Genomic DNA, 57,671 nt, shown 5'->3' with positions numbered 1-57,671 from the left:
GTCGCAATATCGAGTCGTACCTCGCGGCGATCCCCGAGGCGCTGCGCACGGCGCCCGCCTCGGAGGCGGCGCTGCTCGCGCATGATGAGCACGCCTGAGCATCCGCTGACGCTCGTCCTGGTCGGTCCGATGGCCGCGGGCAAGACCAGCGTGGGCCGCAAGGTGGCCCGGCTGCTCGACGTGCCGTTCATCGACACCGACAAACGCGTCGCCGCGGAGCACGGGCCGATTCCGCAGATCTTCGCTGAGCAGGGCGAGGCGCACTTCCGCGCCCTGGAACGCTCGGCCGTCGCCCAGGCGGTCGCCGAGGGCGGGGTGATCTCACTCGGCGGGGGAGCAGTGACCGATTCCGACACCCGGGCACTTCTCGCGCGGCACCCGGTCGTCTTCCTCACCGTCACAGAGGACGCCGTCGCGCAGCGACTGGGCGGATCGAGCCGCCCGCTCCTGTCCGGCGAAGACGACCCGGTCACCCGCTGGCGGACCATCTTCGAACAGCGCCGCGGCTGGTACGACGAGGTCGCCGACCTGACTATCGACACATCGCGGCGTCCGATGCGGATGATCGCAGAAGAGATCGCAGCCTGGAGGACAGAGCAGCCATGACCACGACCACCATCAGCGTCACCGGCCAGAGCCCGTACGACATCACCGTGGGGCGCGGCATTCTCGACGCCGTTCCTGCCGCACTTGCGCCCACCGTGCGCAAGGTGCTGATCGTGCACCCGCCGACGCTCGCGGTGCGCGCCGCCGAACTGCGCGACCGTGTACTCGCCGACACCAGCAGCGGCCCGCGCGAGGTGCTGCTGGCCGAGATCCCCGACGCCGAACAGGGCAAACGCATCGAGGTGGCGGCGTTCTGCTGGCAGGTCATGGGGCAGGCCGACTTCACCCGCACAGACGCTGTGATCGGCTTCGGCGGCGGCGCCGTCACGGACGTGGCGGGCTTCGTCGCTGCGACGTGGTTGCGCGGCGTACAGGTCGTGCACGTCCCCACGACGGTGCTCGGCCTGGTCGACGCCTCGGTCGGCGGGAAGACCGGCGTGAACACCGCCGAGGGCAAGAACCTCGTCGGGGCGTTCTGGGCACCCAGCGCTGTGATCGGCGACCTGGACGAACTGAACAGCCTGAGCGCCAATGAGGCGACCGCCGGCTACGCCGAGGTCGTCAAGGCGGGCTTCATCTGGGCTCCCGAGATCCTCGACATCATCGAGGCTGACCCGGCACGCGCGATCGACACGACGACCGATGAGTTCCGTCGCACGATCGAGCTGGCCATCGACATGAAGGCGAAGGTGGTCTCCGACGACTTCCGCGAGGCGGGCCTGCGCGAGATCCTCAACTACGGCCACACCCTCGGCCACGCCATCGAGCACTCCGAGCGCTACCAGTGGCGGCACGGCGCCGCGATCTCGATCGGCATGATGTACGCCGCCGAGCTCTCGCGACTGGCAGGGCGCCTGTCGGATGCCGGTGCTGATCGGCACCGTGCCGTGCTTGAGTCGTTGGGGCTGCCCACCACGTACCGTGCCGGTGCCTGGCAGCAGCTGCTGGCGACCATGCAACGTGACAAGAAGGCCCGCGGCGGGATGCTGCGGTTCATCCTGCTCGACGACATCGCCAAGCCGACCGTCGTGCAGGCGCCCGATGAGTCACTGATGTTCGCGGCGTATCAAGAGGTCGCCGGATGAGCACCGCGCGTCGGCTGCTGCTGGTGAACGGACCGAACCTCAACCTGCTCGGCACGCGCGAGCCCGACGTGTACGGCACGGCGACGCTCGCCGATGTCGAACACCTGACGGCCCGCGCCGCCGAGAGACTCGGGTACGAGGTGCGCGCCGTGCAGAGCAACCACGAGGGCGTGCTGATCGATGCGATCCACGCCGCACGCGAGGATTGCGTGGGCGTCGTGATCAACCCGGGAGGGCTCACGCACACGTCTGTCGCCCTGCGCGATGCTCTCACCGGCATCGGCCTGCCCTTCGCCGAAGTGCACATCTCGGACGTGTACGCCCGGGAGTCCTTCCGCCACTTCTCGTACCTCGATGACGTCGCCACCGTGCGGGTCGTCGGCCGAGGGGTGGACGGGTACGCCGAAGCGGTGCGTGAGCTCGTCGCCGCACTGCCGTAGTGCGCCGTCGCCTCTGAAACGTCGGTCGCGGGCATCCGTTAGAATCGATGCTCGGCCACTTTCTGCGCGCAACCGCGCCGGCCACCTGACTTCTACACGAACGGACCCGCACGCATGGCATCCACTGCAGACATCAAGAACGGCGTCGTCATCAAGATCGACGGACAGCTCTGGAGCGTCGTGGAGTTCCAGCACGTCAAGCCCGGCAAGGGCGGCGCCTTCGTCCGCACCAAGCTGAAGAACGTCGTGACGGGCAAGTCGGTCGACAAGACCTACAACGCCGGCACGAAGATCGACATCGAGAACGTCGACCGTCGTGACTTCACCTACCTGTACACCGACGGCGACGGCTTCGTGTTCATGGACGTCGAGGACTACGACCAGCTCACCGTCTCGGCCGCGATCGTCGGCGACGCCAAGAACTACATGCTCGAGAACCAGCAGGTGCAGATCGCCCTGCACGATGGCAACCCGCTTTACATCGAGCTGCCCGCCTCGGTCGTGCTCGAGGTCACCTACACCGAGCCCGGTCTGCAGGGCGACCGCTCGTCGGCCGGCACCAAGCCCGCGACTCTCGAGACCGGCTACGAGATCCAGGTCCCGCTGTTCCTCGAGACCGGCACCAAGGTCAAGGTCGACACCCGCTCGGGCGACTACCTCGGCCGCGTCAACGACTGAGTTGAGCGCCCGTACCAAGGCGCGCAAGCGCGCCCTCGATATCCTGTTCTCCTCCGACGTTCGTGGCGAGGAGGTCTCGGTCGTGCTCGCCGCCGCCGCCAAGCGCGCGGCGAACGAGCCCGCACGCGAGGCCTCGTGGTTGTACGCCCGCGATATCGTCGACGGCATCATCGACAACCGCGAAGAGATCGACGAGCACATCACGACGCACAGTCGCGATTGGAAGCTCGAGCGGATGCCCGCCGTCGACCGCGCCCTGCTGCGCATCGGCACCTGGGAGATCGTCTACAACGACGAGGTCCCCACCGCCGTCGCGATCGATGAGGCCGTCGAACTCGCCAAGGAGCTCTCGACCGAGGACTCCGGCGCGTTCGTGCACGGCGTCCTCGCCCGAATCGCGCGCTCGATCTGACCCCGCGGCCCGGCGATGTCGGTGGGCCGCGCCAGGATGCTGTCATGACGTCACCCCGGCTTGAGGAACGCGCGTTGCGCGCCCTTGCCGGTGATGGCGGCTATCGGCGTGGGCTCGACTACGCCCGGCGCGGGCAGGTCTCCAAGACCAGCTGGGATGCCGCCACGCAGACGCTCACCGCCCACGTGCGCGGCAGCGAACGGTCACCGTACCGCTGCCAGGTGCGCTTCGACGCCCGGCGCGTCATGACCACGGGATGTTCCTGCCCGATGCGGGTCGCCTGCAAGCACGTGGTGGCGGCGATCCTCGTCGGTGCAGGAACGGAGCAGCAGACGCACGGCACCGGTCCCGCCCCTGCGACGGCGCCTGCGGTGAGCCCGCCGCCCCGAGCCTCCTGGGAGCAGTTCGGTGCGTTCGCGCAGGCGTCACCGCCGGCCTGGCGTGCGCTGCTCAATCCGTCGGCTTCGACGCAGACCGAGCCGCTCGCGTTGGGCATCGAGTTGCGCACGCGAGCCGGGCACGCGCATGACCGCTGGGGCGCGGCTGCCCTGCAGACGGCGACCCCGCGCGGACTCAGTCGCGAACCGGGCGAGGTCATGCTGGTCGTGCGTCCGCTGATGCGCAGCCATTCCACCGGCAACTGGATCCAGGGGGACGCGTCGTGGGAGTCCGTGCGTCGGGCAGCCAGCGGCTTCGTGCCGGAGCAGGCGCGTTGGTTCGCGGACTTTCTCAGCCTCGCCCGCGACTCTCTGCTCTCGGGCACCGCCGGTGATTGGATCGCCCTCGACCGAGTGCAGGCGCCGCTTTTGTGGCAGCACCTCGACGCACTGGACCGTCTCGGCGTCCCGATCGTCGCTACGCAGAAACACACCACCGTCCGGCGTGCGCAGTCCGCGTCTGCGGGGCTGCGGATCGATGCGCGGGAAGACGACGGGCTGTCGGTCGCCGCGGACGTGACCTTCGATGGGGAGCAGGTGCCGGCCGCGTCACTCCGCCCGATCGGTGCGATCGGCCTCTATCGATGGGAAGTGACCGGGGCGGCGGTCGAGGTGACACTCGCCCAGGTGACTCTGCCACCTGCGGTGCTCGCGGCGCTCACGACCGGCGGAGAGATCCCGGTTCCGGGTCGCGACCGTGCGGCGTTCCTCGCAGAGGTTTACCCTTCGCTGGCGCGACAGGCCCCGGTGCGGGCGTCCGATCGTGTGAGCCTGCCGGCACCGGCCGTCCCCGAACCCGTGCTGCGCGTGCGCTTCCGCAGTGGGCACCGGATCGAGTACCGCTTCGAGTGGGAGTACGCCGGGCACGGCACCGTGCCGTTCGCCACGGTACGGGGCGGTTTTCGGGACGCGGATGCTGAAGCCGACCTGACCCGCGAGATCAAGGCCATCTGGACCCGGGGGACGTCGGACGAGTTCGATGCCGCCGGGGAGTTCGAGCAGGTTGTGGCTGCGGAATGGGCGGCACAGGTGCTGCCGCTGTTCGAGGACAGCGCGGTCAAGGTCGTCGTGACCGGCCGCCGAACGGCGTACCGCGAGCTGGCAGGCACCCCCGAGATCGCCATCACGACCGTCGAATCCACCGACCCCGACTGGTTCGACATGGGCATCATCGTGACGATCGACGGTACGGCGATCCCCTTCGCGCCGCTGTTCACCGCACTCAGCATGCGTCGCACCAAGCTGCTGCTCGTCGACGGGTCCTACTTCTCGCTCGCCCACCCGGCGCTGCAGCGACTGCGCGATCTGATCGATGAGGCAGCAGAGCTCACCGAATGGGAGACCGGCCCCCGGATCAGCCGCTATCAGACCGCGCTCTGGGAGGACTTCGAAGACCTCGCGGATGAGGCCGAACCCGCCGTCAGCTGGCGCGAGACCGCCGCGGGGCTGCGCGGCGTGGACAGCGTGCCGACGACCCCACCTCCGCACGGCCTGACCGCTCAGCTGCGGCCGTACCAGCAGCAGGGTCTCGATTGGCTGGCCTTCCTGTGGCGGCACCGACTCGGTGGGATCCTCGCCGACGACATGGGGCTCGGAAAGACGCTGCAGTTGCTCTCGCTCGTGCTCCACGCGACGGAACAGGGCGAGAACCGGCCCTTCCTCGTCGTGGCTCCGACCTCGGTGCTGGGAACATGGCGCAGTGAGGCGGCGCGGTTCGCGCCCGGGCTGCGCGTGCGGGTGGTCGAGGGCACGGCATCGCGGCGCGGCCAGGGCATCGCCGACATCGCCGAGCACGCCGATATCGTCGTCACCTCGTACGCCCTGCTGCGTCTGGACGCCGACGAGTACGCACGAACGCGCTGGGCGGGCGTGATCGTCGACGAGGCGCAGTTCGCCAAGAACCCTGCCACCAAGGTGCACCGGGCACTCGCAACCCTCGACGCCGATGTCACCATCGCCGTCACCGGCACGCCGCTGGAGAACACCCTGCTCGACCTGTGGGCGCTGTTCTCACTCACCGCGCCTGGGCTCTTCCCTTCGAAGCGTCGCTTCCGCGAGGAGTACGTGCAGCCGATCGAGCAGGGCAAGGTGCCCGAGAACGAAGAGGGCTCGCAGCATCGGCAGACACGCCTGGAGCGCCTGCGCCATCGCATCCGTCCCCTCATGCTGCGCCGCACCAAGGACCTGGTCGCCGCAGACCTGCCCGAGAAACAGGTGCAAGAGGTGCTCGTCGAGCTGGCTCCCGCGCACCGAGCCGTCTACGACACCGTGCTGCAGCGTGAGCGTCAGAAGGTGCTCGGCCTGCTGCAGGACCTCGACCGCAACCGGTTCATCGTGTTCCGCTCGCTGACGATGCTGCGCATGCTCGCACTGTCTCCGGCCCTGATCGAGCCGGATACACCTTCCGTGGCATCCGCGAAGCTCGACGTGCTCCTCGAGCACGTCACCGAACTTCGCGCCGAGGGCCACCGCGCCCTTGTGTTCAGCCAGTTCACCTCTTTCCTCGAACTGGCCGCCGAGCGCCTGCGCGCCGCCGGCGTCCCGTACGCCTATCTCGACGGTTCGACCCGTGATCGCGAAGCCGCGGTCGACGGTTTCCGAGATGGTGACGCGCCCGTTTTCCTGATCAGCCTGAAGGCCGGTGGATTCGGGCTCACCCTCACCGAGGCCGACTATGTCTTCCTGCTGGATCCGTGGTGGAACCCCGCCGCCGAAGCACAGGCGATCGACCGCACGCACCGCATCGGGCAGACCCGGCGCGTGTTCGTGTACCGGTTGATCGCGGCCGGGACGATCGAAGAGAAGGTACTGGCCCTGCAGCAGCGCAAGGCGCGGCTGTTCACCGCGGTCATGGACGACGAGGCGCTGTTCTCGCAGGCGCTGACGGCCGACGACATCCGCGGACTACTTGAGCCCTGAGGTGAGCGCCGTAGGCGTTTCCCACGGCTCGCGTCCCCGGAGTCCCAGCCTCGGCTCGGTACACTCGAGGCTGTCCACAACAGAGGAGAGACATGCGGATCACGGGACTCGGCCACGCGGGGATGTTCATCGAGACGGTCGGCGGGAACATCATCTGCGACCCCGTGCTGGGTCCGTCGTTCTTCGGCTCGTGGTTCCCGTTCCCCGACAACCGCGGGCTCGACTGGGAGCGCTACGGGCGCGAGGCGGACTTCCTGTACATCTCGCACCGCCACCGCGATCACTTCGACCCGCGACTGCTCGAGCGGTACATCTCGAAGGACATCGAGGTGCTGCTGCCCGAGTACGTCACCGACGACCTCGAGGTCGACATCCGTGCACTCGGGTACAACAACATCACCTACGCGCTGGCCGGCCAGGTGATCGAGCGCGGCGACCTGAAGATGATGATCACGCCGCTGCGCGCCCCCAGCGACGGCCCGATCGGTGACTCGTCGCTGAGCGTGGATGACGGCACGGCATCGATCCTCAACCAGAACGATTCGCATCCGCTCGATCTGGAGGCGCTGCTGTCGTTCGGCAAGCCCGAGGCGTACTTCACGCAGGTCTCCGGCGCCATCTGGTGGCCGATGGTCTACGACCTGCCGCAGGACGCCAAGCAGAACTTCGCGCGCCTGAAGCGCGAGGCGCAGAACAAGCGCGCGATGTACTACATCGAGAAGGTCGACGCGCCGCACGTGTTCCCGATGGCGGGCCCGCCGATGTTCCTGCGCGAGGAGCTCTTCCGCTACAACGGCACCGGCCAGGACGACGACTCGATCTTCACCGATCAGAAGGAGTTCCTGGCTCACTTGAAGGAGCAGGCGCCGCAGTACGACGGCCAGCTGTTCATCCCCGGCACCGTCGTCGACATGAATCACGGCGAGATGACGGTGACGCAGAGCCTGTACAGCCAGGATGAGATCGACCACATCTTCGACGAGAAGTGGGAGTACCTGGCTGAGCAGAAGGCGACGCGGCAGCAGGAGGTCATCGACGAAGAGGCCACGCGCGCCGAGGTGCTGCCGCCCGAGGAGATGCTCGCGGCGCTCAAGGCGTGGTGGGAGCCGCTGCTGAAGAAGTCCCGCACGATCCGGCTCGGCGTCGGCGGCAACGTGCGGTTCAAGATCGGCGACCTCGACATGGTGGTCGACTTCCCGAAGGCCAAGGTGCGTGAGTACGCGGGGGAGGAGTGCATCTACTGGTACACGATCCCCGCCGATCTGGTCTCGACGAACATCCGCGATCATGAGATCGACTGGTCGAACTCGATCTTCCTGTCGATGCAGTTCTCGGTGGGGCGCAGCGGCAAGTTCAACGAGTTCCTCACGACGTTCCTGAAGTGCCTGTCGGTCGATCGCATCGAGTACGTCGAGAACTGGTACCAGGAGCAGACCGATCAGACGGAGGATGCCGAGATCGGCGACTGGGTCGTGCAGCGCCGTTGCCCGCACCTGCGTGCCGACTTGACCCGCACCGGCAAGATCGACGAGGACGGCGTGCTCACGTGCAGCATGCACGACTGGAAGTGGGATCTGAAGACCGGCAAGTGCCTGTCGACGGCAGGTCACGCGATCCGCGCCGAGAAGATCGACCCCGTCACCGACGAGGCATTGCGTCCCGGCGCCTGAGCAGTTGGCAGCCCGGGGCCGAACCGGGCATCCACTCCGCCGTCTGGTGTCACCGAGAACAGGCGATCTCACGAGAACAGGACGAATTCCGCAGGATCGTCCTGTTCTCAGCATCCGTCCTGTTCTCGTGCGCGCGAAACGGCGCGCGGGGCACCTCGCGCGGCCGCGAGCGCGGGCGGGGTTCGCTAGACTGGTGTCATCACCAACCTTTAACCCCGTCCGGAGAGGCGGAGAAGGGACGTGGCCGTTGTCTGCACGCACCGTGCTGCATGAAGCCGATATATCGCGCGCTCTGACGCGCATCGCCCACGAGATCCTCGAATCCAATCGCGGCGCCGAAGGCCTTGTCCTTCTCGGCATCCCGACCCGCGGCGTGACCCTCGCCGAGCGGCTCGGGCCGGTCATCTCCGGCATCGCCGGCGTCGACATTCCCGTCGGAGCGATCGACATCACGCTCTTCCGAGACGACCTGTCGCAGCATCCGACCCGCGCACCCAAGCGCACGGACATTCCCGAGGGCGGCATCGACGGCAAGACCGTCGTCCTCGTCGACGACGTGCTCTTCTCAGGTCGCAGCATCCGCGCGGCACTCGACGCGCTGCAGTCCATCGGCCGCCCCGCGGCCGTGCGCCTCGCGATCCTTGTCGACCGCGGACACCGCGAACTGCCGATCCGCCCCGACTTCGTGGGCAAGAACATTCCCTCCGCCCGCACCGAGCGCGTGAACGTGCGTCTGCGCGAGCTCGACGGCAGCGACGAGGTGACGATCGAATCATGAGGCATCTGCTCGATACCCGCACACTCGACCGAGAGACCGCCCTGCGCATCCTCGACGTGGCCGAGGACATGTCCGACACGCAGTCGCGCCAGGTCAAGAAGCTGCCGACGTTGCTCGGCAAGACCGTGGTCAATCTCTTCTTCGAAGACTCCACCCGCACGCGCATCTCGTTCGAGGCCGCTGCCAAGCGTCTCTCCGCCGACGTCATCAACTTCGCCGCGAAGGGCTCCAGCGTCTCGAAGGGCGAGAGCCTGAAGGACACCGCCCAGACCCTGGAGGCGATGGGGGCGGATGCTGTCGTCATCCGTCACTCCGCCTCTGGTGCGCCCCGCACGCTCGCGACCAGCGGCTGGATCTCGGCCGGCGTGGTCAACGCCGGTGACGGCACGCACGAGCATCCGACCCAGGCGCTGCTCGACGCATTCACCATCCGCAAACGCCACCACGGTGGCGACAGCCGCGGTCGTGACCTCGCCGGGCTGCGCGTCGTGATCGTGGGCGACGTGCTGCATTCCCGCGTGGCTCGCTCGAACGTCTGGCTGCTGTCGCTGCTCGGAGCCGACGTCACGCTCGTGACGCCTCCCACGCTCGTGCCGCAGAACGTCTCGCAGTGGCCGGTGCGGGTGCTGTACGACCTCGATGCCGCGCTGGCAGAGGGACCCGACGCGGTGATGATGCTGCGCATTCAGGGCGAGCGGATGCACGCCGCGTATTTCCCCACTGAGCGGGAGTATTCCAGGCTCTGGGGTCTGGACGCCGTGCGTGCGGCGGCGCTGCCGGAAGGTAGCATTGTTCTGCACCCCGGACCCATGAACCGGGGCCTGGAGATCTCTTCCGAGGCCGCCGATTCGCCGCGCTCGACCGTGCTCGAGCAGGTCACGAACGGCGTCGCGGTGCGCATGGCTGTGCTCTACCTGCTGCTCGCAGGCGAACGAAACGACGAACGAGGGGAAGTGAAATGAGCCAGACCCTCGTCATCGAAGGAGTCGAGCTGCTCGGACGCGAGAGCGCCGACATCGTGATCGAGAACGGCATCATCGCCGAGATCGGAACGGGGCTGAACCGGTCCGGAGCGCGCGTCATCGACGCCGCCGGGCTGGTGGCACTGCCCGGCCTGGTCGACCTGCACACGCATCTGCGTGAGCCCGGCTTCGAGGCATCCGAGACGGTGCTGACCGGTACCCGTGCGGCCGCCGCCGGCGGGTACACCGCCGTGTTCGCGATGCCGAACACGCAGCCGGTCGCCGACACCGCCGGCGTGGTCGAGCAGGAGCTCGCCCTCGGCGAGGCAGCCGGCTACGCCACCGTGCAGCCGATCGGCGCTGTCACCGTCGGGCAGAAGGGCGAGCGCCTCGCCGAGCTGGGCGCCATGGCGTCGTCGCGGGCACGCGTGCGCGTGTTCAGCGATGATGGCTTCTGCGTGTGGGACCCGCTGATCATGCGCCGCGCCCTGGAGTACGTCAAGTCGTTCGGTGGCGTCATCGCCCAGCACGCACAGGACCCGCGTCTGACCGAGGGCGCCCAGATGAACGAGGGCATCGTCTCGGCAGAGCTGGGCCTCGCCGGTTGGCCGGCGGTCGCCGAGGAGTCGATCATCGCCCGCGACGTGCTGCTCGCCGAGCACGTCGGCTCGCGCCTGCACGTGTGCCACCTGTCCACGGCGGGCAGTGTCGACATCATCCGCTGGGCCAAGAAGCGCGGCATCCAGGTCACCGCCGAGGTGACCCCCCACCACCTGCTGCTCACCGATGAACTCGTGCGCGACTACGACGCCCGGTACAAGGTGAACCCTCCGCTGCGCACGCAGGAGGACGTCATGGCCGTGCGCGAGGGTCTCGCCGACGGCACGATCGACATCGTCGCCACCGACCACGCCCCGCACCCCGCCGAGAACAAGGCCTGCGAGTGGCAGGCCGCCGCGAACGGCATGGTGGGCCTGGAGAGCGCACTGCGCGTCGTGCACCAGTCGATGGTGGCGACCGGCCAGCTCGACTGGGCCGACGTGGCGCGTGTGCTCAGCGCCGCGCCCGCGCGCATCGGGCAGCTCGACGGCTTCGGGGCGCTCGAAGTCGGCAAGCCCGCCCACGTGACGCTGTACGACCCGAATGTGCCCGGTGTCTTCACCGAGTCCGACCTGCACGGTCGGAGCCACAACTCGCCGTACCTCGGACGGGAGCTTCCCGGCCGCGTCCAGTGGACCATCCACGGCGGTGTCGTGACACTCGACGGTGGGGAACTCGTCGAGGATCTGCGGCCTGTCGGGAGCGAGCGGAGCGAGTCGAAGTGCGATGTGCTGAGCGAGCGGAGCGAGTCGAAGTGACGCGCGAACTTGCCGGCCTGATCATGGCCGCCATCGCGGCGGCCATCCTCCTCACGATGTTCTTCGCGTGGCGCGCGCGTCTGCGTCGCGATTCGGGTCTCACCGCACCGCTCGGGGTTCCCGAGCACGCCGAGGTCTCGGCACGGTACGAGGTGCTGCACGTGGCGACGACGAAGCACGGTCAGCCTCTGGAGCGCGCCGCGGTGCGACCGCTCGCATACCGCGCTCGCGGAGAGCTCGCGCTGACCGACCGTGGCGTCGCGTTGAGCCTTGATGGCGCACCCACCGTGTTTCTCGCGGCCGACCGGCTCGCCGGTGCCGACGTCGCCACCGTCACCATCGACCGCGTCGTGGAGCCGTCCGGCCTGATCCGCCTTGACTGGCGGGTCGCCGATGGGATCCTCGTCGACACCTACCTTCGGCTCTCGGCAGCCGAGCCCCAGCAGATCCTCCCGGAGCTCCAGCAGTTGTGCGGCGCTCCGGAGAACGGAGTGAACTCTTGACCGCCCTCACCGCAGATTCCGCCGTACTCGTCCTCGAGGACGGCACCCGCTTCGTCGGACGCGCCTACGGCGCGCGCGGCACCACCCTTGGCGAGGTCGTCTTCGCGACCGGCATGTCCGGCTACCAGGAGACGCTCACCGACCCGTCCTACGCCGGTCAGATCGTGCTGCAGACTGCGCCGCACATCGGCAACACCGGTATGAACGCCGAAGACAACGAGTCGGCGAAGATCTGGGTTGCCGGCTACATCGTGCGCGACCCCGCCCGCCGGGTGTCGAACTGGCGTGCCGAGGAATCCCTCGATGATGCACTGATCCGCGACGGAATCGTCGGTATCAGCGGCATCGACACGCGTGCGCTCACGCGCCGCATCCGCGATGCCGGTGCGATGCGCGGCGGCGTCTTCTCGGGAGCGGATGCTGCCCTTGATCCCGCGGAGCAGTTGAGCCGCGTGACGACTGCCCCCGAGATGGCCGGTCAGAACCTGTCGGCAGAGGTCTCGGTCGCCGAGACGTACGTGCTGCCCGCCACGGCCGAGCGGATCGGCAACCTCGCCGTCATCGACCTCGGTGTCAAGCGGGCAACGCTCGAAAACCTCGCCGCTCTCGGATTCGACGTGCACGTGCTGCCGCAGTCGTCGTCGTTCGACGCGATCCGTTCGATCGATCCGGTCGGCGTGTTCTACTCCAACGGGCCCGGCGACCCCTCGGCATCCGATGCACAGGTCGCGGTGCTGCGCGAGGTGCTGCAGGCCGGTCTGCCCTACTTCGGCATCTGCTTCGGCAACCAGCTGTTCGGCCGCGCCCTGGGGCTCGGCACGTACAAGCTGCAGTTCGGCCACCGCGGCCTGAACCAGCCCGTGCTCGACAAGGCCACCGGCCGTGTTGAGATCACCGCCCACAACCATGGCTTCGCCGTGGACGCGCCCGTCGAGGGTGTCTTCGACAGCCCGAACGGCTTTGGCTCGGTCGAGGTCAGCCACGTCGGGCTCAACGATCAGGTCGTCGAGGGGCTGCGCGCCCTGGACATCCCGGCCTTCTCGGTGCAGTACCACCCCGAGGCGGCGGCCGGCCCGCACGACGCCCACTATCTCTTCACCCGCTTCCGCGATCTCGTCATCGCGACCCTGGAGGCCAGCAAGTAATGCCCAAGCGCGACGACATCAACTCCGTTCTCGTGATCGGCTCCGGCCCGATCGTCATCGGTCAGGCCTGCGAGTTCGACTACTCCGGCACCCAGGCGTGCCGTGTGCTGCGCGAAGAGGGCGTGCGCGTGATCCTGGTCAATTCCAACCCGGCCACGATCATGACCGACCCCGACTTCGCCGACGCCACCTACATCGAGCCGATCACTCCCGAAGTGATCGAGACGATCATCGCCAAGGAGAAGCCGGATGCCATCCTGCCGACCCTCGGTGGACAGACCGCGCTGAACGCCGCCATGGCGCTGCACGAGCGCGGCATCCTGGCAAAGTACGACGTCGAGCTCATCGGTGCCAAGGTCGATGCCATCCGTCGAGGTGAAGACCGTCAGGTGTTCAAGGAGCTCGTGCTCGAGGCGGGCGCCGACGTCGCCAAGTCGGTGATCTGCCACACGATGGACGAGCTGCTGGCAGGTGCTGAAGAGCTCGGCTACCCGCTGGTCGTGCGCCCGAGCTTCACCATGGGCGGTCTCGGCTCCGGTTTCGCCTACGACGAGGCGGACCTGCGCCGCATCGGTGGCGCCGGTCTGCACGACTCGCCGACCAACGAGGTGCTCCTGGAGGAATCGATCCTCGGGTGGAAGGAGTATGAGCTCGAGCTCATGCGCGACACCGCCGACAACACGGTGGTCGTCTGCTCGATCGAGAACGTCGATCCCGTCGGCGTGCACACCGGCGACTCGATCACCGTGGCACCCGCGCTGACGCTCACTGACCGTGAGTTCCAGAAGCTGCGCGACATCTCGATCGACATCATCCGCGCGGTCGGCGTCGACACCGGTGGCTGCAACATCCAGTTCGCGGTCGACCCGACCAACGGCCGCATCATCGTCATCGAGATGAACCCGCGCGTCTCGCGCTCTTCGGCCCTGGCGTCGAAGGCGACCGGATTCCCGATCGCGAAGCTCGCCGCAAAGCTCGCCCTCGGCTACCGCCTGGACGAGATCCCGAACGACATCACCGGTGTCACACCGGCGAGCTTCGAGCCGACGCTCGACTACGTCGTCGTGAAGGTGCCGCGTTTCGCCTTCGAGAAGTTCCCCGCCGCGGATGCCACGCTGACCACGACCATGAAGTCGGTCGGCGAGGCGATGGCCATCGGCCGCAACTACACCACTGCGCTGCAGAAGGCGCTGCGGTCGCTGGAGAAGCGTGGATCGAGCTTCCACTGGGGCCCGGAGGAGCGCTCGGTCGACGAGCTGCTCGAGATCGCGAAGACGCCCACCGACGGTCGCATCGTCGTGCTGCAGCAGGCGCTGCGCAAGGGTGCGACGATCGAGCAGGCGTTCGAGGCGACCTCGATCGACCCGTGGTTCATCGACCAGATGGTGCTGATCAACGAGGTGGCCGAGACCGTGGCATCCGCCGCCGAACTCGACGCCGCGACGATTCGTCACGCCAAGGAGCACGGCTTCTCCGACGCGCAGATCGCTCAGCTGCGCGGCGTGGAGGAGGCCGAGGTACGGGGCATCCGTCGTGCGCTCGACGTGCGTCCGGTGTACAAGACGGTCGACACCTGCGCGGGGGAGTTCCCCGCCCTGACGCCGTACCACTACTCCAGCTACGACTTCGAGACCGAGGTCGCGGCATCCGACCGCACCAAGGTCGTCATCATCGGCTCCGGTCCGAACCGCATCGGCCAGGGCGTCGAGTTCGACTACTCGTGCGTGCACGCGTCGTTCGCGCTGTCGGATGCCGGATACGAGACCGTCATGGTCAACTGCAACCCTGAGACGGTCTCGACCGACTACGACACCTCGGACCGGCTGTACTTCGAGCCGCTGACTCTCGAGGACGTGCTCGAGGTGCTCGACGCCGAGGCGCGTAGCGGCACGATTCTCGGTGTCGTCTGCCAGCTGGGCGGTCAGACGCCACTGGGTCTGGCCAAGGGCATCGAGGCGGCGGGGTACACCGTACTCGGTACGAGCCCCGAGGCGATCGACCTGGCCGAGGAGCGCGAGCTTTTCGCCCGCCTGCTCGACGACGCCGGGCTCGTCGCGCCCCGCAACGGCACGGCGATCGACGTCGAGGGCGCGGTGCGCATCGCCGAGGAGATCGGCTACCCGGTGCTGGTGCGCCCGAGCTTCGTTCTCGGCGGCCGCGGCATGGAGATCGTCTACGACACCCCCTCGCTGCGTGACTACTTCGTGCGCACCGCGGATGAGGTCGTGATCGAGGAGGGCAAGCCGCTGCTGGTGGACCGCTTCCTCGACGATGCGATCGAGCTCGACGTGGACGCCCTGTACGACGGCACCGACCTGTACATCGGCGGTGTCATGGAGCACCTCGAAGAGGCCGGCATCCACTCGGGTGACTCCAGCTGCACGCTGCCGCCGGTCTCGCTCGGCCGTACCGACGTCGACCGCGTGCGCGCGGCGACGCTCGCGATCGCTAAGGGCGTGGGCGTGCGCGGTCTGCTGAACGTGCAGTTCGCGATCAGCGCGGGGGTGCTGTACGTGATTGAGGCGAACCCGCGCGCCAGCCGCACCGTGCCGTTCGTCTCGAAGGCGCTGGGCATTCCGCTGGCCAAGGCCGCGAGCCGCATCATGGCCGGCTCGACCGTCGCCGAGCTCATCGACGAGGGCATGCTGCCGGCACAGGACGGCTCGCGCGTGCCGCTGGGCGCTCCGGTCGCCGTCAAGGAGGCCGTGCTGCCGTTCAAGCGCTTCAGCACCCACGATGGCAAGGTCGTCGACTCGGTTCTGGGGCCGGAGATGCGCTCGACGGGCGAGGTCATGGGCATCGACCGCGACTTCCCGACGGCGTTCGCCAAGAGCCAGGCTGCGGCCTACGGCGGAATGCCCGTCTCGGGCACCGTGTTCATCTCGGTCGCCGACGCCGACAAGCGCGCGGTGATCCTGCCGGCGCACCGTCTGCAGCAGCTGGGCTTCACCCTGGTGGCCACCGAAGGGACCGCCGAGATCCTCAGCCGCAACGGCATCGACGTCACCGTCGTGTCGAAGTTCAGCGAGACGCAGGACAGCGGAGCTGAGAACATCGTCGACCTGATCAACGAGGGCCGCATCGACATCGTCGTGAACACTCCCAGCGGGGGAGCGGCGCGTGCCGACGGCTACGAGATCCGGGCCGCGGCGGTCGCCGCCGACAAGGCGTTGTTCACCACGATGGCAGTGCTCGGCGCGGCGGTCAGCGGTATGGACGCCACCAGTGACGGTTTCGACGTGCGCAGCCTTCAGGAGTACGCGCTCGACCGCAAGGGGTCGGTGTGACCGAGTCGTTCCCCGCACGTCTGCGTGCCGCGCTCGACGAGCACGGCCCGCTGTGCGTGGGGATCGATCCGCACGCCGCGTTGCTTGAGCAGTGGGGTCTGGGTGCGGATGCTGACGGCATCCGCGCCTTCGGGCTCGCCGTCGTCGAAGCGGCGGCGGGCCGGGTGGGCGTCGTGAAGCCCCAGGTGGCGTTCTTCGAACGCTACGGATCCCGCGGCTTCGCAGCGCTCGAAGACGTGATGTCGGCCGCGCGTGCGGCCGGCCTGATCGTGATCGCCGATGCCAAGCGCGGCGACATCGGCTCGACCATGGCCGGCTATGCGTCGGCGTGGTTCGAGTCGGGGTCGCCCTTGGAGGCGGATGCCCTCACTGTGAGCCCCTACCTGGGACCGGAGTCGCTGCGTGAGACGCTGACGGGCGCCGTCCGCGCCGATAAGGGCGTCTTCGTGCTCGCCGCGACCAGCAACCCCGAGGCGGCGGCGCTGCAGACGGCCACTCCGGTCGACGTGGCCGCCGGCGACGGCGAGACGGTCGCGCGACGCGTGGCACGGGATGTCACGTGGGTGAACGACTCGGATGCTTTCGCCGCCGGATTGGGCCCGGTGGGCCTGGTGATCGGCGCGACAGTCGACCGCTCGGAGTTCGGCCTCGACGACGATCTGCTCGTGCGCACCCCCATCCTCGCTCCCGGTTTCGGGGCGCAGGGCGCCACGCCGGAGGATCTGACCGGACGATTCGGCCCGCTGGCACGCAACGTGCTCGCCAGCGAGAGCCGGAGCATCCTCGGCGCGGGTCCCGACGGCATCGCCGAGGCGATCCGCTCGCGCAGTGCGCACTACCTGGAGGTACTTCGTGGCTGAGAACCGCACCGTTCCCGACGTTGATCGCGCCGCAGCATCGCGGCGCGCGCTCGAGCGTCGCCGCGCCCGGGCATCCCTGAAGCGCGACCTGGCGATGCGGGTCACCGCACCGCAGGCCGTTCTGCGTCAGGCATTCGAGGACGCCGATTCGGATGCCGCGACCATGCGGGTCACCGACTTCCTGATGGCGCTGCCGGCGATCGGCGCGGGCAAGCGCGACCGCGTGCTCGAGGATCTCGGCATCTCGCCGGTCAAGCGCCTGGGCGGGCTCGGCGTGCGCCAGCGCGCCGCTCTGACCGCGTGGCTCGACGAACGGTTCCCGCCGCATCGTCCGCGTGAGGGGCGCAGCCGTCTGCTGGTGCTGGCAGGCCCGACCGCCGTCGGCAAGGGCACGGTTGCCGCGCACATCCGCGAGACGAACCCCGATCTGCACCTGTCGGTTTCGGCGACCACCCGCAGCCCCCGGCCGGGTGAGGTCGATGGCGTGCACTACTACTTCTTGGACGAGGCCGAGTTCGATCGCCTCATCGAAGAGGGGCAGTTGCTCGAGTATGCGACGGTGCACAACAAGCATCGCTACGGAACGCCGCGCGGTCCCGTCGACGAGGCGCTGGCGCAGGGCAAGACCGTGCTGCTGGAGATCGATCTGCAGGGCGCCCGCCAGGTGCGGGAGTCCGAGCCCTCGGCATCGCTGGTGTTCTTGCTGCCGCCGACGTGGGACGAACTCGTCAACCGTCTGGTCGGTCGGGGCACCGAGGACTCCGAGGAACGAGCCCGTCGACTGCGTACGGCGCGGACCGAACTGGCAGCGCAGAACGAGTTCGACTACCTCGTCGTGAACGCCGACGTCGCCACGGCGGCCCGCGACGTCGTAGAATTGTCTTCAGGCTCTGCGCGCTGACCGGGTTCTGTCCCGTACGGAGCGCGCGCTCCCACCGATTTTCGCGACACGTCGTCATCTGATGCATCGTCGCCTGACCAGGAGGTCCACCATGGCCGGAACCAACCAGGGCATCATCGACCCGCCCATCGACAACCTGCTCGAGCGCGTTGAGTCGAAGTACGAGCTCGTGATCTACGCATCCAAGCGGGCGCGCCAGATCAACGACTACTACTCCGACCTGCACGAGGGCAACCTGTTCGACAACGTCGGCCCGCTGGTCGACTCGTCGGTCGAGGACAAGCCGCTGACCATCGCGCTGCACGAGATCAACGAAGACAAGCTTCGCATCCGTCACGCCGAGTGACGTGCACACCGTAAGCCGCCGACATCCGCATGCGGATGTCGGCGGCTTCATGCACACTGGCTTCGGGCCGAGAACGGCCCCGCACGAAACCGATCTGGAGCACCGATGAGCGCGTTGCGTCTGTTCACGTCCGAGTCCGTCACCGAGGGGCACCCCGACAAGATCTGCGATCAGATCTCGGACAGCATCCTCGACGGACTGCTGGCCGTCGACCGCGGATCGCGTGTCGCCGTCGAGACGTTGGTCACCACGGGGCTGGTCCACGTGGCCGGTGAGATCCGCACCGAGGGGTATGTCGATATCCCCACGATCGTGCGCGACGTGGTCAACCGCATCGGCTACACCTCCAGCGACACCGGTTTCGACGGGTCATCGTGCGGCGTGAGCATCTCGGTGGGGGAGCAGTCCACCGACATCGCGCAGGGCGTCGACCAGGCCAGCGAACACCGTGACGGCAGCTCGACCGACCCGCGCGATCTGCTCGGCGCGGGCGACCAGGGAATCATGTTCGGCTACGCGACCGACGAGACGCCGCAGCTCATGCCGATGGCGGCGTGGACCGCACACCGGATCGCGGAGCGGCTGACCGAGGTGCGCCGGTCGGGCGAACTGGCCTTCCTGCGTCCCGACGGCAAGACTCAGGTGACTCTGGGCTACGACGGCCTCGTGCCCAAGACGATCGACGCGGTCGTGCTGTCGACGCAGCACCACCCCGATATCTCGCAGGAAGAGCTGCGCGGCCTGGTACGCGAACGGGTCATCGACCCGGTCCTCGAGCAGACCGGGCTCGACCTGGCATCCGACCTGAAGTACTACATCAACCCGGCTGGACCCTTCGTGATCGGCGGCCCGAAGGGCGACGCCGGTCTCACCGGCCGCAAGATCATCATCGACACCTACGGCGGCGCCGCCCGCCACGGCGGTGGCGCGTTCAGCGGCAAGGACCCGTCGAAGGTCGATCGATCGGGCGCCTACGCCATGCGCTGGGTAGCCAAGAACGTCGTCGCGGCCGGGCTCGCAGCGCGGGCCGAGGTGCAGGTCGCCTACGCGATCGGCGTCGCGCGACCCGTCGGTCTGTACGTCGAGACGTTCGGCACCGGCAGCGTCGACGACGAGACGATCACCCGCGCGATCCGTGAGGTCTTCGACCTGCGTCCGCAGGCGATCATCGAAGAACTCGACCTGCTGCGTCCGATCTACGCGCAGACCGCGGCCTATGGTCACTTCGGACGTGAGCTGCCGGACTTCACCTGGGAGCGCACCGACCGGGCGGACGAGCTGCGCCGCGCCGCCGGCGTCTGAGAGCGGCGGGGCCGTGACGGCCGAAGCCGCCTCCGCGGAACCCGACGCGGGCGACGTCGACCCGGTGGCGACAGTGCCCACCGGGCGCCGGCGCATCGCGCGGGTGCTGATCGACTCGCCGCTCCCGCAACTGGACCGGCTGTTCGACTACGCGATGCCCGAGGGTCTCGGTGAGGTCGAGCCGGGGGTGCGGATCAAGGCGCCGCTGCGCACGGCTGGTCGGGTCGTGGACGGCCTGATCGTCGAGATCGACGAGGAGCCCGACCCCTCGCGCACCCTCTCCGAGATCGAGAGCATCGTCTCATCGACGGTCGTGATGCCCGATCCGCTCTACCGGCTCGCCAGACGTGTCGCGGACCGCGCCGCGGGCAGCGCATCCGACGTGCTGCGGTTGGCGATTCCCAAGCGCCAGGTGCGGGTGGAGAAGTCCTGGACACCCGTCGCCGCCCCACCCGCGGTCCCCGCCGAGGCGGTATCAGGTGCGGAGGCCGTCGTGGCCCGCTACGACGGCTTGGCAGAGGTGCTCGCCGAGCGCCGCCGTGCCGCCGTCGAGGCGATCCCCGTGCAGCACGGCACGACGCCCGGGTGGGCCGAGATGATCGCCGCCTCGGCCACGATCGAACTGGCCTCGGGCCGCTCCAGCATCCTGATCGTCCCGGATTACCGTGACCAGGAGGTGCTGCTCGCGGCGCTGGCCACGATGGTGCCCGACGACGCAGTCGCACGGTACGACGCCCGCCAGAGCAATCCCGAGCGCTACCGTTCGTTCCTGCGCACCCTCGACGAGGCGCCGTGCGTCGTCATCGGCAATCGCTCCGCGGTGTACGCGCCCGTGCAGGCGGGACTCGTGGCGATCTGGGACGACGGCGACCCGTTGCTCGGTGAGCCGTTGGCACCGTACGTCCATGCCCGCGATGCCGCGCTGGTGCGGCAAGAGCAGGAGGGCAGCGCACTGCTGCTGGTCGGGCACACGCGCTCCACCGATGCGCAGCGTCTTGTCGCCGGCGGCTGGATGCACGAGGTGACGGCCGTGCGAAGGGTGCTTCCGCAGGTGCGGTTGAGCACCCCGCAGGAGCTGGAGCAGGGCGGCCGGCGTGTGCCGTCGAGCGCCTTCGGCGCGGCGCGCGCCGCGACGGGCGAGGGACCTGTGCTGGTTCAGGTGGCGCGCCCCGGCTTCTCGCCGAGCCTGGTGTGCGGCACCTGCCGCGCGCCGGCGCGTTGCACGCACTGCGGCGGCCCGCTGGGGGCACGAAGGCGTGGCGCTGTGCCGGTGTGCGGGTGGTGCGGCCGTTCTGCGCACTCGTGGCGCTGCGGTCACTGCGACTCCGATCAGGTGCGGCTCGCCTCGTCGGGCACCGAACGCACCGCCGATGAGCTCGGGCGCGCCTTCCCCGGCGTACGTGTGATCGTCTCGGACGGTGCCCACCCCGTGCAGCACGTGGATGCCAAGCCGGCCCTGGTCGTCGCGACGCGAGGCGCCGAGCCGATCGCCGACGGCGGATACCGCGCAGTGATCCTGCTCGACGGGTCGCGGATGCTGCAGGCGCCGGAGCTGCGCATCGGAGAGTCCTGCCTGCGCTGGTGGTGCAACGCGGCCGCGCTTGCCGCCCCCGGCGCTCCGGTGCACCTGGTGGGTGTGGACGGCCCCGTCGCCCGAGCCTTGGCCACCTGGACCCCGGCCGCATACGCACGTGGCGAGCTCGAGGCCCGGGCACCGCTGCATATGCCGCCGACGGCACGCGTGGCGCAGATCGACGGGTTGCCGGCCGCGGTGCGCGCAGCCCTCGACGCCCTCGCCGAACTCGATATCCGTGGTGAAGCGGTGCTCGGTCCGGTGCCCATCGGCGACGAGGGCAAGGTGCGCGCGCTGGCGCGCTTCAGCTACGCGGCGGGGCAGGCCGTCGCGACCCGACTGCGCGCCACCGTGATCGCGCAGGCAGCGCAGAGCCGTCGAGGACGGGGGCGTGTACGGGTCCCGCTGACGGTGCACCTGGATATCCTCGAACCAGACATCTGATCGAAACACCCTCCGGAGAACCTTCATGCGCCTCGTCTTCGCCGGCACACCCGCCGTCGCGGTGCCCACGCTTCGCGCTCTCGCCGCGCAGCACGACATCGTCGGGGTCGTCACCCGCCCCGATGCCCCCCTCGGCCGCAAGCGCGTGCTGACGCCGTCACCAGTCGCCGAGGCCGCCGACGAGCTCGGGTTGCCGGTGATCAAGGCGGCACGACTCGATGCCGAGGTCACTGCGCAGGTCTCCGCGCTCGACGCCGAACTCGGCGTGATCGTCGCCTATGGCGGCATCGTGCGCGAGCCGCTGCTGTCGACGCCGGCCCAGGGATGGATCAACCTGCACTTCTCACTGCTGCCGCGGTGGCGTGGCGCCGCACCGGTACAGCGAGCGCTGATCGCCGGCGACACCGAGATCGGCGTGAGCGTGTTCCGCCTCGTGCCGGCGCTCGACGCCGGCGACGTTTTCGCGATGCGCGCGGTCGACATTTCCGCCGACGCGACCGCCGACGTCGCACTGGACGTGCTCGCCATCGACGGCGCCGACCTCACCCGCACGGTCGTCGCTGACATCGCGGCCGGCACCGCCGTGGCGACACCGCAGGCCGGAGACGAGACCCTCGCCCCGAAGCTCGGTCTTGAGGACGGCCTGCTCGACTGGCACCAGCCGGTCGACATCATCTACGCCCGCTACCGGGGCGTGACGCCCGAACCGGGGGCGCACACGACCTTTGACGGGGGTCGGCTCAAGATCCTGGCCGCCGCGCCGGCAGCATCCGACGCCCCGCGCCTGGCGCCGGGGGAGCTGGGCGGAACCAAGACCGCGGTGCTGATCGGTACCGCGAGCACACCGCTCGAGGTGACCCGAGTGCAGCCCGCCGGGCGCGGGGCGATGAACGCCGCGGACTGGTGGCGCGGCCTTCGTGATCACGATGGACTGCGGGTGGGATCATGAGCCGCACGCGCATCCAGCCGGCCCGCTGGGTCGCCTACGACGTGATCCGCGCTGTCACCGAAGACGACGCGTACGCCAACCTGCTGCTGCCGAAGCTCATCGCCGAAGCACGCCTGAACACCCAGGACGCCGCGCTGGCGACCGAGCTCGCGTACGGCACGCTTCGCCGTCGCGGCACCTACGACGCGATCATCGCGGATGCCGCCGGCCGCCCGGTCAGCGAGATCGATCCCGCGGTGCTCGACGCGCTGCGCCTCGGCGCGCACCAGGTGCTGGCGACCAGAGTAGCCCCGCACGCCGCCGTCAACGAGTCTGTGAATCTCGTCGCAGCGGAAGTCGGGCGTGGGGCGTCCGGTTTCGCCAACGCCGTGCTGCGCCGGATCGGACGAGACGACGCCGACACCTGGCAGGAACGCATCGAGGCGGGAGCACGATCCGACGACGAGCGGCTCGCGCTGCGCACCGCGCACCCGGTGTGGGTGATCCGGGCTCTGCGACGCGCGCTGGCGGCCGAGGGCCGCGACGGCGAGCTCGACGCGCTGCTCGAATCCGACAACCTCTCGCCCGAGGTGACCCTCGTCGCGCTCCCGGGGCTCGCTGAACCCGGTGAGCCGCGCCGTCCCTACGCGGCGACCGCGTATGGCTCGCCCGGAGGCGACCCGCGAGAGGCGATCGCGCACGCCGACGGGCTGATCCGTGTGCAGGACGAGGGCTCGCAGCTTGTCGCGCTGGCGCTGGCCGAGGCCGCCCCCGTGCGCGAAGGAGAGCGCTGGCTCGATCTGTGCGCCGGGCCGGGCGGAAAGACCGCGCTGCTGGGCGCGCTCGCACACCAGCACGGTGCAGCACTCGAAGCCAATGAGGTCGTGCCGACACGCGCAGGATTGGTGCGCAACGCCGTACGCCCGTTGCCGATCCCGATCCGCGTGCACACTCAGGACGGACGGGCGTTCGCCGCGCAGCACCCCGCTGCATTCGACCGGATCCTCGTTGACGCACCCTGTACCGGGCTCGGCGCGCTGCGCCGCCGCCCCGAGGCCCGTTGGCGCAAGTCGCCGTCCGACGTCCCCGAGCTCGTCGCGCTGCAGACGCAGCTGTTGGATGCCGCTGCCGACGCCCTGGCGCCGGGCGGAATCGTGGCGTACGCGACCTGCTCACCGCACCTCGCCGAGACCACCGGAGTCGTCTCGGAGGTGCTGCATCGGCGCGACGACCTCGTCGAGCTCGACGCCCGTGCGGTGATCGCCGGCATGTCGCAGTCGCCGATCGACCTCGCCGCTCGTGGCACGGACGAGCCGGGGGCGCTCAGCGCCCAGCTCTGGCCGCATCGCCACGGGACTGACGCCATGTTCGTCGCGCTGCTGCAGCGCGTCCCGATCACGAGCGGCGCCGACTCGGGCGCAGAAGGAGACGAGTGACATGAGCCTGCCCCGTGCCCCGCGTATCAACCCGAGCATCCTCGCCGCCGACTTCGTGAACATGCAGACCGAGCTGGCGCGGATCGCCACCGCCGACTACGCGCACGTCGATGTCATGGACAACCACTTCGTGCCGAACCTCACGTTCGGGCCGCAGATGGTCGAGCGCATCCAGCAGACCAGCCCGATTCCTCTGGACGTGCACCTCATGATCACCGACCCCGACCGGTGGGCGCCCGGATACGCCGAACTGGGTGCGGCCAGTGTGACCTTCCACCTCGAGGCCGCATCCGACCCGATCGCGCTGGCACGGAGACTGCGATCGATCGGCGCCCGTGCAGGCGTGGCGATCAAACCGGGTACGGCCGGCGACGCCCTGTACGACATGCTCGACGAGTTCGATCAGATTCTGGTGATGACCGTCGAGCCCGGCTTCGGCGGCCAGGGGTTCATGCCCGAGACCATGCCGAAGCTGCGTGCGTTGCGGGCCGAGGCGCAGCGGCGCGGATCCGACGTCTGGCTCCAGGTCGACGGTGGGATCTCGGATGCAACCATCGCGCAGGCCGCCGAGGCGGGTGCCGACACGTTCGTCGCAGGCTCGGCCGTGTACGGTGCCGACGACGTCGCGGCGGCCGTCACAGGTCTCCGAGAGCGTGCGCGAGAGGCTAGCCTGGGACTGTGAAGACTTTCGACGAACTGTTCGCCGAGCTCAGCGCCACCGCGCTCACCCGGCCCGAGGGATCGGGCACCGTCGCACAGTTGGATCGCGGCGTGCATGCCATCGGCAAGAAGATCGTCGAAGAGGCGGCTGAGGTGTGGATGGCCGCTGAGTACGAATCGAACGAGAATGCGGCCGAGGAGATCTCGCAGCTGCTGTACCACCTGCAGGTGATGATGCTGGCCAAGGGACTGACCCTTAAGGACGTCTACCGACATCTGTGAGCCGCCCCGCTCAGAGACCGATCGATCCGAAAGACACCCATGCTGCGCATTGCCGTTCCGAACAAGGGCTCGCTCTCCGAGACCGCTGCTGACATGCTCGCCGAGGCGGGCTACGTCGGACGCCGCGACCCCAAGACCCTGCACGTGATCGACGCCGACAGCGACGTCGAGTTCTTCTACCTGCGTCCCCGCGATATCGCCACGTATGTGGCATCCGGTGCTCTCGACGTGGGCATCACCGGCCGCGACCTGCTGCTCGACGTGCGTCAGGACGACGCGCGCGAGATCGAGCAACTCGGCTTCGCCCGCTCGACGTTCCGTTTCGCGGCGCCTCCCGGCCGATTCCGCACGATCGAGGATCTCGAAGGCGTCCGTGTCGCCTCGGCCTACCCGGGCCTGGTCGACGATTTCCTGCGTCGGCATGGCGTCCAGGCCGAACTCGTGCCGCTCGACGGCGCGGTGGAATCGGCGGTCCGACTCGGCGTGGCGGATGTCATCGCCGATGTCGTCGAGACCGGAACCACCCTGCGTCAGGCGGGCCTGGAGATCTTCGGCCCCGTGATCATCGAGTCCGAGGCCGTGCTGATCAGCCGCCCCGGCGATGCACCCGGCACCGACCGGCTGCTGCGACGCCTGCGCGGCGTGATGGTGGCGCGCCAGTTCGTGCTGCTCGATTACGACCTGCCCGCCCACCTCGTCGACCAGGCGGTCGCGATCGCCGGCGGACGCGAATCGCCGACCATCTCCCCGTTGCGTGATCCCGAGTGGGTGGCCGTGCGCGTCATGATTCCCCGCAAGGGCATGAATCAGGTGATGGACGACCTCTACGCCCTCGGTGCACGCGCGATCCTGGTCACCGCCATCCACGCGGCGAGGCTCTGATGGCACTCGCGGCACGCGTCATCCCGTGCCTGGACGTGGCAGCCGGTCGCGTCGTCAAGGGTGTCAACTTCCAGAACCTGCGCGACATGGGAGACCCGGTCGAGCTCGCGGCGCACTATGCGCTGCAGGGCGCGGACGAGATCACCTTCCTTGACGTGACGGCCACCGTGGATGCCCGCGCGACGACATACGACATCGTGCAGCGCACCGCCGAGCACGTGTTCGTGCCGCTGACCGTCGGCGGGGGAGTGCGCGAGGTCGAGGACGTCGCGCGCCTGCTCGGCGTCGGTGCCGACAAAGTCGGTGTGAACTCGGCCGCCATCGCCCGTCCCGCGCTCATCGGCGAGATCGCCGATCGCTTCGGTGCCCAGGTACTGGTGCTCTCGCTCGATGTGAAGCGCTCCGCTGCGACGCCGTCCGGTTTTGCTGTCACGACGCATGGTGGCCGCACCGAGACATCATTGGATGCCCTCGCCTGGGCGCGCGAGGCCATCGAGCGTGGCGCCGGTGAGCTTCTGGTCAACTCGATCGACGCCGACGGCACGAAGGACGGGTTCGACCTGGAACTCGTGCGTCTGATGCGCGAGGTCTCGTCGGTTCCCGTGATCGCCTCCGGCGGAGCCGGCGACGTCTCGCACTTCGCACCCGCGATCGACGCCGGGGCGGATGCTGTCCTCGCGGCCAGCGTGTTCCACACCGGCCAGCTGACGGTCGGTGATGTCAAGGCAGCGCTGAAAGCATCCGGAGTGACGATCCGTGAGGTTGCCCCGGGCGATCGGGGTGGCGTGCGATGACCGACGCGAATGAAGCGCGCATCGCCGAAATCACGTGGAACGATGCGGGGTTGGCCCCGGTGATTGTGCAGCAGTACGACACGCGGGAGGTGCTGATGCTCGCGTGGATGAACGCTGAGGCCTTGCGCCGCACCCTCGCGGAAGGACGGGCCGTGTATTGGTCGCGCTCCCGTCAGGAGTACTGGCGGAAGGGCGACACGTCGGGCAACACTCAGCGCGTGCATGCCGTCGCCACGGACTGCGACGGCGACACGCTTCTGCTCACCGTCGATCAGCATGGCCCCGCCTGCCACACCGGCAGCCGTACGTGCTTCGATGGTCGAGCGTTCGATCTGGCAGGGGAGGAGCGATGAAGCGTCGCGCAAGAATGCTCTCCGTCCTGACCATCCTGCTCGCCGGTGCGATCGGAATCGTCTCTTCGACGCAGACCTGGTTGGTCGTCGAACGCTCGGATGCTGTCGAGCCGCTGCTGATCGCCGGCGCCGATGCGTTGACGCTGCTCGCGCCGCTCTCGCTGGCGGTGCTGGCGCTCGGAGCCGTGCTCGCCATCGCCGGCCCCGTACTGCGGTACGTGCTCGGAGTGCTCACCATCGCAGCCTCGGGCGTGTTGCTCGCGGGCACGGCGACGCTGCTCGTCGGTCCACCGCTGAGCGTGGCAGCGGATGCTGTCGCCGAGGCGACCGGATTGAGCGGGGACTCCGCGCTCTACACGATCGTCGCGAAGATCGAACCCACCGGCTGGCCCGCGATCGCGCTGGCGGCGTGGGTGCTTCTGTTGCTGGCATCCGTCTTCGTGCTGTTCACGGCGCGCGGCTGGGCGTCGGGCGGTCGCCGGTACCGCGCCGCTTCCGAAGCGAAGCACCACGATGATGGACCGCTGGACGCGATCGATTCCTGGGACGAGCTGTCCCAGGGAACCGACCCGACCGACGCAGCCCGATAGACTGAATCGAATTCCCCTAGCCTCCCGGAGGAGAACATGACCAACCCGATCGCCGACCCCGGACACGGACACTCGCCTGCTGCGTGGACGGCCGTCGTGATCATGCTGCTCGGCTTCACCGCCGGAGCCGTCTTCTTCTGCCTCGACATGCCCGTCGCCGTCATGGTGAGTGGTGGCATCATCGTCGCTGGACTGATCGTCGGCTGGGTGATGGCCAAGGCAGGCTGGGGCGTGAAGGGCCCGAAGTACACACCGAAGGCACACTGATGGTGCTCGCCGACCTCACGGCCGGCGCGGTGCAGGACGCCGAGCGGCGCGCGCTGTCGCGACCGCTCTCTGTCGTGGAGCGCGATGCCGCACAGCGGTCGGCCGCACGGGATGCCCGCGCCGCCCTGGCGCCCGCAGACCACGTCAAGATCATCGCCGAGGTCAAGCGTGCGAGCCCCTCGCGCGGTGCGCTGGCCGAGATCGCCGATCCCGCGCTGCAGGCTTCGCTCTACGAGCAGGGCGGCGCCTCGGCGATCAGCGTTCTGACCGAGGAACGTCGCTTCGGCGGCAGCCTCGCCGACCTCGAAGCCGTTACCGCCCGCGTGTCCCTGCCGGTGCTGCGCAAGGACTTCATCGCGACGCCGTATCAGGTGTTCGAGGCACGCGCCGCCGGCGCAGATCTCGCACTGTTGATCGTCGCCGGTCTGGAACGCAAGACCCTCTTCGAACTGCACGAGCTGATCCTTCAGCTCGGCATGACGCCGCTGGTCGAAACCCACTCGGCTGAGGAGCTCGAGGTCGCCATCGATCTGGGCGCCGATCTGATCGGCGTCAACGCGCGCAACCTGCACACACTCGAGCTGGACCGCGACCTGTTCGGACGCCTCGCCGACCGCATCCCAGACTCCGCGGTCAAGATCGCGGAATCTGCGGTGCTCGCTCCCGAGGATGTCACCCGGTACCGCGAGGCCGGCGCCGACGTGGTGCTGATCGGTGAAGCGCTTGTGACCGGCGATGCCGTCGCGACGCTGCAGAGTTTCCTGGCCGCGGGAGCGGCCCCCACCGCACGAGGAGGCGCACGGTGAGCCTGCGCGACCAGCACGGACCGTTCTTCGGTGAGTTCGGTGGGCGGTTCATGCCCGAATCGCTCATCGCGGCCATCGACGAACTCACCGCGGCGTACGAGGATGCCCTCGCCGACCCGCAGTTCCGCGCGGAGCTGGCAGCCCTGCTGCATTCGTACGCGGGGCGTCCGTCGCCGATCACCGAGGTGCCCCGGTTTGCCGAGCACGCCGGGGGCGCGCGCGTCTTCCTCAAGCGCGAAGACCTCAACCACACCGGGTCGCACAAGATCAACAACGTGCTGGGCCAGGCTCTGCTGACCAAGCGGCTGGGCAAGACCCGGGTGATCGCCGAGACCGGCGCGGGCCAGCACGGCGTCGCCACGGCCACCGCCGCGGCGCTGTTCGGCCTGGACTGCACGATCTACATGGGTGAGGTCGACACCGAACGCCAGGCTCTGAACGTGGCCCGGATGCGCCTTCTCGGTGCCGAGGTCATTCCGGTCACGACCGGGTCGCGCACCCTGAAGGACGCCATCAACGACGCGTACCGCGACTGGGTCGCCAGCGTCGAGACGACCAACTACATCTTCGGCACCGCGGCGGGTCCGCACCCGTTCCCGGCGATGGTGCGCGACTTCCAGAAGGTCATCGGCGAAGAAGCACGCGAGCAGCTGCTCGACGAGGCCGGCCGACTTCCGGACGCCGTCGTCGCGTGCGTCGGCGGAGGCTCCAATGCGATCGGCATGTTCGATGCGTTCCTCGACGACGCCGACGTCCGTCTGTACGGCGTCGAGGCGGCGGGCGACGGCGTCGACACCGATCGTCACGCGGCCTCGATCGAACGGGGACGTCCCGGCGTGCTGCACGGCGCCAAGACCTACGTACTGCAGGACGCGGACGGCCAGACCATCGAGTCGCACTCGATCTCGGCCGGACTCGACTACCCGGGTGTCGGGCCCGAGCACGCATGGCTCAGCGACATCGGGCGCGCCGAGTACATCCCGGCGACCGACGACGAGGCGATGCAGGCGTTGCGTCTGCTCAGCCGCACCGAGGGCATCATCCCCGCGATCGAGTCGGCGCATGCGCTGGCCGCAGCCCTGCGACTGGGCCGCGAGCTCGGCACGGACGGCGTGATCGCCGTGTGCCTGTCGGGTCGCGGCGACAAGGACATGGACACCGCCGCCCGCTACTTCGATCTCTACGACCGAGAGGACGACGCATCGTGAGCCGCGTCGCAGCAGCCATCGACAAGGCGCATGCCGCCGGGCGCGGCGCGTTCATCGGCTATCTGCCGATCGGATATCCCGACCTGGAGACGAGCATCCAGGCGGCTGTGACGCTGGCGCGCAACGGCGTCGACATCATCGAGATCGGTCCGCCCTACTCGGACCCGGTGATGGACGGCGAGGTCATTCAGCAAGCGACACAGCATGCTCTGGCGAACGGCTTCCGCATGCGCGACCTGTTCACCGCCGTGCAGCGGATCAGCGCCGAGACCGACGTGCCCGTGGTCGTGATGACGTACTGGAACCCCGTCATGCAGTACGGCGTCGATCGTTACGCTGACGATCTGCTCGCCGCCGGTGGTGCGGGCCTGATCACACCCGACATCACGCCCGAAGCTGCCGGCGAGTGGATCGCCGCCAGCAAGCGCACCGGTTTGGATCGGATCTTCCTCGCCGCGCCGACCTCGAGCGACGAACGTCTCGATCTTGTGCTGTCTTCGTCCACCGGCTTCGTGTACACGGTCTCAACCATGGGCATCACCGGTGAGCGCGCCGAGCTCGACCGTGCAGCCCGCACTCTCGTCGAGCGTATGCGCGCCCGCGGCGACGTGCGCGCCTGTGTCGGCATCGGCATCTCGAACGCCGACCAGATCGCCGGCGTCGTCGAGTACGCCGATGGTGCGATCGTCGGCACTGCCCTCGTCAAGGCCCTGCGCGATGGCGGTCTGGACGCCCTCGCCGAAACCACCCGAGCTCTCGCCGGCGGTACGCCGACGACGCGATACTAGGATCGTTCTCATGCCCTTCGCGCCTCTCAGCACCCTCATCACCGTGCCCGCGAGCATTCCGAGCCCGTCGGTCAGCTACCTGCAGATCGGTCCGCTGACGATTCACTTCTACGCGCTGTGCATCATCGCCGGCATCATCGCAGCCCTGCTGCTCACCAACCACCGTCTCACCAAGCGGGGCGCCGAGAAGTGGGTCGTGATCGATATCGCGATCATCGCCGTTCCGCTCGGCATCATCGGTGCGCGCATCTTCCACGTGGTCACACACCCCGATTTCTACTTCGGCCCTGGTAAGAACACCTGGAACCCGTTCGAATACGGCTCGGTGTGGGCGATCTGGGAGGGTGGCATCGCCATCTTCGGCGCGCTGATGGGCGGCGCTGTCGGCGCCTGGCTCGGATGCCGGTGGACGGGCATCCGGTTCTGGACGTTCGCCGACGCCCTCGCACCCGGGCTTCTGCTCGCGCAGGCGATGGGGCGCTTCGGCAACTGGTTCAACCACGAACTGTTCGGACTGCCGACTGATCTGCCGTGGGGACTCGAGATCGAGTCGACCAACCCCGCCTTCCCTCCCGGCCTTGCCGAGGGAACGCTGTTCCACCCCACGTTCCTGTACGAGGTGCTCTGGAACGGTCTGGGCGTCATCGTGCTGCTGTGGGCAGGCTCGAAGCTGAAGCTGCAGTGGGGCAAGCTGTTCGCGCTCTACCTGATCTGGTACAGCGCAGGACGCATCGTCTGGGAGTCGATCCGCATCGACCCGAGTGAGGTGCTGTTCGGCCTGCGCAGCAACGTCTGGGCCGCGATCTTCGGCGTGCTCGTGGGGCTGGTCATCATGATCGTGCAGACGCGCCGCCACACCGGTGTCGAGCCGTCGCCGTACGTGCCGGGACGAGTGCCCGCCGAGGCGGATGTAGACTCGCAGGACAATCCCTCCGACTTCGTCGACGTGAGCGAGCCTCCGGCGAAGACCGAAGTCGACTAGGAGCGATCGCCACAAGCACCGCTCCCGTCAGCGAGGACGCTCTCTGAGCGCCTCTTCACGCGAGAAATCGCACTGAACGAGCGGGCCGATGACGTCCCCGGGTTCACTGAGAACTGAGGACGGTGACTGGTGTACTTCCAGCCTCCCTACGGTGCCTCCGGCGCCTACCCCCCGAAGCAAGGGCTCTACAACCCCGCCCACGAGAAGGATGCCTGCGGCCTGGCCATGGTCGCGACACTCCGCGGGGAACCCGGCCACGACATCATCGCGTTGGCGCTCGAAGCGCTGCGCAACCTGGAACACCGCGGTGCGATCGGCTCGGATGCCGGCACCGGCGATGGAGCGGGCATCCTCACCCAGATGCCCGACGCGTTCCTCCGGGAAGTCGCTCCCTTCGAGCTCCCCGCCGCGGGCACCTACGCCGCCGGCCTTGCGTTCCTCCCTCGGGAGTCGAGCGCCCGCCGCGAGCAGAAGGCCGGCATCGAACGCATCGCCGCCGAAGAAGGACTCTCGGTTCTCGGCTGGCGAGTGGTCCCGACCGCCAATGAGCACCTCGGAAAGCTCGCCGACGAGGCGCGCCCCGCCTTCGAGCAGCTGTTCGTGGCGCTGGAGGGCACGACCGAGTCGTCGCTCGCACTGGACCGCATCGCCTACCGGTTGCGCAAGCGCGCCGGGCATGAGCTCAGCGCCTACTTCGTGTCGCTCTCCAGCCGCACGCTCGGCTACAAGGGCATGGTCACCACACTTCAGCTGGAGCCGTTCTACCCCGATCTGCAGGACGAGCGCTTCGCATCGGAGCTGGCGATCGTGCACTCCCGCTACTCGACCAACACCTTCCCGTCGTGGCCGCTGGCGCAGCCACTGCGGATGCTCGCCCACAACGGAGAGATCAACACCGTCGGTGGCAACCGCAACTGGATGCGGGCCCGACAGTCGCAGCTCGAGTCGGACCTGATCGGTGAGATCCGGCCGCTCCTGCCGATCTGCACGGAGGGTGCCAGCGACTCGGCCTCGTTCGACGAGGTGCTCGAGCTGCTCACTCTCACCGGGCGCAGCCTGCCCCACGCGATCATGATGATGGTTCCCGAAGCATGGGAGAAGCAGACCTCCATGGACGCCGACCTGCGGGCGTTCTACGAGTACCACGCGAACCAGATGGAGCCGTGGGACGGGCCGGCGGCGCTGATCTTCACCGACGGGGTCCAGGTGGGCGCCACCCTCGACCGCAACGGTCTGCGGCCGGGGCGCTGGACCGAGACCACCGACGGCCTGGTGGTGATCGGCAGCGAGACCGGTGTGCTCGAGTTCGCTCCCGAGCGCATCAAGCGCCGTGGGCGTCTCAGCCCGGGCCGCATGTTCCTCGTGGATACCGCCGAAGGACGGATCGTCGAGGACGACGAGATCAAGCACGACCTGGCCACGATGCACCCTTGGCAGGAGTGGCTCGACAAGGGCGCCGTGCGCCTCGCCGACCTTCCCGAGCGGGAGCACATTGTGCATCCCGCGGCGTCGATCACTCGTCGCCAGCGCACCTTCGGCTACACCGAGGAAGAGGTGCGCATCCTGCTCACCCCGATGGGGCAGAATGGCGCGGAGCCACTCGGTGCCATGGGGAGCGACGCACCGATCGCCGCTTTGAGCGACCGCCCGCGGCTGCTGTTCGATTACTTCGTGCAGCAGTTCGCGCAGGTCACGAACCCGCCGCTGGACGCCATCCGTGAAGAGGTGGTCACCAGCCTTCGTCTCGGGCTCGGCCCGGAGCGCAACCTGCTGAGCTGGGGTCCGGATCACGCGCGCACTGTGACGCTCGACTTCCCGGTGATCGACAATGACGAACTGGCGAAGATCCGGCACATCGAGAAGGCCCTGCCCGGGCACTCCAGCGCCACGATCAGGGGTTTGTACCACTTCGACGCGGGTGCCCATACGATGCAGGAGCGCCTCGACGAGATGTGCGCCGAGGCGGACGCCGCCATCGAGCGCGGAGCGGAACTGCTCATCCTCTCGGACCGCGACTCTGACAAGGACCTCGTTCCGATTCCGTCGTTGCTGATGGTCTCTGCGGTGCACCACCACCTCATCCGTCGTCAGAACCGCATGAAGGTCGGGCTGGTCGTCGAGGCGGGCGATGTACGTGAGGTGCATCACGTCGCCACGCTCATCGGATACGGGGCCTCGGCCGTGAATCCGTACCTGGCGATGGAGAGCGTCGAGCACCTGGTGCGCACCGGGTTCATCACCGGCATCACGCCCGAGAAGGCGGTGCGCAACCTGATCTACGCGCTCGGCAAGGGCGTGCTGAAGATCATGTCGAAGATGGGCATCTCGACCGTCTCGTCGTATGCCGGCGCGCAGGTGTTCGAGGCGGTGGGTCTGAGCCAGGAGTTCATCGACGCCTACTTCACCGGTACCGAGACCAAGCTCGGTGGCATCGGAATCGAAGACGTCTACGCCGAGAACCAGGCCCGACACGACTTCGCGTATCCGCAGGATCCTGCGCCGCGGGCGCATGAGCGGCTGTGGACGGGCGGCGAGTACCAGTGGCGGCGCGATGGAACGCCGCACCTGTTCAACCCCGAGACCGTCTTCCGGTTGCAGCACTCCACTCGCACCCGCCGGTACGACATCTTCCGGGAGTACACCCGCCTCGTCGACGACCAGGCAGCGGAGCTCAAGACCCTGCGGGGACTGTTCGAACTGCGTACCGGCGAGCGCCCGCCCGTGCCGCTGGACGAGGTCGAGCCGGTGTCATCGATCGTCAAGCGCTTCTCGACCGGAGCGATGAGCTACGGCTCGATCTCGCAGGAGGCGCACGAGACGCTTGCGATCGCTATGAATCGACTGGGCGCGAAATCGAACACGGGAGAGGGCGGCGAGGATCCCGAGCGACTCGTTGACCCCGAGCGTCGAAGCGCCATCAAACAGGTCGCGTCGGGCAGGTTCGGGGTCACCAGCCAGTACCTCACCGAGGCGGACGATCTGCAGATCAAACTCGCCCAGGGCGCCAAGCCAGGGGAGGGCGGGCAGCTGCCGCCGCAGAAGGTATATCCGTGGGTGGCGCGCACTCGTCATGCGACGCCAGGGGTGGGGCTCATCTCGCCGCCGCCGCATCACGACATCTACTCGATCGAAGACCTCAAGCAGTTGATCTTCGACCTCAAGCGCGCGAACCCGAAGGCACGCGTCCACACCAAGCTCGTCAGCCAGTCGGGCATCGGTGCGGTAGCGGCCGGTGTGGCGAAGGCGCTGAGCGATGTCGTGCTGGTCTCGGGTCATGACGGGGGCACGGGCGCCAGCCCGCTGAACTCGCTCAAGCACGCCGGAACACCGTGGGAGCTCGGCCTGGCAGAGACGCAGCAGACGCTGATGCTCAACGGCATGCGCGATCGGGTCATCGTCCAGGTGGACGGGCAGCTCAAGACCGGGCGCGACGTCATCATCGGTGCGCTGCTGGGGGCCGAGGAGTTCGGTTTCGCGACCGCACCGCTGGTGGTCAGCGGATGCATCATGATGCGCGTGTGCCACTTGGACACCTGCCCGGTGGGGGTCGCGACGCAGAACCCGGTGCTGCGGGAGCGGTTCACGGGCAAGCCGGAGTTCGTGGTGAACTTCATGGAGTTCATCGCCGAAGAGGTGCGCGAGCTGCTGGCCGAACTCGGCTTCCGTTCGCTGGATGAGGTGATCGGGCGCGCGGACCTCTTGCGTACCGATCGCGCGCTGCGCCATTGGAAGAGCGACGGCCTCGACCTGTCGCCGATCCTGCACGGCCCGGCGTTCCCCGCCGGGGAGCCGCGCAGGAGCGGTCGCACACAGGACCACGAACTGGAGCAGCACTTCGACGTGGCGCTGATCGCACACGCGGCGGACGCATTGGATAGCGGTGAACCAGTGGTGGTCGAACTGCCCATCCGCAACACCGAGCGCGCGGTCGGCACCATGCTGGGGCACCACCTGACGGCTCGGCGCGGCGCGCACGGGCTGGCCCGCGGCACGATCGACATCACGCTGCACGGCACGGCAGGACAATCGTTGGGAGCTTTCCTGCCCCAGGGCATTGTGCTGCGGTTGGAGGGCGACGCCAACGACTACGTCGGCAAGGGCCTCTCGGGCGGAGACATCACCGTCCGACCCGCGCGCGGCGCATCGTTCGCACCGCACCACAACGTCATCGCCGGAAACGTCATCGGCTACGGCGCGACCAGCGGGACGATGTTCATCTCGGGCGTCGTCGGCGAACGGTTCCTGGTCCGCAATTCCGGAGCGACTGCTGTCGTCGAGGGCGTGGGCGACCACGCCCTGGAGTACATGACCGGCGGCACGGCGGTGATCCTCGGCGAGACCGGCCGCAATCTCGGTGCGGGCATGTCGGGTGGTGTCGCGTATGTGCGCGGACTGCGCACCGCCAACGTCAACGCTGAGGCACTCGCATCGGGCGAACTGCGGCTGGAGCCGCTGGACCGCGCCGATGTCGAGGTGCTCCGAGGGATGCTCGACGAACACGTGCAGAGCACGGGTTCGCCACTGGCATCCGAGATCCTGGCCGAGTTCGAGCGCAGCCAGGCAGATTTCACCAAGGTGCTGCCGCGGGACTACGCGGCAGTACAGACCATGCGCCAGGAAGCGGAGGCTGCGGGGATCGACCCCGACGGCGACGCGATCTGGAACCGGATCCTGGAGGTGACCGGTGGCTGACCCCAAGGGCTTTCTGAAGACGACCGAGCGGGAGCTGCCGGCTCGCCGCCCCGTCGCGGTACGGATCATGGACTGGAAAGAGGTCTACGAGCCGGGCGACCGGAACGTGCTCAAGCGGCAAGCCGGTCGCTGTATGGACTGCGGCGTGCCGTTCTGCCACTCCGGATGCCCGCTGGGCAACCTGATCCCGGAGTGGAACGATCTGACCTGGCGCGGCGAGGGGCGTGCGGCGATCGAGCGCCTGCACGCGACCAACAACTTCCCGGAGTTCACGGGCCGGCTGTGCCCAGCGCCGTGCGAGAGCTCGTGCGTGCTCGGCATCAACCAGCCGGCGGTGACGATCAAGCAGATCGAGGTCTCGATCATCGACGAGGCCTTCGGCAACGGCTGGGTCCAGCCCCAGCCGCCACAGCGGCTGACGGGCAAGACGGTGGCTGTTGTCGGATCGGGTCCCGCGGGTCTGGCTGCGGCGCAGCAGCTCACGCGTGCCGGGCACACCGTCGTCGTGTTCGAGCGCGACGACCGCATCGGCGGGCTGCTGCGCTACGGCATCCCCGACTTCAAGATGGAGAAGCGTCACCTCGAGACGCGTTTGCGTCAGATGCAGGAGGAGGGCACGCGGTTCCGCGCGGGCGTCGAGATCGGCACCGACATCACCTGGGACGACCTGCGGGCACGTTACGACGCCGTTCTGGTGGCCACGGGGGCGACAGTGCCGCGTGACCTGTCCATCCCGGGGCGTGACCTCGCCGGCGTGCACTTCGCGATGGAGTACCTGGTCGAGTCCAACCGGGCGAACGCGGGGGACGACGTCTCGGATCAGATCACGGCCACCGGCAAACACGTGGTGGTCATCGGCGGCGGCGACACCGGCGCCGACTGCATCGGCACCGCGCATCGGCACGGTGCGCTCAGCGTCACCAACCTCGCCATCGGTCGCCAGCCCGGCACGGAGCGGCCTGAGAGCCAGCCCTGGCCCACCATGCCCACTCTGTTCGAAGTGCAGTCCGCTCACGAAGAGGGTGGTGAACGCACCTATCTCGCCTCTACCGTCGAGTTCCTGTCGAACGGCGCGGGGGAGGTCAGGGCGGTGCGTGTCGCCGAGACCGAGTTCGTCGACGGACGGCGAGTACCCAAGAGCGGGACCGAGCGCGAGATCCCCGCTGACCTCGTCCTGATCGCGATGGGCTTCACCGGGCCCGAGACCGCGTCGTTCCAGGGCGACAGCACGCTGCCCGTGTCCGAGCGTGGCGCGCTGCGTCGGGATGCCGACTACTCGACATCCCTGCCGGGCGTATTCGTCGCCGGTGACGCGGGGCGCGGCCAGTCGCTGATCGTCTGGGCTATCGCGGAGGGCCGCGCGGCGGCATCCGCAGTGGATCGCCACCTGATGGGCACGACCTCACTGCCGGCCCCTGTCGCTGCAACGGACGTCGCACTGAGCGTCCCACCCGCGTAGGCTGAGTGCGGCAACGTCGCCATCCTGTGTACTTTCCCTTCCAACTCTGGAGAAGATTTGAGACGCGCGAAGATCGTCGCCACCCTGGGACCCGCCACGTCGACGTATGAGACCGTCCGTGCACTGATCGACGCCGGTGTGGACGTCGCCCGGCTGAACCTCAGCCACGGCGACTACACCGTGCACGACGCGAACTACGCCAATGTCCGTCGCGCTGCCGACGATGCAGGCCGTGCGGTCGCCGTGCTCGTCGACCTGCAGGGCCCGAAGATCCGCCTCGGCAAGTTCGAGGACGGCCCCTACGAGCTCGCTGCGGGGGACATCTTCAAGATCACCACTGAGGACATCATCGGCAACCGCGAGATCTGCGGGACGACGTTCAAGGGCCTGCCGCAGGACGTCAAGCCCGGCGACTTCCTGCTGATCGATGACGGCAAGGTGCGCGTCGAGGTCGTCGAGACCGATGGCACCGTCGTGACCACCAAGGTCATCGTCGCCGGCGCGGTCTCGAACAACAAGGGCATCAACCTGCCTGGTGTCGCCGTGAACGTGCCCGCGTTGAGCGAGAAGGACGAGGACGATCTGCGCTGGGGCCTTCGCACCGGTGCGGATGTCATCGCCCTGTCGTTCGTGCGCAATGCGGCCGACGTCGATCGCGTCCACGAGATCATGGCTGAAGAGGGTGTGCGCATCCCCGTCATCGCCAAGATCGAGAAGCCGCAGGCCGTGGCAGCGCTCGAAGAGATCGTCGATGCCTTCGACGGCATCATGGTCGCCCGCGGCGACCTGGGCGTGGAGCTTCCGCTGGAGGCCGTGCCGATCGTGCAGAAGCGCGCGGTGGAGCTGGCGCGCCGCAACGCCAAGCCGGTGATCGTGGCGACACAGATGCTCGAGTCGATGATCGAGAGCCCCGTTCCGACACGCGCGGAGACCTCCGACGTGGCGAACGCCGTTCTCGACGGAGCCGACGCGGTCATGCTCTCGGGCGAGACGAGCGTGGGCGAGTACCCGGTGGTCGTCGTCGAGACGATGGCGCGCATCATCGAGTCGACCGAGGAGCACGGTCTGGAGCGCATCCAGCCCTTGACGACCAAGCCGCGCACACAGGGCGGTGCGATCACCCTCGCCGCGCTCGAGGTCGCCGAGTTCGTCGAGGCGAAGTTCCTGTGCGTGTTCACGCAGTCGGGCGACTCGGCACGCAGGCTCTCGCGTCTGCGTTCGCGCATCCCGATGCTCGCGTTCACCCCGGAGCCCGGCATCCGCCGTCGTATGGCCCTCACGTGGGGTCTGACGTCGACTCTGGTCGACGCCGTGCAGCACACCGACTCGATGTACCTGCAGGTGGACGAGTACCTGCTGCGCACGGGCCTGGCGCAGGAGGGTGACCGGGTCGTGGTGATCTCCGGTTCCCCTCCCGGAATCGTCGGTTCGACCAACGACATCCGCGTCCACAAGGTCGGGGATGCCGTCGGCGGAGCCGCACCGGTCTACAAGACCGGAGTCTGAGCGTCAGGAACGGGGCGGGGCCTGCGGGCTCCGCCCCGTTCCATGCGCTAAAGTCGATCGGGGCCGGCGTGGCGGAATGGCAGACGCGGAGCACTCAAAATGCTTTGTCGAAAGACGTGTGGGTTCGAGTCCCACCGCCGGCACAGGTGAACACTGATAATCACTCCGATAGGATTTCTTCTGTGACTGAGCAAGAACAGCCCGAGCAGCCCACGGCATCCGCTCCGCGACGCGTTGTCGTCGCCGAGGACGAGTCGCTGATCCGCCTCGACATCGTCGAGATCCTGCGCGACAACGGCTTCGATGTCGTCGGTGAGGCCGGGGATGGCGAGACTGCCGTGCAGCTTGCCACCGAGCTGCGTCCCGACCTGGTGGTCATGGATGTCAAGATGCCTCAGCTGGATGGCATCAGCGCGGCCGAGAAGCTGCACAAGGCGAACATCGCCCCCGTGGTGCTGCTGACGGCCTTCAGCCAGAAGGAACTCGTCGAGCGTGCCAGCGAGGCCGGCGCTCTGGCGTACGTGGTCAAGCCGTTCACCCCGAACGACCTGCTGCCGGCGATCGAGATCGCCCTGGCGCGTCACGAGCAGATCATCACGCTCGAGGCCGAGGTTTCCGACATGGTCGAGCGCTTCGAGACGCGCAAGCTCGTCGATCGTGCGAAGGGCCTGCTGAACGAGAAGATGGGCCTGTCCGAGCCCGAGGCGTTCCGTTGGATCCAGAAGGCGTCGATGGATCGTCGCCTCACGATGCAGGACGTCGCCAAGGCGATCATCGAGCAGCTCGCTCCCAAGAAGTCCTGATCGACCTCCACGACGGCATTCGGCTCCGTGCGCTCCAGAGGAGCGACGGGGCCGCTGTCGTTTCCGCTTATCGTCGCAACCGGCGGCACCTGGCTCCGTGGGATCCCCTGCGCGAAGAAGTGTTCTTCTCGGGTGACGAGCAGGACCGGTTGATCGCTACTGCCTGCGACGACCGGGATGCCGGGCGCTGCGCCCCGTTCGTGCTGACCCGCGACGACGACGATGCCATCGTCGGACGGGTCAACATCAACAACATCGTGCGCGGTGCCTTCGACAGCGCGGACCTCGGGTACTGGATGGACGTCTCGCTCGTCGGCAAGGGCCTCATGACCCGTGCCGTGGCAGAAGTCCGAGAACATGCCTCATCGGTGCTCGGTCTGCACCGTCTTCAAGCCGCCACCCTGGTGCGCAACACCGCTTCGCAACGGGTGCTCCGGTCCAACGGATTCACGCTCATCGGCCGGGCGCCGAAGTACTTGAGAATCGCAGGGGAGTGGCAGGACCACGACCTGTTCCAGCGTATTCTCGTCGATTGACCAGCCGGGGAGGTGAGCGCGAGCGCTAGTGCCCGCTCACCCCATCGCCTTGATCATGTTGGTGATCCGGATCGTCGAGCACCGGCGCCCCTGATCGTCCGTGACGACGATCTCGTGCACGGTCATGCTACGACCGAGGTGGATCGGCGTGCACACGCCGGTGACCACGCCCGAGGTCGCCGAACGCGTGTGCGTGGCGTTGATGTCGACGCCGACAGCGAGGCGCCCGGGACCCGCGTGCAGGTTCGCTGCCATCGATCCCAGGGATTCGCCGAGAACGACGTAGGCGCCGCCGTGCAGCAGTCCTACCGGCTGCGTGTTGCCCTCGACCGGCATCGTCGCAACGCTGCGCTCGATGGAGAACTCGGTGAACTCCATGCCCATCTTCTCGGCGAGCGCACCCATTCCTCGTTGGGTCGCCCATTCCAGTCCCGACATCTCGGTGTGCTGTGTCACCTGTCCTCCTCAGCGAGTGTCCGTCGCGCTCGTTAGGCTTGCTGTGTGACGGACTCCGCAAAGCCTACTCTCCTGGTCGTCGACGGCCACTCGCTCGCCTACAGGGCCTTCTTCGCCCTTCCGGTCGACAACTTCACCACCCGCGACAATCAGCACACCAACGCCATCTACGGCTTCCTGTCGATGCTGGTGAATCTGATCAAGGCTGAGAAGCCGACGCACATGGCGATCGCGTTCGACACCTCGCGGCACTCCTTCCGCACCGATGAGTACCCCGAGTACAAGGCGACGCGTTCCGAGACCCCGTCCGAGTTCAAGGGGCAGATCCCGTTGCTGCAGGAGTGCCTGGCGGCGATGTCGATCCCCGTGCTCACGAAAGAGGGGTTCGAGGCTGACGACATCCTCGCCACGCTCTCTGTGCAGGGCTCGGCTCAGGGGTACGACGTGCTGCTCGTCTCGGGCGATCGCGACACGATTCAGCTCGTCAACGATGAGGTGACGCTGCTGTATCCGTCCGTGCAGGGCGTCTCGCAGCTCAAGCGCTACGATCCGTCCGCCGTCCAGGAGCGCTACGGCGTGCGTCCCGAGCAGTACCCCGACATCGCGGCGCTCGTCGGCGAGACGAGCGACAACCTTCCGGGAGTGCCCAAGGTCGGCGAGAAGACCGCCGTGAAGTGGCTGACCCAATTCGGCAGTCTCGACGAGCTGCTCGCGCGCGCCGAGGAGATCAAGGGTGTCGTCGGCGGGAACCTGCGCGAGCACATGGACGATGTGCGGCGCAACCGTCGACTGAACCGTCTGCTCACCGACGTCGAACTTCCCCTCAGTCCCGCAGAGCTGGCGGTCGCGCCGATCGATGCACAGGCCGTCCGCGACATCTTCGCGCGACTGGAGTTCCGTACGCTGCTGCCCCGGGTGTTCGACGCCGTGGGCGCCGCGGATGAGCCGGTGCACGACGAGCCTGCCGTGCAGGTTCCCGACCCCGTCGAGTCGACGGCAGAGCAGATCGTGACGTGGCTCAGCGCTCAGGAGGGCGAGCTCGGGCTCACGCTGCTGACCACGGCCGAGACCATCGACCGCGTCGGTATTGCGAGTGCGACCGAGCTGCGCGAATGCGGATGGAGCGATGAGATCGCGACCGCGTTGACACCGTGGCTGGAGTCCGACGCGGTGAAGGTGCTCAATGAGTCGAAGCCGCAGATCAAAGCGCTGTTGCGCGCCGGCATCCGCCTCGGCGGCCTCGGCTACGACACCCTTCTGGCCGGGTGGTTGATGCGGCCGAGTTTCCCCGACAAGTCGCTCGGTCACCTCGTCGACCGGTACCTGGGCGAGAAGCTGCCCGAGGCCGATCCCTCGCAGCTCGTTCCCGAGACCGATGGTGCGACGCCGGCACAGCAGGCGTGGTTCACCCTGCGCACGGCGGCCGCCGTGCGTGAGCAGATGCCCGATGGCGTGGCGACGGTGCTCACCGACATCGAACTGCCGGCCGTGCTCGTGCTCGCCGACATGGAAGCTGCCGGCGTCGCGGTCTCGCACGAGGTGCTCTCGACGTTCTCGGGCGAGCTGCGCGAGCGCACCGACACGATCGCCGCTGAGGCGTTCGCACTGGTGGGTCGGGAGTTCAACATGGGATCGCCGAAGCAACTGCAGGAAGTCCTCTTCGAGGACCTGCAGTTGCCGAAGACCCGCAAGACCAAGACCGGGTACTCCACAGATGCTGCGGTGCTCGCGGATCTGCAAGAGACCAACCCGCATCCGTTCCTCGCCCTGCTGCTGCAGCACCGCGAGGCGACCAAGCTGCGCCAGATCATCGAATCGCTCGACTCGGCGATCCGCGACGACCACCGGATCCACACGACCTATGTGCAGACCGGCAGCCAGACCGGTCGACTGTCGAGCACCGACCCGAACCTGCAGAACATCCCGGTGCGCACCGAGGAATCGCGCCGCATCCGCAGCGCATTCGAGGTCGGCGCCGGCTACGAGACGCTGTTGACCGCGGACTACTCGCAGATCGAGATGCGCATCATGGCTCACCTTTCGGGTGATGCCGGGCTGATCGAGGCGTTCAACTCCGGCGAGGACCTGCATCGCTTCGTCGGCGCGCGCGTGTTCGGTGTCGAGCCCGAGGAGGTGACGCCGGCGATGCGCACCAAGGTCAAGGCCATGTCGTACGGCCTGGTCTACGGGCTCAGTGCGTTCGGCCTGTCCAAGCAGCTGCGCATCGAGCAGTCCGAGGCCAAGCAGCTGATGAAGGAGTACTTCGCCCGCTTCGGCGCAGTGCGCGACTACCTGCGCGCCTCGGTGCTTCAGGCGAAAGAAGACGGCTATACCGAGACCATCTTCGGCCGTCGGCGTCCGTTCCCCGACCTGAGCAGCCCGAACCGCGTGCTGCGCGAGAATGCGGAGCGCGCCGCGTTGAACGCGCCGATCCAGGGCAGCGCGGCGGACATCATGAAGATCGCGCTGAACCGTATCCACGCCGACCTGCGCGAGAGCGAACTCGCCTCGCGCGTACTGCTGCAGATCCACGACGAACTCGTGGTCGAGGTTGCACCTGGCGAGTGGGACCGGGTCGAGCAGATCGTGCGCACGCAGATGGCGGATGCTGCCGAGCTGTCGGTGCCGTTGGATGTACAGGTGGGTGCCGGCCGCGACTGGAACGAGGCCGCGCACTGACGCCCGCTGCGGGCTGCGCCACGTGGCGCAGCCCGCAGCGGTTTCATCGGATGCCGGGAACCGGCGGGCGGGGATAGGCTCGAGCTCATGACTTCCGAGCTCCGCACCCCGTCCGCCATCGACCAGGTCGCCGAGGACTGGGTCGACACGCTCGTCGAGCTCTCGCCAGTGCTGGCCACCTACATCGGTCGGAATGAGGCGAACGCCCGCCTGGACGATGTCAGCCCCGAAGGTCACGAGCGCGCCGTGACTGCGGCACGCGAGACGCTCGCGAAGCTTGACGCGCTCGACCCGGTCGACAGCATCGATGAGGTCACCAAGACTGACCTGTCGGCGGAGTTGCGGTTGCAGTCCGAACTGCATGATGCCCAGTGGCACCTGCGCGATCTCAACGTGATCGCTTCGGCCGCGCAGGACTTCCGTCAGGCGTTTGACCTGATGCCCACTGACAGCGTGGAGGACTGGTCGGTGGTGTCCGAACGCCTCGCCGCGGTGCCCGCGGCGCTGCAGGGGTACACCGAAACGCTGCGGGAGGGCATCCGCCACGGTGTTGTTCCCGCGCGCCGACAGGTGCGCGAGGTCGCCACCCAGATCGCGCGCTACACGGCCGACGACGGGTTCTTCGCCGGCTTCGTCGCCGGCGCAGCGCCGAAGGAGGGTCAGCTTCCGGCATCCCTCGCCCGTGATCTCGGCGACCACGCGGGGGCCGCGCGTGTCGCCTACGACGCATTGAGCGCGTTCCTCACCGAGGAGCTCGCTCCCGTCGCCGGTGATGAGGACGCTGTCGGGCGCGAGTTGTACGCCCTGAACTCCCGGCGTTTCCTGGGGGCGACGATCGATCTGGACGAGACGTACGAGTGGGGCCGAGAGGAACTGCGGCGAATGATCGCCGAGCAGGAGGCCATCGCGCACGAGATCCTGCCGGGCGCGACGGTGGAGGAGGCCGTCGCTCATCTTGAGGCGGACCCGGCGCGCAAGCTGCACGGCACGCAGGCGCTGCAGCGGTGGATGCAGGAGACCAGCGACCGTGCCATCGCTGAGCTCGGCGCCTCGCACTTCGACATCCCCGACCAGATTCGTGAGCTCGAGTGCATGATCGCCCCGACCCAGGAGGGCGGGATCTACTACACCGGCCCGACCGATGACTTCTCGCGGCCCGGTCGGATGTGGTGGTCGGTTCCCGAGGGCGTCACCGAGTTCGACACCTGGCGCGAGCTGACCACCGTCTACCACGAGGGCGTTCCCGGCCATCACCTGCAGATCGCGCAGGCGACGTACAACCGGGCCGAGCTCAACACGTGGCGCCGTGTGCTCGCCGGCACGTCGGGCCACGCCGAGGGATGGGCCCTATACGCGGAGCGCCTGATGGAACAGCTCGGCTACCTCGACGATCCGGCTGATCGTCTGGGAATGCTCGACGGGCAGCGCATGCGCGCGCTTCGCGTGGTGCTCGACATCGGCGTGCACTTGAAGAAGCCGCGCCTCGACGGCGATGGTGTGTGGGACCACGACTACGCGCTCGATGAGATGCGCCGCAATGTGAACATGCCCGACGAGTTCCGGCAGTTCGAGGTCAACCGCTACCTCGGCTGGCCGGGACAGGCGCCGTCGTACAAGGTCGGTCAGCGCATCTGGGAAGACGTGCTCGCGACGGCGCGTGCTCAGCAGGGTGACGCCTTCGATTTCAAGGGGTTCCACAAGCGTGCGCTCGACATCGGCGGCGTCGGCCTCGACACGCTGCGCGCGGTGTTCGCCGGCTGAGTACGTCGGCGGGCCCCGACCCGTCCGCACGGCAATAGGCTGTCACCATGGCGGCAGTGCGTTTCGTGGCGATCGGCGACTCGTTCACCGAGGGCGTCGGCGATGAGCTTCCCGACGGTACCGTGCGCGGGTGGGCCGACCTCGTCGCTCAGGGCTGGGCGGATGCCACGGGCGAGTCGGTGCAGTATGCGAACCTGGCGATCCGTGGGCGGTTGGTCTGGCCGATCGTCGAGGACCAGCTCGAGCGAGCGCTGGCGTTGCGTCCCACACACCTGTCGTTCAACGGCGGGGGAAACGACATCATGCGACCCAACGCCGATATCGAGCACATCGCCGACGCATTCTCACGCGTGCTGCGACGCTGCGACGAGCAAGGTGTGCAGCTGATCCTGCTGTCGGGGGCGAATCCCAGTGCACAGCTGCCGATGGGGGACGTGTTCCAGAAGCGCGGCGACGTGCTCGCTGAAGCGGTCATGCGCCGCATCGAGGGGCGCACGGACATCATCCATGCCTGGAACTGGCCCGATGAGGAACTGTCGCGTCCGCGGTACTGGTCGCAGGACCGGTTGCACATGAACGCGAACGGTCACCACCGTGTCGCCGCACGTGTGCTGGACGCGTTGGGCCTCGACCCGCACGAGTCGTGGTGGTCGCCGACCACCGAGTTGCCGCTCGGCCCGTCGGGCTGGGCGTACTACCGCGAGTATGTCGGCCCGTGGATCAAGCGCCGGGTGACGCGCACGTCATCGGGTGACGGGCGCGCTGCGAAGTACGGCGACTGGGTCGAACGGGTGCCGCAGTGAGTCGTTTCACCGGGCGCCGCATGCCGCGGCGGTTGACCCAACTCGTCATCGGGGTGTTCCTGTACGGCATCGGAATCGCATTCATGGTCGAGGGCGCGGTGGGCGCGGCGCCGTGGGACGTGCTGTCTCAGGGCATCAGCCTGCACGTGCCGCTGTCGTTCGGAATGGTGACGATCCTGGTCAGCGCGGTGGTACTGCTGCTGTGGATCCCGATCGGGCAGAAGCCCGGGTTCGGAACGATCGTCAACGCTCTCGGTGTGGGGCCGGCAGCCGATGTCGGCTTTCTGCTCATCCCCGCCCCAGAAGCGCTCTGGCTGCGGGTGCTTTTCTTCGCGATTGGTCTGCTCGTCCTGTCAGCCGCGACGGGACTCTACATCGGGGCGCACTTCGGGCCCGGGCCCCGCGACGGTCTGATGACGGGGTTGCACGCCCGATGGGGACTGCCGATCTGGGTCGTGCGGACCGCGCTGGAGGTGACCGTCGTTCTGATCGGCTGGGTGCTCGGCGGCAACGTCGGTGTCGGCACGGTGGCGTTCGCGCTGCTGGTGGGGCCGCTCTGCCAGTTCTTCCTGCGGGTGTTCGCGGTGCGTCTCGACGGGGGCGAACCACCCCGGCGCGACACTGAGGCGCGTACCGGCCCCGTTCCGGTGAGCGGCTGAGCCATGGACCTCTGGCACATGCGGCAGCTCCCCGCCGGTCGGGTGACACTGCACGATGCTCGGCGTGACGAGCATCGAGCCGTCGATCTGGAACCCTTCGAGATCGGTGTCTTCGCAGTCACAGAAGAACAGTTCGCCGAGGTGCTGGGGGTGCCGGCTGTGCACCCGAGACGCCCCGCGCGGGATCTGAGCTGGCTGCGCGCGGTGCGGTTCTGCAATGCGGCATCCGAATGGGAGGGGCTCGACCCCGCGTACACATTCGATGGCGAGGAAGTCACCTGGCACATTGACAGTGACGGCTACCGCCTGCCCACCGAAGCCGAGTGGGAGTACGCGTGTCGTGCCGGCTCGGCGGGTCCGCACTATGGACCGCTGGCCGACGTCGCCTGGACTGTGCGCGATGGGGTCTCTACTCCGCAGGATGTCGGTCTGAGACTGCCCAACCTGAACGGGCTGTTCGACACGCTGGGCAATGTGTGGGAGTGGTGCTGGGACCTGCTCGACCCCGAACGCTACGACGACTATCGGGTGTTCCGCGGGGGCGGCTTCGCCGACGACGCATGGAGCGTCCGGGCATCCGTCCGTCGTGGGGGTGCCCCGCGCATGCATCACGACGATGTCGGCATGCGTCTGGCGCGAGGCGGGTTCAACGGCGTTGAGGCCGCGCAGGGGTGGTCGGCGCGCGCCGACCTCGAACGCGGCGGGCGCGGGGGAGTGCGACCGGTGGGATGGACCCCGCGCGGACGCTGATCGCGCGGGGCGTCAGCGGTGCCGTTTGCGCTCGGGATCGAGTCCCATGCGGATGCGGGTGCTCTTGCGCTCGTGGATGATGAACGCGACGCCGATCGCCCACAGCGGTAGTTGGGTCAGGAACGCCCAGCGGAACGCCTCCAGCGTGTAGGTGTCGGGCGTACCCGCGCCTTGCAGGTCGAGGGTGAGTCCGATCAGGAAGATCGCGGTGAGCGCGGCGAGGAATCCGCCCGAGTTGGTGACGCCGGTCGCGGTGCTCAAGCGGTGGGCCGGGTTGTGCGTGCGAGCGTGGTCGAACGCGATCATGGATGCCGGTCCACCGGCGGCCAGGCAGATCACGAGCACGGTGAGGAGCCACATCGGTGCGGGCCCCGGCCAGAACGCGACGGTGACCCATGCGACCACCTGGATGCCGATGCTCGGGAGTACGAGCGCGAGTGAGCGACGCGTGGGAATGCGTCGCGAAAGGATGCCGAGGATGGGGCTCAGCGTCATGGCGACCACGACGTTGAGCGACAACAGGGCAGCGGCGGCTGCCGCGCTGAGCCCCTCACCGGCGGTGAGATAGGGCATGCCCCACAGCAGCAGGAATGCGGTCGAGGCGAACGGCGTCGTGAAGTGCGACCAGAATGCCAATCGCGTGCCGGGGTGCGCCCACGCGGCGCGGATGCCGACACCGGTGTCGATTGCCGACGTGACCACGCGCACCGCGCCCGTCTCGGTGTTCACACTGACGTCCGCCGGCTGCTCGGGTGGGTGATTGCGCACGATCGCCCACACCAGGATCGCGAACAGCAGGCCCAGGCCGGCGACGCTGCCGAAGGTGATCGTCCACGTCGTGGCGTGCAGCAGCGCGGCGAGCGGAAGCAGTGCCGCCAGCTGCCCGGTCTGCCCGACGAGCCCCGTCATCTGGACCATCACAGGTCCGCGCTGCGCGGGGAACCAGGTCGCGACCAGTCGCAGCACGGCGGGGAAGATCGCGGCGTCGCCGGCGCCCAGCAGCACGCGGGCGACCAGGGCGATGCCGATGCTGGGCGAGATCGCCATGACGAACTGTCCCAGCGCCATCAGCAACATGCCGATGACCATGATCGGGCGTGAGCCGTATCGGTCCAGCAGCACCCCGACGGGCAACTGCATGCCGCCGTACACGGCCAGCTGTACGACCGCGAAGAGAGACAGCGTGGCGGCATCCGCCTGGAACCGCTCGGCCGCATCGACTCCGACGGCGCTGAGTGAGCTGCGGTTGGTGATCGCGAGGATGTACGCGGCAACAGCGACACCCCACACGAGCCATGCCCGCCAGCCCGGTGTCGAACTGAGCGGGGGAGCGGTGGTCACAGGTCCAGGCTACTGCGACGGGTTCGTGTGGATGTCGCGATCAGCTCTCGGGGTCGTACTGGAACGCGCGCACCTCCTGCGCGCAGCGGCAGGCGCGGGCGATCTTCGCCGCCCATTCGACGGCGGCTTCCGCCGAGGGCAGTTCGAGCACGGAGTATCCGCCCTCGATTCGCGCGGTCTGCGGGTACGTGCCCGGCTTGGCATTGCCATCCGCGTCGACCAGGAGCGGCTCGACCGACTCGTCGATGCCACCGCCGAAGACCCAGACGCCGGCTGCCTTCGCCTCGCGCACGACGGCATGCGCCGCGGCCGCCACGCTGGGAAGCTCCTCGTCGGAGACATCCATCGCGCCGCTGGGGAATGAGATCAGGTACTTGGTCATCCGGTTCTCCTCTCCGGCGGTGGCTACGGAACCGACCGGGCCTCCAGTCTCGCGCGTGCACCGACCGCGCGAAAGGCGTCGCAGCCCGTGCGCCGATATCTCTTGACACGGATATGAAACAGGCGTTCAATATTAAACATGAGTTCAACCAGACGAGCGCCGCACACAGCGCCAGAGACGGCAGCGCGCATCCGCGACGCCGCCGTGGGGGAGTTTGCGGCGCACGGTTTCGCGAAGACGACGGTGCGCGGGATCGCTGCGGCTGCCGGTGTCTCTCCCGGACTCGTGATCCATCACTTCGGATCGAAGGACGCACTGCGTGCTGTCTGCGATGATCACGTTTTCGCGGTGCTCACCGCACGCAAGCGCGAGAACGCGCACCGCTCTCCCTTCGTCGTTGCGGAGTTGTTCGGCGACCCAGAGATGCGCACCCATGCCGAGTACCTGCTGAAGTCGATCCTCGACCCTTCCGAGCACGGGCAGCGCTTCTTCGATCACTATGTCGACATGGTCGAGAGGTTCATCGAGGACGGATTCGCGGGGTACACCATGCGACAGGGGGAAGACCGTCGCGCCCAGTCCGCGACGATCGCCGCACTGGCGCTGGCGCCACTGATGCTCGAACCCAAACTGCGTCGGGCGCTCGGTACGGCCGATCTGCAGGACTCGATGGGGCGGATCGCGCCATCGCTCTACGACCTCTATCTCCACGGCTTCATCGAGTCCGTGCCCGAGTCGCACGCGACTCCCGGTCCGCGCGCGACGCCGGGCAGCCAGCACGATCCTCCTGCAGAACCGGTCCCGTGAACTGCCCCCCCAGACCTCGATGGAGAACGATCATGAACCAGCAGACCGATTCGGCGGCATCCGCCATCAGCATCTCGAACCTCACCAAGTCCTTCGGCGCCGTGCGCGCTCTCGATGGGCTGACTCTCGACGTGGCACCGGGGGAGGTGCACGGCTTCCTCGGCCCCAACGGCGCGGGCAAGTCGACCACCATCCGCGTGCTCCTCGGCATCCTCCGGCACGACTCCGGAACCGTACGCGTACTCGGCGGTGATCCCTGGACCGACGCCGTCACCCTGCACCGACGTCTGGCCTATGTTCCCGGCGACGTGGAGCTCTGGCCGAATCTCACCGGCGGTGAGGCCATCGACCTGTTCGCGCGCCTGCGCGGCCGGATCGACGAGAAGAAGCGCGACGAGCTGATCGAGCGCTTCGATCTCGACCCGCGAAAGAAGGGACGCACCTACTCCAAGGGGAATCGGCAGAAGGTCGCGCTGATCTCGGCGCTGGCCTCGAACGTCGAACTGCTGCTTCTCGACGAGCCGACCGCCGGTCTTGACCCGCTCATGGAGGCGGTCTTCCAGGAGTGCATTCGAGAGGCCAAGGAGGCCGGACGCACGGTACTGCTCTCCAGCCACATCCTCGCGCAGGTCGAGGTGCTCGCGGACCGGATCTCGATCGTGCGCAACGGCAAGATCGTGGAGTCGGGAACACTCGGGGAGTTGCGGCACCTCGGGCGGACGTCGGTGACGGCGCAGACGACGACCGCACCGGCCGGTTTGGAGGCGCGGGAGGGCATCCACAACTACCTGCGGGACGGTAGCCAGCTTCGCTTCGATGCCGACACCCAACACCTCCCCGAGATCATGCGCGAGCTCTCCGCGCTCGGTGTGCAGACGTTGACCGCCGCACCGCCGACGCTGGAGCAGTTGCTGCTGCGCCACTACGGTGACGAGCTCAGCAGGAGCGCATCATGACCGCTGTGCTGGACGCACCGACGCGGGTGCACGTGGCATCCGGATCCGGCGGCTCGCTGACCGGGACGGGCAGGCTCCTGCTCTTCATGCTGCGCCGCGACCGTGTGCGCTTCACATCGTGGGTGCTCGGTTTGACGCTGATGATGGCGTACTTCGCGAACGCGATCGGCCTCATTCTCGATGAGACGGCAGTGCAGGGCTTCGCCGCGCTGGCGCGGAACCCGGTCATCGCGCTCATCGGTGGCCCCGGCTATGGTTTCGACGAGATCACAGTCGGCAGGATCGTGGTGGGGATCTACGGCGTCTATCTGATGCTCGGCGCAGCGCTGATGAGCATCCTCACCGTCTCACGGCACACCAGGGCCGAGGAACAAGCAGGACGAGCCGAGCTCGTACGTGCCAACGTCGTCGGTCGACACGCGCAGCTCGCGGCCGCGGTGATCCTCGTAGCGCTGATGAACGTCGTCATGACCGTGCTGATGGCACTCGCCTTCCACTTCTCCCCATTGGAGCCGGGAGTATTCGGGCCATCGCTGTTGTTCGCCTGCAGTGTCGGCGCCGTCGGGCTCGTCTTCGCGGGCGTGACAGCTGTCACCGTGCAGTTGTCGGCGTTCTCACGGGCCGCGTCAGGCATGGCCGGAGCGGTGCTCGGAGCAGCGTTCGTCATCCGCGGACTCGGGGACATGTCCCGCGCACAGGGCGGCGACCTCGGCTGGCTCTCGTGGCTGTCACCTCTCGGCTGGTCGCAGCAGACGGCACCGCTGACTCTTGACCGGTGGTGGCCCCTGCTGCTGTCGCTCGGGTTCGCGGTACTGTGCACGACGACCGCCGTGGCGCTACAGTCTCGCCGCGATCTCGCCGCGGGCATCCTTCCGGACCGGCTCGGCGCGGGTCGCGCTCCGGGCTGGCTGCGCGGCCCCCTGTCCCTGGCCTTCCGCCTACAGCGCTCTGCGCTGGTGTGGTGGTCGGTGGCGATCCTGCTCGGCGGCATCACCTTCGGCACGTTCGCCGAGCCCATGGTCGAGAATGCGGCCGGGCTGCCCGACGAGATCATGATCATCTTCGGAGGGACCGAGGGGATCATCGAGGGCTATCTGGGCTTCATGAGCGTCTACTTCGCGTTCATGGTGGCCGTGTTCGCCATCCTCTCGGTGCAGGCCTTGGTCGGCGAGGAACAGTCGGTCCGTACGGAGCCGGTACTCGCCGCCTCGGTGTCACGCGCCGGATGGCTGCTGTCGTGGACCATCGTCGCCGCGCTCGGCTCGGTCTGGCTGCTCGCGCTGGCAGGGGTGGGCAACGGCATCGGTGCCGCACTCGCAACGGATGAGTGGGGGCTGCTCGGTGACGTGCTCGTTGGACAGATCGCGCAGGTCACTTCCGTGTGGGCTCTGCTGGGACTCGCCGTCGCGCTCTACGGGTTCGCCCCGCGGCTCGTCGGCCTCACGTGGGCCGTGTTCGGGTGGGGGACGGCACTGAGCCTGTTCGGCGACATGCTGCAGCTCGACGAAGCGCTGTTGTCGACCTCGGTGTTCCGACACGTCGGTCAGTACCCCGCACAGGATCTATCGTGGTCCGGCGTGGCGGTGCTCACGGCCGCGACGGTCGCGCTGATCGGCATCGGCGTCGCCGGGTTCCGACGTCGCGACCTGACGACGGCCTGACCGGCGACAGTCGCACAGTACGGCGTCACTGGCGTGTCGAGCCGGCAAGACGGTACTGTGCGACTGTTGCGGTCTGCAGATGAAGAGAAGGGTGTCATTCATGGCATCGGAGACAGCGTTCGGACGACACCACCTCCCGATCCAGCGGCCGCGCGTTGGGGCAGACACTCCGGTGGATGCCCGGGATGCCGTGCCGCCGCATCCCGCAGCGCCGCTGCGGCCGCCGGCAGGCGCTCCGAACGTGCTGATCATCCTCGTCGACGACATGGGGTTCGGCGGCAGCAGCGCGTTTGGTGGCCCGTGTCAGATGCCCGCGGCCGAACGTATCGCCGCCGACGGCGTCAAACTGACCCGTTTCCACACGACGGCGCTGTGCTCGCCATCGCGTCAAGCGCTGATGACGGGGCGCAACCACCACTCCGCCGAGATGGGAGCTCTCGCTGAGGTCGCGACCTCGTTCCCCGGCTATACCGGCGTGCGTCCCGATGACTGCGCGACGCTGGCGCAGGTGCTCAAACTGAATGGCTATTCCACCGGCATGTTCGGCAAGCATCATCAGACACCGCCCTGGGAGACGAGCCCGTCCGGGCCGTTCGACCGTTGGCCGACAGGGGAGGGGTTCGAGCGCTTCTACGGCTTCATCGGCGGCGACACGCACCAGTACACTCCCGCTCTCGTCGACGGAACGAAGCCGATCGAGCCGCCGCGCACCTACGAGGAGGGTTACCACCTCTCGGAGGACCTGGTCGATCAAGCCATCGACTGGATCGGGAACCTGACATCCCTCACGCCCGACAAGCCGTGGTTCACCTACCTCGCCTTCGGTGCGACGCACGCGCCGCATCACGCCCCGCAGAGCTACCTGGAGGCGGTGCGCGGCGCCTTCGACCACGGCTACGACGAAGAGCGGGCTCGTATCTTCGCTCGCCAGAAGCAACTCGGGGTCATTCCCGCCGATGCCGAGCTCACTTCACCGAACGCGAAGATCCCCTCGTGGGATGAGCTCACGCCTGCCGACCAGCGGGTGGGTGCCCGACTTTTCGAAGCGTATGCCGCCATGGCCCGGCACATGGATGATCAGGTCGCTCGCCTGATGGACTCTCTGGAAGAGCAGGGCGTTCTGGACGACACGCTGATCTTCTACATTCTCGGCGACAACGGGGCTTCTGCGGAGGCTGGCGCGTACGGGACGTTCAATGAGATGGCCTATCAGAATAATGTGCTGATGACCACGGCGGACATCGAGCCTCATCTCGACGAGGTCGGGACGCCGGCGTCATTCAACCACGTTCCGTCTGGATGGGCGCAGGCGCTGAACACGCCCTACCAGTGGAGCAAGATCGTCGCTTCGCATTGGGGAGGAACCCGGACCGGTACCATCGTGCGCTATCCGGGCAAGGTGCCTGCGGGGGAGTGCCGCCACCAGTTCACCCATCTCATCGATGTCGTTCCGACCGTGCTCGAGTACGCGGGAATTCCCGAACCCGTGAGTGTCAACGGCGTACAGCAACGTCCGGTCGAGGGCACGAGCTTCAAGTACGCGCTTGAGGATGCAGGCGCCGCTGAGCGCCACATCACGCAGTACTTCGAGATCGCGGGAAACCGTGGCATCTATCACCAGGGGTGGACGGCGGTGACGCAGCACCTGCTGCCGTGGCCGGATCCAGACGACCAGATCCCCGCGCTCACGGACGATGCCTGGGAGCTGTACGGTCCCGATGACTGGACACAGGCGCATGATCTCGCCAGCGAGATGCCTGAGAAGCTGCGAGAGATGCAGGACCGGTTCCTCATCGAGGGGGCCAAGTACAACGTGCTGCCCATCGACGACCGCGAACGGGAGCGCTTCGATCCGACGATCGCGGGGCGGCCCGATCTGATGGGCGGCCGCACGCGACAGGTGCTGCGGCCGGGCATGTCGCGTCTGAACGAGAACACCGTGCTGAACGTCAAGAACAGGTCGTTCTCGGTGACGGCACGCGTTCAGTTAGACGAGGGTGTGACGGCGCGTGGCGCTCTGATCGCGCAGGGCGGAGGATTCGGCGGCTGGAGCCTGTACTTCGCCGAGGGCCGTCTCACCTACGCGCACAACTTCGTCGGCTTGGGGACGCATTCCGTACGTTCGGATCGAGTGCTGACGGCGGGGGAGCACGACATCCGCCTTGAGTTCGCCTACGACGGCGGCGGAGTCGGCAAGGGCGGCACCGCGTCGTTGTTCTACGACGACGACCGCGTGGCCTCCGGGCGAATCGAACGCACCGTGCCGGGACTGTTCTCGTTCGATGAAGGACTCGACGTGGGACTCGACAGCCTCGACCCGGTGGTAGCCGACTACGGAGTCGAGCGTGGGGTCTTCTCCGGATCGATCGCCCAGGTCGTCATAGATACGGGGGATGACGCCGTTTCGGACCCGAACCTCGTGCTCAGGACGCGCTATCGCCGCCAGTGATCGGCGTGACGCTCAGCGCTCCAGACGACCGGGACGTCGCGCATAACGAGCACATGGTCGAGTTCGGCCGCACCTGTCGGGAGGCCATCGAAGAAGCTCGAGGCGGCATGCCTGATGTGACCGGGGTGCACCCGCCACGCATCGGTGTCGAGGTGCAGCGCCTCGAGCCCAAGGCTCCGTGTCGGCGACAAGCCGAGGGAGTCCTTTCGGAAGAACTCGGATGCCTGCTCGACGTCGGCGAACAGCGAGCTGCGGAAATGCGCAGGTTCGGTGACATCGACGGCGACGTCCACGCGAAGGTCGGTCGAGGTGACCGTGACATGCACGCTGTCGTGCGACTCGATCGAGGTCACGCGAGCCGCTTCGTGCACGCCGGGGAAGACACGACCGCCGGCGGCACGGGCCAGCCGCGATGCAGAGTGGCGGCGGGGGATGAAGACGCCGGTGCGCACGCCGCGCAGACCATCCCATTCGACGGCGATCCGGTGCGCGGCGCTCTCGCTGCGATGGCCGGCCCGCGGTGCGAACCACGCCGGTCGGAAGTGCGCAAGGCGGATAAGGCAGACGCCGGCTACGGCGCTGCCGTCAACCAGTTGTGGGCGAAGCCCGTCGGGAAGTATCGGAGCGATCGCGTCTGGCTGAACCCGGTAGTTGACGAGAAGCCGTCGCTCGATTGTCGCTGCCATGCGCGGAGTCGTGATGGTCACGGCCACATCGTATGACGGTGCGCGCGTTATGTGTGCCGGGGGCGTGATCCTCGTGTCGTGTCAGGCGTGGGGAGAGGTGCAACTACCTGAACTGACATAATGTGCATTATCGGCTTTAGCGCGTGGGTGCTCACCGGAGTCGTTGCCGTCTAGGGCATCGCCGCGGACACCAGGTCGCGAGCAGCCGCCGGGTACAACGGGATCTCCACGTCATCATCGCTGAGCGAGCGCCACAGAACGGGAACGACAGTGCCATCGGATTCTGTGAGCGTGCCGCCGCCCTTCGGCGGTTCCGGATCGAGCCTCCCGGCGAACACGGCGACGACCTCGTGGCCGAGCGCGCCCTCGTAGGTGAAGATGCTCTCGACGACGCCGAGCTGCGTGAGGTCGATGATGCTGGCGTCGAGCTCTTCATCGATCTCTCGGATGATCGCCTGCTCGAAGGTCTCGCCGAGTTCAACGCTCCCTCCGATGAGACGGTGGAAGCCCAGCGGGTTCTCACGCGTCCGGCCGTTGGCGCTGACCAGGTGATGCGATCCGTCGGCACTGGGAACGACGATCATGGCCTTGACACGAACGATGGAGCGATCGACAGACATAGGGTCCATCATCGCGCACGTGAGTGGACGCGCTCATGAGAACTGGTGATACTGATCGGATGACCACAACGCGCCGTCGCCTCACCGGTTCACTCACAGCCGGAGCGGCAGTCCTGCTGTTGGCACTCACCGGCTGCTCAGCGTCGGCGACTCCGCCTGCCGCAGACGACAGTGCAACCACGAAGCCGACGGCGACGTCGCCCGCGCCGTCACCGACAACATCCTCCGCCACCCCGCAGCAGAGTTTTCTCGACTGGCTCGCGGCGAGCCGCGAGCCGAATGCTGATGTCGCGTGCGCCTATCTCAGTGACGCCTTGGTCGAGCGGATGCTGGCCGAGATGAAGGCCAGTGGATTCCCGGTCTCCGACTGCGCGGAGATGACGAATGTCACCGCTCAGGCCTACGCGGCCACGGGCGACGTCGCGGAGGTCGACATCGAGACCGTCTCTGAAGAAGCGCAGCGCGCGGAACTCTTCGTGACGTACGCCGGCGGCAGTTGCGGCACTGTCGTGCTCGAACCCGGCGTGGAGCACTGGATCATGACCGAGCAGTCCGAAGAGCAGTGCTGAGCGGCCCCTCAGTCACCTGATCCACCAGGGACCCGAGCGACAGCGATGAGGTGCGCGCTCATATCGCGAACGCCCGGGCGGTCCGCTGCGGCACGCGCGATCGCCAGCGCTGCCTGAGAGAGCTCCTCCCCCGCATCCACCATCGATTCGAGCAGGATACCTGCAGGACCCTCGACGCCGACGACCTCGATGACGTCGAGTCCGGCGGCAGTCGCTTCGGATGCCAGCTCCTCGGCGGTATGGAAGTGCCCGGCGGGGAATCGCATGCCATCAGCGGGTTTTCCCTGGGCCGCGAGGGAGACCCACTCCCCCGGATACGGCTCCGGAACGTCGCGGCCCAGTGTGGCCTGACCAAACGCGATGTATCGCGACAGGCCAGCGGCGAAGACGAATCCGCCAGGACCGACAACGCGC

Annotated in this window: 53 protein-coding genes and 1 tRNA gene (2 of these 54 running past the window's edge); 48 read left to right on the top strand and 6 right to left on the bottom strand. The window is 68.0% G+C overall.

The window, feature by feature from the left end; translation table 11 throughout:
• The 38 genes from aroC to ACLD0U_RS05905 form a co-directional block, all read left to right on the top strand.
• On the top strand, nucleotides 1–98 hold the 3' end of the coding sequence (gene aroC, locus ACLD0U_RS06090) for a chorismate synthase (protein ID WP_179410793.1). The gene continues 1,132 nt to the left of window position 1, outside the view; the window shows 98 of its 1,230 coding nt (coding positions 1,133–1,230); the start codon falls outside the window, past its left edge; it ends in the stop codon at nucleotides 96–98.
• On the top strand, nucleotides 82–606 hold the full coding sequence (locus ACLD0U_RS06085; RefSeq protein WP_410340093.1) for a shikimate kinase: 525 nt from the start codon (nucleotides 82–84) through the stop codon (nucleotides 604–606). The genes aroC and ACLD0U_RS06085 overlap by 17 nt, the downstream gene beginning before the upstream one ends.
• Nucleotides 603–1,691, top strand: a complete 1,089-nt coding sequence (aroB, locus tag ACLD0U_RS06080; RefSeq protein ID WP_410340092.1) for a 3-dehydroquinate synthase — start codon at nucleotides 603–605, stop codon at nucleotides 1,689–1,691. Before ACLD0U_RS06085 ends, aroB begins: the two co-directional genes overlap by 4 nt.
• Nucleotides 1,688–2,131 carry a type II 3-dehydroquinate dehydratase gene (locus ACLD0U_RS06075; RefSeq protein WP_206549851.1) on the top strand — a complete coding sequence of 148 codons (444 nt, stop codon included), beginning with the start codon at nucleotides 1,688–1,690 and terminating at the stop codon, nucleotides 2,129–2,131. Before aroB ends, ACLD0U_RS06075 begins: the two co-directional genes overlap by 4 nt.
• Before the next feature lie 114 nt (nucleotides 2,132–2,245).
• A complete protein-coding gene (gene efp / locus ACLD0U_RS06070; RefSeq protein ID WP_179410796.1) occupies nucleotides 2,246–2,809 on the top strand; it encodes an elongation factor P in 564 nt (187 codons plus the stop codon).
• A 1-nt stretch (nucleotide 2,810) separates the two neighbouring features.
• Nucleotides 2,811–3,221 carry a transcription antitermination factor NusB gene (nusB, locus tag ACLD0U_RS06065; RefSeq protein WP_179410797.1) on the top strand — a complete coding sequence of 137 codons (411 nt, stop codon included), beginning with the start codon at nucleotides 2,811–2,813 and terminating at the stop codon, nucleotides 3,219–3,221.
• Nucleotides 3,222–3,265: 44 nt separating this feature from the next.
• The gene (locus ACLD0U_RS06060; RefSeq protein ID WP_410340091.1) at nucleotides 3,266–6,577 is read left to right on the top strand and encodes an SNF2-related protein; all 3,312 of its coding nucleotides are present in this window, start codon (nucleotides 3,266–3,268) and stop codon (nucleotides 6,575–6,577) included.
• A gap of 92 nt (nucleotides 6,578–6,669) precedes the next feature.
• Nucleotides 6,670–8,247 (top strand): Rieske 2Fe-2S domain-containing protein, encoded by a 1,578-nt coding sequence (locus ACLD0U_RS06055; RefSeq protein WP_410340090.1) that lies wholly within the window; start codon nucleotides 6,670–6,672, stop codon nucleotides 8,245–8,247.
• Between the two features lie 247 nt (nucleotides 8,248–8,494).
• Entirely contained in the window at nucleotides 8,495–9,025 is a 531-nt protein-coding gene (pyrR, locus tag ACLD0U_RS06050; RefSeq protein WP_179410800.1) for a bifunctional pyr operon transcriptional regulator/uracil phosphoribosyltransferase PyrR, read from the top strand.
• On the top strand, nucleotides 9,022–9,987 hold the full coding sequence (locus ACLD0U_RS06045; protein WP_410340089.1) for an aspartate carbamoyltransferase catalytic subunit: 966 nt from the start codon (nucleotides 9,022–9,024) through the stop codon (nucleotides 9,985–9,987). Before pyrR ends, ACLD0U_RS06045 begins: the two co-directional genes overlap by 4 nt.
• On the top strand, nucleotides 9,984–11,345 hold the full coding sequence (locus ACLD0U_RS06040) for a dihydroorotase (RefSeq protein ID WP_410340088.1): 1,362 nt from the start codon (nucleotides 9,984–9,986) through the stop codon (nucleotides 11,343–11,345). The genes ACLD0U_RS06045 and ACLD0U_RS06040 overlap by 4 nt, the downstream gene beginning before the upstream one ends.
• Nucleotides 11,342–11,848: a hypothetical protein gene (locus ACLD0U_RS06035; protein ID WP_179410803.1), complete on the top strand. Its 507-nt coding sequence runs from the start codon at nucleotides 11,342–11,344 to the stop codon at nucleotides 11,846–11,848. The genes ACLD0U_RS06040 and ACLD0U_RS06035 overlap by 4 nt, the downstream gene beginning before the upstream one ends.
• Nucleotides 11,845–12,993, top strand: a complete 1,149-nt coding sequence (carA, locus tag ACLD0U_RS06030) for a glutamine-hydrolyzing carbamoyl-phosphate synthase small subunit (RefSeq protein ID WP_410340087.1) — start codon at nucleotides 11,845–11,847, stop codon at nucleotides 12,991–12,993. Before ACLD0U_RS06035 ends, carA begins: the two co-directional genes overlap by 4 nt.
• A complete protein-coding gene (gene carB / locus ACLD0U_RS06025; RefSeq protein WP_410340086.1) occupies nucleotides 12,993–16,280 on the top strand; it encodes a carbamoyl-phosphate synthase large subunit in 3,288 nt (1,095 codons plus the stop codon). The genes carA and carB overlap by 1 nt, the downstream gene beginning before the upstream one ends.
• Nucleotides 16,277–17,140 carry an orotidine-5'-phosphate decarboxylase gene (gene pyrF / locus ACLD0U_RS06020; protein ID WP_179410806.1) on the top strand — a complete coding sequence of 288 codons (864 nt, stop codon included), beginning with the start codon at nucleotides 16,277–16,279 and terminating at the stop codon, nucleotides 17,138–17,140. Before carB ends, pyrF begins: the two co-directional genes overlap by 4 nt.
• Nucleotides 17,133–18,041 (top strand): guanylate kinase, encoded by a 909-nt coding sequence (gmk, locus tag ACLD0U_RS06015; RefSeq protein WP_274366930.1) that lies wholly within the window; start codon nucleotides 17,133–17,135, stop codon nucleotides 18,039–18,041. Before pyrF ends, gmk begins: the two co-directional genes overlap by 8 nt.
• Before the next feature lie 91 nt (nucleotides 18,042–18,132).
• A complete protein-coding gene (gene rpoZ, locus ACLD0U_RS06010) occupies nucleotides 18,133–18,387 on the top strand; it encodes a DNA-directed RNA polymerase subunit omega (RefSeq protein WP_179410807.1) in 255 nt (84 codons plus the stop codon).
• Between the two features lie 105 nt (nucleotides 18,388–18,492).
• On the top strand, nucleotides 18,493–19,689 hold the full coding sequence (metK, locus tag ACLD0U_RS06005; protein ID WP_179410808.1) for a methionine adenosyltransferase: 1,197 nt from the start codon (nucleotides 18,493–18,495) through the stop codon (nucleotides 19,687–19,689).
• 73 nt (nucleotides 19,690–19,762) lie between these two features.
• Complete coding sequence (locus tag ACLD0U_RS06000; protein ID WP_410340272.1) at nucleotides 19,763–21,706, top strand: primosomal protein N'; 1,944 nt, start codon at nucleotides 19,763–19,765, stop codon at nucleotides 21,704–21,706.
• A 25-nt stretch (nucleotides 21,707–21,731) separates the two neighbouring features.
• Nucleotides 21,732–22,655: a methionyl-tRNA formyltransferase gene (fmt, locus tag ACLD0U_RS05995; protein ID WP_410340085.1), complete on the top strand. Its 924-nt coding sequence runs from the start codon at nucleotides 21,732–21,734 to the stop codon at nucleotides 22,653–22,655.
• Nucleotides 22,652–24,070, top strand: a complete 1,419-nt coding sequence (locus ACLD0U_RS05990; protein ID WP_410340084.1) for an RsmB/NOP family class I SAM-dependent RNA methyltransferase — start codon at nucleotides 22,652–22,654, stop codon at nucleotides 24,068–24,070. Before fmt ends, ACLD0U_RS05990 begins: the two co-directional genes overlap by 4 nt.
• A 1-nt stretch (nucleotide 24,071) precedes the next feature.
• Entirely contained in the window at nucleotides 24,072–24,752 is a 681-nt protein-coding gene (rpe, locus tag ACLD0U_RS05985; protein ID WP_206549861.1) for a ribulose-phosphate 3-epimerase, read from the top strand.
• Nucleotides 24,749–25,012, top strand: coding sequence for a phosphoribosyl-ATP diphosphatase (locus tag ACLD0U_RS05980; protein ID WP_179410813.1), 264 nt, complete (start codon nucleotides 24,749–24,751; stop codon nucleotides 25,010–25,012). The genes rpe and ACLD0U_RS05980 overlap by 4 nt, the downstream gene beginning before the upstream one ends.
• A 39-nt stretch (nucleotides 25,013–25,051) precedes the next feature.
• Complete coding sequence (gene hisG, locus ACLD0U_RS05975; protein ID WP_206549863.1) at nucleotides 25,052–25,894, top strand: ATP phosphoribosyltransferase; 843 nt, start codon at nucleotides 25,052–25,054, stop codon at nucleotides 25,892–25,894.
• Nucleotides 25,894–26,688: an imidazole glycerol phosphate synthase subunit HisF gene (gene hisF / locus ACLD0U_RS05970; RefSeq protein ID WP_206549864.1), complete on the top strand. Its 795-nt coding sequence runs from the start codon at nucleotides 25,894–25,896 to the stop codon at nucleotides 26,686–26,688. Before hisG ends, hisF begins: the two co-directional genes overlap by 1 nt.
• Nucleotides 26,685–27,041, top strand: a complete 357-nt coding sequence (gene hisI, locus ACLD0U_RS05965; RefSeq protein WP_206820518.1) for a phosphoribosyl-AMP cyclohydrolase — start codon at nucleotides 26,685–26,687, stop codon at nucleotides 27,039–27,041. Before hisF ends, hisI begins: the two co-directional genes overlap by 4 nt.
• Before the next feature lie 14 nt (nucleotides 27,042–27,055).
• Nucleotides 27,056–27,631 carry a Trp biosynthesis-associated membrane protein gene (locus ACLD0U_RS05960; RefSeq protein ID WP_224817833.1) on the top strand — a complete coding sequence of 192 codons (576 nt, stop codon included), beginning with the start codon at nucleotides 27,056–27,058 and terminating at the stop codon, nucleotides 27,629–27,631.
• Nucleotides 27,632–27,667: 36 nt separating this feature from the next.
• On the top strand, nucleotides 27,668–27,898 hold the full coding sequence (locus tag ACLD0U_RS05955) for an HGxxPAAW family protein (RefSeq protein WP_179410818.1): 231 nt from the start codon (nucleotides 27,668–27,670) through the stop codon (nucleotides 27,896–27,898).
• Between the two features lie 2 nt (nucleotides 27,899–27,900).
• Nucleotides 27,901–28,704, top strand: a complete 804-nt coding sequence (gene trpC / locus ACLD0U_RS05950; protein WP_179411852.1) for an indole-3-glycerol phosphate synthase TrpC — start codon at nucleotides 27,901–27,903, stop codon at nucleotides 28,702–28,704.
• The gene (gene trpB / locus ACLD0U_RS05945) at nucleotides 28,701–29,912 is read left to right on the top strand and encodes a tryptophan synthase subunit beta (protein ID WP_410340083.1); all 1,212 of its coding nucleotides are present in this window, start codon (nucleotides 28,701–28,703) and stop codon (nucleotides 29,910–29,912) included. The genes trpC and trpB overlap by 4 nt, the downstream gene beginning before the upstream one ends.
• On the top strand, nucleotides 29,906–30,700 hold the full coding sequence (gene trpA / locus ACLD0U_RS05940; RefSeq protein WP_179411853.1) for a tryptophan synthase subunit alpha: 795 nt from the start codon (nucleotides 29,906–29,908) through the stop codon (nucleotides 30,698–30,700). The genes trpB and trpA overlap by 7 nt, the downstream gene beginning before the upstream one ends.
• Before the next feature lie 10 nt (nucleotides 30,701–30,710).
• The gene (lgt, locus tag ACLD0U_RS05935; protein WP_410340082.1) at nucleotides 30,711–31,682 is read left to right on the top strand and encodes a prolipoprotein diacylglyceryl transferase; all 972 of its coding nucleotides are present in this window, start codon (nucleotides 30,711–30,713) and stop codon (nucleotides 31,680–31,682) included.
• Between the two features lie 129 nt (nucleotides 31,683–31,811).
• Complete coding sequence (gltB, locus tag ACLD0U_RS05930; protein WP_410340081.1) at nucleotides 31,812–36,374, top strand: glutamate synthase large subunit; 4,563 nt, start codon at nucleotides 31,812–31,814, stop codon at nucleotides 36,372–36,374.
• The gene (locus ACLD0U_RS05925) at nucleotides 36,367–37,833 is read left to right on the top strand and encodes a glutamate synthase subunit beta (RefSeq protein WP_410340080.1); all 1,467 of its coding nucleotides are present in this window, start codon (nucleotides 36,367–36,369) and stop codon (nucleotides 37,831–37,833) included. Before gltB ends, ACLD0U_RS05925 begins: the two co-directional genes overlap by 8 nt.
• A 57-nt stretch (nucleotides 37,834–37,890) precedes the next feature.
• On the top strand, nucleotides 37,891–39,339 hold the full coding sequence (pyk, locus tag ACLD0U_RS05920) for a pyruvate kinase (RefSeq protein ID WP_179410823.1): 1,449 nt from the start codon (nucleotides 37,891–37,893) through the stop codon (nucleotides 39,337–39,339).
• Between the two features lie 62 nt (nucleotides 39,340–39,401).
• A tRNA-Leu gene (locus ACLD0U_RS05915) sits at nucleotides 39,402–39,482 on the top strand.
• A gap of 39 nt (nucleotides 39,483–39,521) precedes the next feature.
• On the top strand, nucleotides 39,522–40,142 hold the full coding sequence (locus ACLD0U_RS05910) for an ANTAR domain-containing response regulator (protein ID WP_179410824.1): 621 nt from the start codon (nucleotides 39,522–39,524) through the stop codon (nucleotides 40,140–40,142).
• Nucleotides 40,052–40,678 carry a GNAT family N-acetyltransferase gene (locus ACLD0U_RS05905; protein ID WP_410340079.1) on the top strand — a complete coding sequence of 209 codons (627 nt, stop codon included), beginning with the start codon at nucleotides 40,052–40,054 and terminating at the stop codon, nucleotides 40,676–40,678. The genes ACLD0U_RS05910 and ACLD0U_RS05905 overlap by 91 nt, the downstream gene beginning before the upstream one ends.
• Nucleotides 40,679–40,714: 36 nt before the next feature.
• On the opposite strand, the gene ACLD0U_RS05900 is transcribed toward ACLD0U_RS05905, so the two are convergent.
• Entirely contained in the window at nucleotides 40,715–41,116 is a 402-nt protein-coding gene (locus tag ACLD0U_RS05900; protein ID WP_179411854.1) for a hotdog fold thioesterase, read from the bottom strand.
• 63 nt (nucleotides 41,117–41,179) lie between these two features.
• Between ACLD0U_RS05900 and polA the strand changes: the two genes are divergently transcribed.
• The 5 genes from polA (at nucleotide 41,180) to ACLD0U_RS05875 (ending at nucleotide 47,786) form a co-directional block, all read left to right on the top strand.
• Entirely contained in the window at nucleotides 41,180–43,813 is a 2,634-nt protein-coding gene (polA, locus tag ACLD0U_RS05895; protein WP_410340078.1) for a DNA polymerase I, read from the top strand.
• Nucleotides 43,814–43,900: 87 nt separating this feature from the next.
• The gene (locus tag ACLD0U_RS05890; RefSeq protein WP_410340077.1) at nucleotides 43,901–45,574 is read left to right on the top strand and encodes a DUF885 domain-containing protein; all 1,674 of its coding nucleotides are present in this window, start codon (nucleotides 43,901–43,903) and stop codon (nucleotides 45,572–45,574) included.
• A 47-nt stretch (nucleotides 45,575–45,621) separates the two neighbouring features.
• Nucleotides 45,622–46,377 carry an SGNH/GDSL hydrolase family protein gene (locus ACLD0U_RS05885; RefSeq protein WP_206549871.1) on the top strand — a complete coding sequence of 252 codons (756 nt, stop codon included), beginning with the start codon at nucleotides 45,622–45,624 and terminating at the stop codon, nucleotides 46,375–46,377.
• Nucleotides 46,374–47,036, top strand: coding sequence for a YczE/YyaS/YitT family protein (locus ACLD0U_RS05880; protein WP_410340076.1), 663 nt, complete (start codon nucleotides 46,374–46,376; stop codon nucleotides 47,034–47,036). Before ACLD0U_RS05885 ends, ACLD0U_RS05880 begins: the two co-directional genes overlap by 4 nt.
• A 3-nt stretch (nucleotides 47,037–47,039) precedes the next feature.
• Nucleotides 47,040–47,786 (top strand): formylglycine-generating enzyme family protein, encoded by a 747-nt coding sequence (locus ACLD0U_RS05875; protein ID WP_410340075.1) that lies wholly within the window; start codon nucleotides 47,040–47,042, stop codon nucleotides 47,784–47,786.
• A 12-nt stretch (nucleotides 47,787–47,798) separates the two neighbouring features.
• Here the strand turns inward: ACLD0U_RS05875 and ACLD0U_RS05870 are convergent, their stop codons facing one another.
• Nucleotides 47,799–49,127 (bottom strand): MFS transporter, encoded by a 1,329-nt coding sequence (locus ACLD0U_RS05870; protein ID WP_410340074.1) that lies wholly within the window; start codon nucleotides 49,125–49,127, stop codon nucleotides 47,799–47,801.
• Nucleotides 49,128–49,167: 40 nt separating this feature from the next.
• Entirely contained in the window at nucleotides 49,168–49,509 is a 342-nt protein-coding gene (locus tag ACLD0U_RS05865) for a YciI family protein (protein WP_206549875.1), read from the bottom strand.
• 138 nt (nucleotides 49,510–49,647) lie between these two features.
• Between ACLD0U_RS05865 and ACLD0U_RS05860 the strand changes: the two genes are divergently transcribed.
• The 4 genes from ACLD0U_RS05860 (at nucleotide 49,648) to ACLD0U_RS05845 (ending at nucleotide 55,382) form a co-directional block, all read left to right on the top strand.
• Nucleotides 49,648–50,316 (top strand): TetR/AcrR family transcriptional regulator, encoded by a 669-nt coding sequence (locus ACLD0U_RS05860; protein WP_179410839.1) that lies wholly within the window; start codon nucleotides 49,648–49,650, stop codon nucleotides 50,314–50,316.
• A gap of 32 nt (nucleotides 50,317–50,348) precedes the next feature.
• Nucleotides 50,349–51,272: an ABC transporter ATP-binding protein gene (locus ACLD0U_RS05855; RefSeq protein WP_179410840.1), complete on the top strand. Its 924-nt coding sequence runs from the start codon at nucleotides 50,349–50,351 to the stop codon at nucleotides 51,270–51,272.
• Nucleotides 51,269–52,933 carry an ABC transporter permease gene (locus tag ACLD0U_RS05850; protein ID WP_410340073.1) on the top strand — a complete coding sequence of 555 codons (1,665 nt, stop codon included), beginning with the start codon at nucleotides 51,269–51,271 and terminating at the stop codon, nucleotides 52,931–52,933. Before ACLD0U_RS05855 ends, ACLD0U_RS05850 begins: the two co-directional genes overlap by 4 nt.
• 100 nt (nucleotides 52,934–53,033) lie before the next feature.
• Complete coding sequence (locus ACLD0U_RS05845; protein ID WP_410340072.1) at nucleotides 53,034–55,382, top strand: arylsulfatase; 2,349 nt, start codon at nucleotides 53,034–53,036, stop codon at nucleotides 55,380–55,382.
• Here ACLD0U_RS05845 and ACLD0U_RS05840 read toward each other — a convergent pair.
• Complete coding sequence (locus tag ACLD0U_RS05840; protein ID WP_410340071.1) at nucleotides 55,367–56,089, bottom strand: DUF2071 domain-containing protein; 723 nt, start codon at nucleotides 56,087–56,089, stop codon at nucleotides 55,367–55,369. The two genes, ACLD0U_RS05845 and ACLD0U_RS05840, sit on opposite strands and share 16 nt — an antisense overlap.
• A gap of 149 nt (nucleotides 56,090–56,238) precedes the next feature.
• Entirely contained in the window at nucleotides 56,239–56,688 is a 450-nt protein-coding gene (locus tag ACLD0U_RS05835) for an NUDIX domain-containing protein (RefSeq protein ID WP_410340070.1), read from the bottom strand.
• 59 nt (nucleotides 56,689–56,747) lie between these two features.
• Between ACLD0U_RS05835 and ACLD0U_RS05830 the strand changes: the two genes are divergently transcribed.
• Nucleotides 56,748–57,257 carry a hypothetical protein gene (locus tag ACLD0U_RS05830; RefSeq protein ID WP_410340069.1) on the top strand — a complete coding sequence of 170 codons (510 nt, stop codon included), beginning with the start codon at nucleotides 56,748–56,750 and terminating at the stop codon, nucleotides 57,255–57,257.
• Nucleotides 57,258–57,265: 8 nt separating this feature from the next.
• Here the strand turns inward: ACLD0U_RS05830 and ACLD0U_RS05825 are convergent, their stop codons facing one another.
• Nucleotides 57,266–57,671, bottom strand: the 3' portion of a protein-coding gene (locus ACLD0U_RS05825) for a class I SAM-dependent methyltransferase (RefSeq protein ID WP_206823808.1). 395 nt of this gene lie beyond the right edge of the window; only the last 406 of its 801 coding nucleotides appear in the window; its start codon lies beyond the right edge, outside the window; its stop codon occupies nucleotides 57,266–57,268.

The organism is Microbacterium sp. 2216-1, assembly GCF_046507855.1.
Lineage (GTDB): Bacteria > Actinomycetota > Actinomycetes > Actinomycetales > Microbacteriaceae > Microbacterium > Microbacterium esteraromaticum_C.
The sequence above is the reverse complement of the archived record's forward strand: the minus strand, read 5'-3'. Positions and strand labels throughout refer to the sequence as shown.

Bases quoted from the DNA above. Each gene is read 5' to 3' on its own strand.
- fmt (WP_410340085.1), top strand. From the start codon at position 21,732: ATGCGCCTCGTCTTCGCCGGCACACCCGCCGTCGCGGTGCCCACGCTT.
- ACLD0U_RS05900 (WP_179411854.1), bottom strand. From the start codon at position 41,116: ATGTCGGGACTGGAATGGGCGACCCAACGAGGAATGGGTGCGCTCGCC.
- ACLD0U_RS05990 (WP_410340084.1), top strand. From the start codon at position 22,652: ATGAGCCGCACGCGCATCCAGCCGGCCCGCTGGGTCGCCTACGACGTG.
- rpe (WP_206549861.1), top strand. From the start codon at position 24,072: ATGAGCCTGCCCCGTGCCCCGCGTATCAACCCGAGCATCCTCGCCGCC.
- ACLD0U_RS06085 (WP_410340093.1), top strand. From the start codon at position 82: ATGATGAGCACGCCTGAGCATCCGCTGACGCTCGTCCTGGTCGGTCCG.
- ACLD0U_RS05960 (WP_224817833.1), top strand. From the start codon at position 27,056: ATGCTCTCCGTCCTGACCATCCTGCTCGCCGGTGCGATCGGAATCGTC.
- ACLD0U_RS05835 (WP_410340070.1), bottom strand. From the start codon at position 56,688: ATGTCTGTCGATCGCTCCATCGTTCGTGTCAAGGCCATGATCGTCGTT.
- hisG (WP_206549863.1), top strand. From the start codon at position 25,052: ATGCTGCGCATTGCCGTTCCGAACAAGGGCTCGCTCTCCGAGACCGCT.
- ACLD0U_RS05955 (WP_179410818.1), top strand. From the start codon at position 27,668: ATGACCAACCCGATCGCCGACCCCGGACACGGACACTCGCCTGCTGCG.
- hisF (WP_206549864.1), top strand. From the start codon at position 25,894: ATGGCACTCGCGGCACGCGTCATCCCGTGCCTGGACGTGGCAGCCGGT.
- ACLD0U_RS05890 (WP_410340077.1), top strand. From the start codon at position 43,901: ATGACTTCCGAGCTCCGCACCCCGTCCGCCATCGACCAGGTCGCCGAG.
- ACLD0U_RS05885 (WP_206549871.1), top strand. From the start codon at position 45,622: ATGGCGGCAGTGCGTTTCGTGGCGATCGGCGACTCGTTCACCGAGGGC.
- aroB (WP_410340092.1), top strand. From the start codon at position 603: ATGACCACGACCACCATCAGCGTCACCGGCCAGAGCCCGTACGACATC.
- lgt (WP_410340082.1), top strand. From the start codon at position 30,711: ATGCCCTTCGCGCCTCTCAGCACCCTCATCACCGTGCCCGCGAGCATT.
- efp (WP_179410796.1), top strand. From the start codon at position 2,246: ATGGCATCCACTGCAGACATCAAGAACGGCGTCGTCATCAAGATCGAC.
- ACLD0U_RS05845 (WP_410340072.1), top strand. From the start codon at position 53,034: ATGGCATCGGAGACAGCGTTCGGACGACACCACCTCCCGATCCAGCGG.
- ACLD0U_RS06060 (WP_410340091.1), top strand. From the start codon at position 3,266: ATGACGTCACCCCGGCTTGAGGAACGCGCGTTGCGCGCCCTTGCCGGT.
- ACLD0U_RS05865 (WP_206549875.1), bottom strand. From the start codon at position 49,509: ATGACCAAGTACCTGATCTCATTCCCCAGCGGCGCGATGGATGTCTCC.
- ACLD0U_RS06055 (WP_410340090.1), top strand. From the start codon at position 6,670: ATGCGGATCACGGGACTCGGCCACGCGGGGATGTTCATCGAGACGGTC.
- ACLD0U_RS06075 (WP_206549851.1), top strand. From the start codon at position 1,688: ATGAGCACCGCGCGTCGGCTGCTGCTGGTGAACGGACCGAACCTCAAC.
- ACLD0U_RS05875 (WP_410340075.1), top strand. From the start codon at position 47,040: ATGGACCTCTGGCACATGCGGCAGCTCCCCGCCGGTCGGGTGACACTG.
- metK (WP_179410808.1), top strand. From the start codon at position 18,493: ATGAGCGCGTTGCGTCTGTTCACGTCCGAGTCCGTCACCGAGGGGCAC.
- ACLD0U_RS05860 (WP_179410839.1), top strand. From the start codon at position 49,648: ATGAGTTCAACCAGACGAGCGCCGCACACAGCGCCAGAGACGGCAGCG.
- ACLD0U_RS05850 (WP_410340073.1), top strand. From the start codon at position 51,269: ATGACCGCTGTGCTGGACGCACCGACGCGGGTGCACGTGGCATCCGGA.
- carB (WP_410340086.1), top strand. From the start codon at position 12,993: ATGCCCAAGCGCGACGACATCAACTCCGTTCTCGTGATCGGCTCCGGC.
- ACLD0U_RS05855 (WP_179410840.1), top strand. From the start codon at position 50,349: ATGAACCAGCAGACCGATTCGGCGGCATCCGCCATCAGCATCTCGAAC.
- ACLD0U_RS05830 (WP_410340069.1), top strand. From the start codon at position 56,748: ATGACCACAACGCGCCGTCGCCTCACCGGTTCACTCACAGCCGGAGCG.
- rpoZ (WP_179410807.1), top strand. From the start codon at position 18,133: ATGGCCGGAACCAACCAGGGCATCATCGACCCGCCCATCGACAACCTG.
- ACLD0U_RS06045 (WP_410340089.1), top strand. From the start codon at position 9,022: ATGAGGCATCTGCTCGATACCCGCACACTCGACCGAGAGACCGCCCTG.
- ACLD0U_RS06040 (WP_410340088.1), top strand. From the start codon at position 9,984: ATGAGCCAGACCCTCGTCATCGAAGGAGTCGAGCTGCTCGGACGCGAG.
- hisI (WP_206820518.1), top strand. From the start codon at position 26,685: ATGACCGACGCGAATGAAGCGCGCATCGCCGAAATCACGTGGAACGAT.